The 57501-nt window shown below is 71.8% G+C and carries 50 protein-coding genes and 3 pseudogenes (2 of these 53 only partly in view); 15 read left to right on the forward strand and 38 right to left on the reverse strand.

Translation table 11 applies throughout. The annotated features are described in order from the left end of the window. Both VFZ92_RS01110 and VFZ92_RS01115 read right to left on the reverse strand, forming a co-directional pair. Positions 1-767: the 5' portion of a hypothetical protein gene (locus VFZ92_RS01110; RefSeq protein WP_330873735.1), read on the reverse strand. 67 nt of this gene lie to the left of the window's left edge; the window shows 767 of its 834 coding nt (coding positions 1-767); its start codon is at positions 765-767; the stop codon falls past the left edge of the window. Between the two features lie 202 nt (positions 768-969). Beyond that, positions 970-1371 carry a DoxX family protein gene (locus VFZ92_RS01115; RefSeq protein ID WP_330873736.1) on the reverse strand — a complete coding sequence of 134 codons (402 nt, stop codon included), beginning with the start codon at positions 1369-1371 and terminating at the stop codon, positions 970-972. Between the two features lie 136 nt (positions 1372-1507). Between VFZ92_RS01115 and VFZ92_RS01120 the strand changes: the two genes are divergently transcribed. After that, positions 1508-2494 carry a sigma-70 family RNA polymerase sigma factor gene (locus VFZ92_RS01120; RefSeq protein WP_330873737.1) on the forward strand — a complete coding sequence of 329 codons (987 nt, stop codon included), beginning with the start codon at positions 1508-1510 and terminating at the stop codon, positions 2492-2494. Positions 2495-2503: 9 nt separating this feature from the next. Here VFZ92_RS01120 and VFZ92_RS01125 read toward each other — a convergent pair whose 3' ends face one another. Continuing rightward, entirely contained in the window at positions 2504-2911 is a 408-nt protein-coding gene (locus VFZ92_RS01125; protein ID WP_330873738.1) for a YchJ family protein, read from the reverse strand. 79 nt (positions 2912-2990) lie between these two features. Here VFZ92_RS01125 and VFZ92_RS01130 point away from each other — a divergent pair, with 79 nt between their 5' ends. Beyond that, complete coding sequence (locus VFZ92_RS01130) at positions 2991-3965, forward strand: glutathione S-transferase family protein (RefSeq protein ID WP_330873802.1); 975 nt, start codon at positions 2991-2993, stop codon at positions 3963-3965. Between the two features lie 34 nt (positions 3966-3999). On the opposite strand, the gene VFZ92_RS01135 is transcribed toward VFZ92_RS01130, so the two are convergent. The 8 genes from VFZ92_RS01135 to VFZ92_RS01170 form a co-directional block, all read right to left on the reverse strand. Beyond that, on the reverse strand, positions 4000-4377 hold the full coding sequence (locus VFZ92_RS01135) for a MerR family transcriptional regulator (protein ID WP_330873739.1): 378 nt from the start codon (positions 4375-4377) through the stop codon (positions 4000-4002). Between the two features lie 59 nt (positions 4378-4436). After that, a complete protein-coding gene (locus VFZ92_RS01140) occupies positions 4437-5357 on the reverse strand; it encodes a hypothetical protein (protein WP_330873740.1) in 921 nt (306 codons plus the stop codon). A gap of 73 nt (positions 5358-5430) precedes the next feature. Further along, positions 5431-7125 carry an ABC transporter family substrate-binding protein gene (locus VFZ92_RS01145; protein WP_330873741.1) on the reverse strand — a complete coding sequence of 565 codons (1695 nt, stop codon included), beginning with the start codon at positions 7123-7125 and terminating at the stop codon, positions 5431-5433. 100 nt (positions 7126-7225) lie between these two features. Next, positions 7226-9355, reverse strand: coding sequence for an ABC transporter ATP-binding protein (locus tag VFZ92_RS01150; protein WP_330873742.1), 2130 nt, complete (start codon positions 9353-9355; stop codon positions 7226-7228). Then, entirely contained in the window at positions 9355-10383 is a 1029-nt protein-coding gene (locus tag VFZ92_RS01155) for an ABC transporter permease (RefSeq protein ID WP_330873743.1), read from the reverse strand. The genes VFZ92_RS01150 and VFZ92_RS01155 overlap by 1 nt, the downstream gene beginning before the upstream one ends. Positions 10384-10396: 13 nt before the next feature. Next, positions 10397-11347, reverse strand: coding sequence for an ABC transporter permease (locus tag VFZ92_RS01160; RefSeq protein ID WP_414719778.1), 951 nt, complete (start codon positions 11345-11347; stop codon positions 10397-10399). A 545-nt stretch (positions 11348-11892) separates the two neighbouring features. Then, on the reverse strand, positions 11893-13590 hold the full coding sequence (gene ilvD, locus VFZ92_RS01165; protein WP_330873745.1) for a dihydroxy-acid dehydratase: 1698 nt from the start codon (positions 13588-13590) through the stop codon (positions 11893-11895). 52 nt (positions 13591-13642) lie between these two features. Continuing rightward, positions 13643-15544: a transglycosylase domain-containing protein gene (locus VFZ92_RS01170; protein ID WP_330873746.1), complete on the reverse strand. Its 1902-nt coding sequence runs from the start codon at positions 15542-15544 to the stop codon at positions 13643-13645. Between the two features lie 119 nt (positions 15545-15663). Between VFZ92_RS01170 and VFZ92_RS01175 the strand changes: the two genes are divergently transcribed. Next, positions 15664-17169 (forward strand): serine/threonine-protein kinase, encoded by a 1506-nt coding sequence (locus VFZ92_RS01175; RefSeq protein ID WP_330873747.1) that lies wholly within the window; start codon positions 15664-15666, stop codon positions 17167-17169. A gap of 94 nt (positions 17170-17263) precedes the next feature. Here VFZ92_RS01175 and VFZ92_RS01180 read toward each other — a convergent pair whose 3' ends face one another. From VFZ92_RS01180 to VFZ92_RS01200, 7 genes and pseudogenes are all read right to left on the reverse strand, one after another. Continuing rightward, positions 17264-17860 carry a nitrile hydratase subunit alpha gene (locus tag VFZ92_RS01180; RefSeq protein ID WP_330873748.1) on the reverse strand — a complete coding sequence of 199 codons (597 nt, stop codon included), beginning with the start codon at positions 17858-17860 and terminating at the stop codon, positions 17264-17266. Continuing rightward, the gene (locus tag VFZ92_RS01185) at positions 17860-18132 is read right to left on the reverse strand and encodes an SH3-like domain-containing protein (protein ID WP_330873749.1); all 273 of its coding nucleotides are present in this window, start codon (positions 18130-18132) and stop codon (positions 17860-17862) included. The genes VFZ92_RS01180 and VFZ92_RS01185 overlap by 1 nt, the downstream gene beginning before the upstream one ends. Beyond that, positions 18125-18409, reverse strand: a complete 285-nt coding sequence (locus tag VFZ92_RS01190) for a hypothetical protein (RefSeq protein WP_330873750.1) — start codon at positions 18407-18409, stop codon at positions 18125-18127. Before VFZ92_RS01190 ends, VFZ92_RS01185 begins: the two co-directional genes overlap by 8 nt. Before the next feature lie 16 nt (positions 18410-18425). Beyond that, a pseudogene (locus VFZ92_RS42360) lies at positions 18426-20507 on the reverse strand (DNA gyrase subunit A); the annotation flags it as partial. A gap of 390 nt (positions 20508-20897) precedes the next feature. Further along, positions 20898-21545: pseudogene (locus VFZ92_RS42365) on the reverse strand (LAGLIDADG family homing endonuclease); the annotation flags it as partial. Positions 21546-21572: 27 nt separating this feature from the next. Next, a pseudogene (locus VFZ92_RS42370) lies at positions 21573-23102 on the reverse strand (DNA gyrase subunit A); the annotation flags it as partial. A gap of 32 nt (positions 23103-23134) precedes the next feature. Further along, complete coding sequence (locus VFZ92_RS01200) at positions 23135-25735, reverse strand: ATP-binding protein (protein ID WP_330873752.1); 2601 nt, start codon at positions 25733-25735, stop codon at positions 23135-23137. A gap of 144 nt (positions 25736-25879) precedes the next feature. Between VFZ92_RS01200 and VFZ92_RS01205 the strand changes: the two genes are divergently transcribed. From VFZ92_RS01205 to VFZ92_RS01220, 4 genes are all read left to right on the forward strand, one after another. Beyond that, on the forward strand, positions 25880-26422 hold the full coding sequence (locus VFZ92_RS01205) for a hypothetical protein (RefSeq protein WP_330873753.1): 543 nt from the start codon (positions 25880-25882) through the stop codon (positions 26420-26422). Between the two features lie 95 nt (positions 26423-26517). After that, positions 26518-27822, forward strand: a complete 1305-nt coding sequence (locus VFZ92_RS01210) for a PepSY-associated TM helix domain-containing protein (RefSeq protein ID WP_330873754.1) — start codon at positions 26518-26520, stop codon at positions 27820-27822. Positions 27823-27877: 55 nt separating this feature from the next. Next, on the forward strand, positions 27878-28426 hold the full coding sequence (locus VFZ92_RS01215; protein ID WP_330873755.1) for a DUF3558 family protein: 549 nt from the start codon (positions 27878-27880) through the stop codon (positions 28424-28426). A 108-nt stretch (positions 28427-28534) separates the two neighbouring features. Further along, positions 28535-29737, forward strand: coding sequence for an HNH endonuclease (locus VFZ92_RS01220; protein ID WP_330873756.1), 1203 nt, complete (start codon positions 28535-28537; stop codon positions 29735-29737). Between the two features lie 78 nt (positions 29738-29815). Here VFZ92_RS01220 and VFZ92_RS01225 read toward each other — a convergent pair whose 3' ends face one another. The 10 genes from VFZ92_RS01225 to VFZ92_RS01270 all read right to left on the reverse strand — a co-directional run bounded on the left by VFZ92_RS01225 (position 29816) and on the right by VFZ92_RS01270 (position 39681). Next, the gene (locus VFZ92_RS01225; protein ID WP_330873757.1) at positions 29816-30739 is read right to left on the reverse strand and encodes an NmrA/HSCARG family protein; all 924 of its coding nucleotides are present in this window, start codon (positions 30737-30739) and stop codon (positions 29816-29818) included. Positions 30740-30823: 84 nt separating this feature from the next. Continuing rightward, positions 30824-31585 (reverse strand): DeoR/GlpR family DNA-binding transcription regulator, encoded by a 762-nt coding sequence (locus tag VFZ92_RS01230; RefSeq protein WP_330873758.1) that lies wholly within the window; start codon positions 31583-31585, stop codon positions 30824-30826. A gap of 79 nt (positions 31586-31664) precedes the next feature. Then, positions 31665-32588: a carbohydrate kinase family protein gene (locus VFZ92_RS01235; RefSeq protein WP_330873759.1), complete on the reverse strand. Its 924-nt coding sequence runs from the start codon at positions 32586-32588 to the stop codon at positions 31665-31667. Then, positions 32588-33892, reverse strand: coding sequence for an alpha-glucosidase/alpha-galactosidase (locus VFZ92_RS01240; RefSeq protein WP_330873760.1), 1305 nt, complete (start codon positions 33890-33892; stop codon positions 32588-32590). The genes VFZ92_RS01235 and VFZ92_RS01240 overlap by 1 nt, the downstream gene beginning before the upstream one ends. After that, positions 33893-34717 (reverse strand): class II fructose-bisphosphate aldolase, encoded by an 825-nt coding sequence (locus VFZ92_RS01245; RefSeq protein ID WP_330873761.1) that lies wholly within the window; start codon positions 34715-34717, stop codon positions 33893-33895. It lies immediately after the preceding gene. A gap of 3 nt (positions 34718-34720) precedes the next feature. After that, positions 34721-35605, reverse strand: a complete 885-nt coding sequence (locus VFZ92_RS01250) for a 1-phosphofructokinase family hexose kinase (protein ID WP_330873762.1) — start codon at positions 35603-35605, stop codon at positions 34721-34723. 5 nt (positions 35606-35610) lie between these two features. Next, positions 35611-36528 (reverse strand): sugar isomerase, encoded by a 918-nt coding sequence (locus tag VFZ92_RS01255; protein ID WP_330873763.1) that lies wholly within the window; start codon positions 36526-36528, stop codon positions 35611-35613. Between the two features lie 122 nt (positions 36529-36650). After that, positions 36651-37472: a carbohydrate ABC transporter permease gene (locus tag VFZ92_RS01260; RefSeq protein WP_330873764.1), complete on the reverse strand. Its 822-nt coding sequence runs from the start codon at positions 37470-37472 to the stop codon at positions 36651-36653. After that, positions 37469-38410, reverse strand: a complete 942-nt coding sequence (locus tag VFZ92_RS01265; RefSeq protein ID WP_330873765.1) for a sugar ABC transporter permease — start codon at positions 38408-38410, stop codon at positions 37469-37471. The genes VFZ92_RS01260 and VFZ92_RS01265 overlap by 4 nt, the downstream gene beginning before the upstream one ends. Then, positions 38407-39681 (reverse strand): ABC transporter substrate-binding protein, encoded by a 1275-nt coding sequence (locus VFZ92_RS01270; RefSeq protein ID WP_330873766.1) that lies wholly within the window; start codon positions 39679-39681, stop codon positions 38407-38409. Before VFZ92_RS01270 ends, VFZ92_RS01265 begins: the two co-directional genes overlap by 4 nt. Positions 39682-39917: 236 nt before the next feature. Between VFZ92_RS01270 and VFZ92_RS01275 the strand changes: the two genes are divergently transcribed. Beyond that, positions 39918-40754, forward strand: coding sequence for an endo alpha-1,4 polygalactosaminidase (locus VFZ92_RS01275; protein WP_330873767.1), 837 nt, complete (start codon positions 39918-39920; stop codon positions 40752-40754). 3 nt (positions 40755-40757) lie between these two features. Here the strand turns inward: VFZ92_RS01275 and VFZ92_RS01280 are convergent, their stop codons facing one another. Next, positions 40758-41573 carry a hypothetical protein gene (locus tag VFZ92_RS01280; protein ID WP_330873768.1) on the reverse strand — a complete coding sequence of 272 codons (816 nt, stop codon included), beginning with the start codon at positions 41571-41573 and terminating at the stop codon, positions 40758-40760. Positions 41574-41621: 48 nt separating this feature from the next. Here VFZ92_RS01280 and VFZ92_RS01285 point away from each other — a divergent pair, with 48 nt between their 5' ends. Then, the gene (locus VFZ92_RS01285; RefSeq protein WP_330873769.1) at positions 41622-42242 is read left to right on the forward strand and encodes a hypothetical protein; all 621 of its coding nucleotides are present in this window, start codon (positions 41622-41624) and stop codon (positions 42240-42242) included. A gap of 46 nt (positions 42243-42288) precedes the next feature. Here VFZ92_RS01285 and VFZ92_RS01290 read toward each other — a convergent pair whose 3' ends face one another. From VFZ92_RS01290 to VFZ92_RS01305, 4 genes are all read right to left on the reverse strand, one after another. Further along, on the reverse strand, positions 42289-43599 hold the full coding sequence (locus tag VFZ92_RS01290; protein WP_330873770.1) for a ThuA domain-containing protein: 1311 nt from the start codon (positions 43597-43599) through the stop codon (positions 42289-42291). Between the two features lie 257 nt (positions 43600-43856). Further along, entirely contained in the window at positions 43857-44873 is a 1017-nt protein-coding gene (locus VFZ92_RS01295; RefSeq protein WP_414719779.1) for a hypothetical protein, read from the reverse strand. 242 nt (positions 44874-45115) lie between these two features. Continuing rightward, positions 45116-45658 (reverse strand): DUF305 domain-containing protein, encoded by a 543-nt coding sequence (locus tag VFZ92_RS01300; RefSeq protein ID WP_330873772.1) that lies wholly within the window; start codon positions 45656-45658, stop codon positions 45116-45118. Between the two features lie 106 nt (positions 45659-45764). Next, entirely contained in the window at positions 45765-46805 is a 1041-nt protein-coding gene (locus tag VFZ92_RS01305; protein ID WP_330873773.1) for a family 2 encapsulin nanocompartment cargo protein polyprenyl transferase, read from the reverse strand. 175 nt (positions 46806-46980) lie between these two features. Here VFZ92_RS01305 and VFZ92_RS01310 point away from each other — a divergent pair, with 175 nt between their 5' ends. Then, entirely contained in the window at positions 46981-47463 is a 483-nt protein-coding gene (locus VFZ92_RS01310) for a hypothetical protein (RefSeq protein ID WP_330873774.1), read from the forward strand. Here VFZ92_RS01310 and VFZ92_RS01315 read toward each other — a convergent pair. After that, the gene (locus VFZ92_RS01315; RefSeq protein ID WP_330873775.1) at positions 47460-48359 is read right to left on the reverse strand and encodes a LysR substrate-binding domain-containing protein; all 900 of its coding nucleotides are present in this window, start codon (positions 48357-48359) and stop codon (positions 47460-47462) included. The two genes, VFZ92_RS01310 and VFZ92_RS01315, sit on opposite strands and share 4 nt — an antisense overlap. An 86-nt stretch (positions 48360-48445) precedes the next feature. Between VFZ92_RS01315 and VFZ92_RS01320 the strand changes: the two genes are divergently transcribed. Then, positions 48446-49774 carry an aspartate aminotransferase family protein gene (locus VFZ92_RS01320; protein WP_330873776.1) on the forward strand — a complete coding sequence of 443 codons (1329 nt, stop codon included), beginning with the start codon at positions 48446-48448 and terminating at the stop codon, positions 49772-49774. Positions 49775-49822: 48 nt separating this feature from the next. Then, positions 49823-50323 (forward strand): SigE family RNA polymerase sigma factor, encoded by a 501-nt coding sequence (locus VFZ92_RS01325; protein ID WP_330873777.1) that lies wholly within the window; start codon positions 49823-49825, stop codon positions 50321-50323. Here VFZ92_RS01325 and VFZ92_RS01330 read toward each other — a convergent pair whose 3' ends face one another. Both VFZ92_RS01330 and VFZ92_RS01335 read right to left on the reverse strand, forming a co-directional pair. Then, positions 50324-50965 carry an MBL fold metallo-hydrolase gene (locus VFZ92_RS01330; protein ID WP_330873778.1) on the reverse strand — a complete coding sequence of 214 codons (642 nt, stop codon included), beginning with the start codon at positions 50963-50965 and terminating at the stop codon, positions 50324-50326. Positions 50966-50973: 8 nt separating this feature from the next. Further along, positions 50974-51258: a YggT family protein gene (locus VFZ92_RS01335; protein WP_330873779.1), complete on the reverse strand. Its 285-nt coding sequence runs from the start codon at positions 51256-51258 to the stop codon at positions 50974-50976. A 241-nt stretch (positions 51259-51499) separates the two neighbouring features. Here VFZ92_RS01335 and VFZ92_RS01340 point away from each other — a divergent pair, with 241 nt between their 5' ends. Next, complete coding sequence (locus VFZ92_RS01340) at positions 51500-54157, forward strand: glycoside hydrolase family 3 N-terminal domain-containing protein (protein ID WP_414719780.1); 2658 nt, start codon at positions 51500-51502, stop codon at positions 54155-54157. Positions 54158-54212: 55 nt separating this feature from the next. Here the strand turns inward: VFZ92_RS01340 and VFZ92_RS01345 are convergent, their stop codons facing one another. After that, positions 54213-54911, reverse strand: a complete 699-nt coding sequence (locus tag VFZ92_RS01345; RefSeq protein ID WP_330873781.1) for a hypothetical protein — start codon at positions 54909-54911, stop codon at positions 54213-54215. Positions 54912-55304: 393 nt separating this feature from the next. After that, positions 55305-56702: an FAD-dependent monooxygenase gene (locus tag VFZ92_RS01350; RefSeq protein ID WP_330873782.1), complete on the reverse strand. Its 1398-nt coding sequence runs from the start codon at positions 56700-56702 to the stop codon at positions 55305-55307. A gap of 23 nt (positions 56703-56725) precedes the next feature. On the opposite strand from VFZ92_RS01350, the gene VFZ92_RS01355 reads away from it, so the two are divergent. Next, positions 56726-57337: a TetR/AcrR family transcriptional regulator C-terminal domain-containing protein gene (locus VFZ92_RS01355; protein ID WP_330873783.1), complete on the forward strand. Its 612-nt coding sequence runs from the start codon at positions 56726-56728 to the stop codon at positions 57335-57337. Between the two features lie 76 nt (positions 57338-57413). After that, positions 57414-57501, forward strand: the 5' end (the start) of a protein-coding gene (locus tag VFZ92_RS01360) for a hypothetical protein (protein ID WP_330873784.1). Its footprint extends 935 nt past the window's final position; only the first 88 of its 1023 coding nucleotides appear in the window; its start codon is at positions 57414-57416; the stop codon falls past the right edge of the window.

Below are 57501 nucleotides of genomic sequence, written 5' to 3' on the forward strand. Positions count from 1 at the left end.
ACGACCAGTGCCATGCCCACCGCCACCCACCACTCGCGGCCCGGCGCGATCCGGTCGCCCATCACGGCCATGCCGACCACCGAGGCGAGCACCAGCGAGGTGGCGTCCATCGTGGCGACCGCGGAGGTGGCCGACCCGCGTTGCAGCGCGCCCGCCAGCAGCGCCTGTCCGAGGACGGCGGCGAGCACGAGGATCCAGGCCAGCGGCTGCCACGGCAGCGACGCCAGGTCTCCGCCCGCCAGCGCGCGACCGGCCACGGCGACCACCGCGAACGCGATCCCGGCGGGCACGGCGGCCGACACCAGGGCGTTCGGCCTGCCGGAGCGGACGCCCAGCAGCGCGGTCAGCACCAGCACGCCCACCAGCGCGGCGACCATCGTCGGCGTGAGGCCCCGGGCGGTGGACGACGTGGCGGCCCCGCCGAGCAGGACCATGCCGACGGCCAGCAGCACCAGCACGCCGATCTCCACCGACGTGACCCGCCAGCCGAGGACCAGCACGCCGAACAGGGTCGCGAGGCCGATCGCGGAGGCCGAGCCCGCCTGCACGAGGTAGAGCGGCAGCGAGCCGCGGGCGAGGAAGGCGAGCACGAACCCGCCGACCTGGGCGGTGAAGCCCGCGAGGTAGAGGCGGTCCGCGGCGAGCCGGGCGATCAGCCCGAGGTCGGCGCCGGGCCGGTGTTCGGCGCGGCGGGCGGCCGTGCTCTGCGCGACGATGCCACCCGCGTACAGGACCGCGGATGCGACGAGTTCCCAATAGCCGAGCACGTACGACTCCTCTGAGGCGCCACCTGCTCGACCGGTAGTCGTCGAGCCAACGGGGCGGGAGCGTACGTGCCTCCATCGCCGAACACGGTAGAAGGACTGGACTAGCGTTTTTCTTGCCACACAACGTGAAACTGCCCCCACTTGAGAGCCACGAACGAGTTAATCGATCACTCGTTCGTGGCTCCCGGGGCTCATTTCCGTCCTACCGCGACCGAAGCGCGCGGAGGTCCGCGCGGTGGTGCCACGCGATCAGGCCGCAGAGGACGCCGAGGATGATCGGCGTGATCACGAAGGCCGGGTTGTCGAGGATGACGACCTGGGTGGAACCGGCCCCGACCATCAGCCCCACCAGGCCGATCGCCGCCGGGGCGACGAGTCCCGGCACCAGCAGTCCGATGCCGCCCGCGAGTTCGAAGAAGCCGATCAGGTAGCGGAACCACTGCCCCGCACCGATCTCGGTGAAGATCTCGACGGCGTACGCCTCGCCGAAGAACTTCGGACCGGCCGAGGCGACGACGAACATCAGGGCGACGAGCACCCGCAGCACCACGAAGGTGGTGGACACGGCGCGGCTCCTGGCGGTGGGGAGCGGGGTGGAGGTCATGGTGGTCCGTCCTCTCGGAACTCGGATTGGCTGTTGTGCTGACCGCGACCGTGGCGAAAACTCATCGCATCGACGGCAGTCGGGTCCACGTGCTCGGCTTGACCGGTCAAGCGGACTTCGGGAGGGGACGGGACTCGTGACCACGGCGGACTCCAAGGTCGACCAGGACTTCCTGGAGCTGGCCGAACCGATGCGGCGCGAGGTGCTCGCCCACTGCTACCGGATGCTCGGCTCGGTGCACGACGCCGAGGACGTGGTCCAGGAGACGTACCTGCGCGCGTGGAAGGCCTACGACCGGTTCGAGGGCCGCTCGTCGCTGCGCACCTGGCTGTACCGGATCGCCACGCGCACGTGCCTGACCGCGTTGGAGGGGCGCGGGAGGCGACCGCTGCCCACCGGGCTCGGCGGCCCGAGGACCGGCCCCGACGAGCCGCTGGTCGACCGGCCCGAGGTGCCGTGGCTGGAACCGATCCCGGACGCGGCGCTGACCGCCTCGCCGACCGACCCGGCGTCGATCGTCACGTCGCGCGAGAGCATCCGGCTGGCGCTGGTGGCCGCTCTCCAGTTCCTGCCGCCCCGGCAGCGGGCCGTGCTGCTGCTGCGCGACGTGCTGGCGTGGAAGGCCGCCGAGGTGGCCGACCTGCTCGACACCACGACCGCCGCCGTGAACAGCTCGCTGCAACGGGCGCGCGCGCAGCTCGACGCGGTGTCACCGACCGAGGACGGCGTGGCCGAGCCGACCACCGCCGAGCAGCGCGCGCTGCTGGACCGGTACGTGAGGGCGTTCGAGGACAAGGACATCCCGGCGATCGTCGGCCTGTTCACCTCCGACGCCGTGTGGGAGATGCCCCCGTTCACCGGCTGGTACCGGGGTGGCGAGGACATCGCCCGGCTCATCGACACCCGCTGCCCCGCCGAGGGTCCCGGCGACATGCGGCTGGTGCCGACCAGCGCGAACGGCCAGCCCGCGTTCGGGCTGTACCTGCGCGGCGAGGACGGCGTGCACCGGCCGTTCAACCTGCCGGTGCTCACCCTGTCGCCGCAGGGCGTCACGCACGTGGCGTGCTTCTTCGACCCGAGGCTGTTCGAGGTGTTCGGCCTGCCCGCCGTGCTGGAGGACTGAGGTCCCGGCTCAGGTCGCGGCGTCGAGGTACGCCCACCGGCCGTCCTCGCGGACGAAGCGGCTGTTCTCGTGCAGTTCGGCCGGGCGGCCGTCGTGGACGTAGTGCGCGCGGAACTCCACCGTGCCCTCGCGGTGCAGCAGGCCGCCGCCGGTCGTGCCGAGCACCTCCAGCCCGGTCCACCGCGTGCCGTCGTCGACGTCCAGCGTCGCGGGCCGGGTGCTCGGGTGCCAGGTCCGCAGCAGGTACTCCGCGTCGCCGACCGCGAAGGCGCTGAACCGCGAGCGCATCAGCAGCTCGGCGGTCGCCGGGGACGTGACGTCGAGGTGGGCTCGGGCACAGCAGTCCCCGTAGGACTTGCCGAGCCCGCAGGGGCAGGGTGAGGTGGTGGTGATCGCGCGTGGGCGTTGTCCGGACACGCGGGTGATTGTGACCGACGCGGGACGAGGGGATGCACTGGTGGCCGACGAGGACAGCGCGGACTTCGAGCGCACGCCGATGAAGTTCGTGGACCGGGTCACCGCGGACGGTGCCGAGGGCTGGCCGGTCGAGGCGGGCCGGTACCGGCTGGTGATCAACCGGGCGTGCCCGTGGGCGAACCGGACGGTGATCGTGCGCAGGCTCATGGGGCTGGACGAGGCGATCTCGCTGGCCGTCACCGACCCGATCCAGGAGCAGATCGACGGTGAGGCGCACTGGGTGTTCACCGCGGAGACCGGCAGTCCCGGCGACGTCGACCCGGTGCTCGGCGTGCACGCGCTGCGCGACTCCTACCTCAAGCGCGACCCCGGCTACGACGGCGGCGTGAGCGTGCCGGGCCTGGTGGACGTGCCCAGCGGCCACCTGGTCAGCAACGACTACGACCAGCTCACCCTCGACTTCGGCGGCGAGTGGACGGCGCTGCACCGCGAGGGCGCCCCGGACCTGTACCCGTCGGCCCTGCGGGACGAGATCGACTCGGTCAACGAGTTCGTCTACCGGGACGTGGCCAACGGCGTCTACCGCAGCGGGTTCGCCCCGTCGCAGGCGAGCTACGACCGGGCCGTGCGCGTCCTGTTCGCGGGCCTGGACCGCCTGGAGGACCGGCTGACCCGCCAGCGCTACCTGCTGGGCGACCACGTCACCGAGGCCGACGTCCGGCTGTTCCCGACGCTGGCGCGGTTCGACGCGGTCTACCACGGCCACTTCAAGTGCAACGTGCGCAAGCTGATCGAGTACCCGGCCCTGTGGGCGTACGCGCGCGACCTGTTCCAGACACCGGGGTTCGGCGACACCATCCACTTCGACCACATCCGCCGCCACTACTACGGCGTCCACACCGCGATCAACCCGACGCGGATCGTCGCCGCGGGGCCCGACCCGGCCGCCTGGCTCACCCGGCACCACCGCGACCAGCTCGGCGGCTCCCCGTTCGGCGACGGCACCCCGCCGGAGCCGCCGCCCGTGATCGACCGCGTGCCGATGCCGGTCTGACCTCGGGCCGGGCCCTCGGAGGACGCGGTGGTGGTCACACCGCCGCGTCCTCCACGACGGCGCACCGCGACTCCGGGCCGCGGCTGAAGGCGATGACCTCGTCCAGCTTGTCCCGCGCCCGCACCAGCTCGGTGATCTGCCGGTCGATGCGCTCCCGTTCGGCCGCCAGCGCGGCGCGCGACTCCGGGGTGTTGACCTTGGCCTCGACGCACGGCAGCAGCCCCAGGATCGTCTTGCTGGACAGGCCCGCGGAGTACAGCAGCTGGATCAGGTCCACCCGCTCCACCGCGCCGTCCGAGTACTGCCGCTGCCCGCCGCTGCCGCGCACCGACCGGAGCAGCCCCTGCTCCTCGTAGTAGCGCAGCGACCGCACCGCCACACCGGTCTTGGCCGCGAGTTCCCCGATGCGCACGACACCTCCACGAACGCGCCCGGCGCACCTCACACCGGTGTCAGGTCCAGCGTAAGCCCTCAGGACGGGTCGGCGCCCCGCCACGCGGCGAGCCAGAGGCCCGTGCCCGCGGTCACCAGGGTCGCGGCCAGCCAGCCGCTGAACCCGCTGCCGTCCAGGTACGCCCAGAACAGGCCGACGAACGGGGCCGGGATCACCAGCACCGCGTCCGCGCGCAGCTGCCGCGTCCAGCCCGCCTCCGCCGCCGCCCGCACGACCTCCGGATCCGGTTCGGCCGGGCTGTCACCGCGCCGTCCGCGCGGGTGCTTCGAGGTCGCCGGGCCGGACGGGTAGAGCCGCACGTCGCCGTGGTCGACCACGACCAGCCGGTCGCCGTGCAGCACCACGGGAGCGGGCGACGGCATCGCGGCGAGCGCGGGGTCGTAGTACACCGGGATCCACCGCTCACGAGGCCCGTCGACCTCCAGCCACGACCGCACGATGAGCCCGGACTGCACGCGGATCCGCCGCACCCTGGCCGCGCGCCCCGGCGCCCGTGCCGCGCGGGCGCGGGTGACCAGCCGCCAGGCGGACGCCGCCAGCACCAGCAGCACGACGGCGGTGGTGAACGCGAGGCCGCTGAGCGCGCGGTCGGCCTGCACGAGCAGGGCCGCGCCGGGCACCACGACGCGGTCCGGGTGCTCCGGGTCGTACGCGACCTGCGTCTTCTGCCCCAGCGGGGGCGTCTTGCCGGGGATGTCGACCAGCGCCGTGGTGACCGTGCCGTCCGCCAGCGGCCAGTTCACCTCCACGGCGTTCTGCCCGACCCGGACCACCTGGCCCACGGCCCGTCCGCTCAGCTCGCCGATCCGGGCGGACGCGGAGGTGTAGGACAGCAGCGCGGTCACCGCGACGCCCGCGCACAGCACCAGCACGACGGCGGTCGCGGCCAGGCCGTGGCGGACGGCGCGGACGCGGAGCAGCGCACGGGCAGTGGTCACCGGGTCATCCTCTCGAACAACGGCCGACGGCCCGGCGGGGAGCACCCGCCGGGCCGTCGGAGGAGCGATCCGATCAGCTGGTGAAGCCGATGTGGATGTAGTCGTACGGGGAGTTCGCGAAGCCGACGGCGCCGAAGTTCGCGACGGTCTCGCGGACGGCGACGGCACCGGGGCTCTGGAAGATGGGCAGCTGGTGGCCCGCCTTCCAGATCTCCTCGTCGAGCTTGTTGGCCAGCTCGGCGCGCTTGGCGTCGTCCAGCTCGCTGTTGGCCTCGTCGAAGAGCTTGTTGATCTCGGCGTTGCCGACGCGGCCGTAGTTCTGGTTCACGTTGGTCTCGTCGAGGGCGTAGATCGACTTCGAGGAGCTGATCGGGAACGCGGTGCTCAACCAGCGGAACGAGGTGATGTCGAAGTCACCGACGTTGATGTGCGACTTGAAGAAGTCCGCCGACGGGACGGTCTGGATGTCGACCTTGACGCCGACCTCCTTGAGCTGCGTCTGCACCAGCTTGGAGACCTGGTCGGAGGTCGGGTTCGGGGTCGGGATCACGAAGCGGATCGCGAGGTCCTTGCCGTCCTTCTTGCGGACGTCGCCCTCCAGCTTCCAGCCGAGGTCCTCCAGGCCCTTCTTGGCGGCTTCCTTGTCGAACTTCGCGACCGCCGCGTTGTCCTTGTACTCCTTGGCGCCCAGCAGGAAGATGTGGTTGCCGAGGACCTTCGGGTCGGGCTGGATCGGGCCGAGGATCGCCTTCGCGATGGTCGCGGTGTCGATGCCCTGCATGATCGACGTGCGCACCTTCGGGTCGCTCATGACGGCCGTGGGCGCGCCGTTGAACGTCAGGTGGTTGTAGTCGGGCGTGACGGCCTGGCGGATCTTGATGCCGGGCGTCTGCTGCGCGCGCTTGAACAGGTCGACGTTGGAGCCGACGTCGTACCAGTCGATGGCGCCGTTGGCGAGCGAGTCGGCGAGCGCGGTGCGGTCGATCACGCGGAACGTGATCTTGTCCAGCTTCGGCTTCTCACCCCACCACGCGTCGTCGCGGACCACGGTGACCAGCTTGCCGGTCAGGTCGATCGTGCCGATCTTGAACGGACCGGCGGTGACCTTCGGGCCGTCGACCCAGCCCTTGTTGAACTCGTCGGCCGTGGCGTTGAGCGACTTCGGGTACAGCGGCGCGAAGAGGCTCTTCCACTCCGCGAACTTCTTCTTGAAGGTGATCTTGGCCTCCTGGTCGGAGGCGCCCTTCTCGACCTTCTCGATGTCCTCGTAGCCGGTCGTGGACGAGGTCAGGTAGGCCGGGTCACCGCCGTTGTTGGCCTTCGCCTGCGCGGCGAAGTCCTCCCACGAGATGGCCGTGCCGTCGCTCCACTTGGCCTTCGGGTTGATCTTGAACGTGATGACCTGGGGGTCCTGCGACGTGACCGTCGCCTCCTCCACGTAGGCCTTGTTCAGCTCGATCGACGCGTCGGCCTTCTGCACGAAGACGCTCGGCATCACCGCGTTGATCATGCGGGCACCGCTCGCGACGGTGCCGTCCACGTTGTAGTAGTTCCAGTTGTCCGCCAGGGAGTCGACGGGCCACTTGAACTCGCCGCCGTCCTTCAGCTTGGACGCCTCGACGGGGTTGATGTCGTCCTTGCCCTGCACCTGCTGGTCAGCGCCCTTGAGGCCCTGATCGCCACCGGTCGGTCCGCTGCCGCACGCGGCCAGCGCCAGTGCCAGCGCGGCCACCGGCGCGGCTGCCCTGACCAATACACGTCGACTCACTGTCGTGAACCTCCCTCATGCCTGGCCGCGTCCGTCGTGGCCCGGTTCGTGCGCCCGGACGCCCCGCGTCCGGAAGACTGCGACACCGCTGGGGGTGTCATCACAGGACCTGCTTCTCCTGCGCGAAGTGGCAGGCCGCCTCGTGGTCGGTGCCCTGCTCCTGGCGCGGCGGCTCCACCTCGACGCACGTGCGCTTCTGGTCGTCGGACAGCGTCGCGTGCAGGAAGCAGCGGGTCCGGAAGCGGCAGCCGGACGGCGGGTTGGCCGGGCTCGGCAGGTCGCCGCTCACCAGGATCCGCTCGCGCTGCCGCTCCTTGACCGGGTCCGGGATCGGGATCGCCGAGAGCAGCGCCTGGGTGTAGGGGTGTCGCGGCGAGTCGAAGACCTCGTCGACCTGCCCGATCTCCACGATCTTGCCCAGGTACATGACCGCCACGCGGTCGGCGATGTGCCGGACCACGGACAGGTCGTGCGCCACGAACAGGTAGCTCAGGCTCAGCTTCGCCTTCAGCTCCTCCAGCAGGTTGATCACACCCGCCTGGATCGACACGTCGAGCGCGGACACCGGCTCGTCGAGCACGATCAGCTTGGGTTCCAGCGCCAGCGCGCGGGCGATGCCGATGCGCTGCCGCTGGCCGCCGGAGAACTCGGCCGGGTAGCGGGACGCGTGCTCGGGGCGCAGCCCGACCAGGTCGAGCAGCTCCGGGATGCGCTTGTCGATCACCGACTTCTCGAACCCGTGCACCTGGAGGGGTTCGGCGATCACGTCGAAGATCGGCAGCCGGGGGTCGAGCGCCGCCATCGGGTCCTGGAACACGACCTGGAGGTCGCGCCGGATCGCCTTGCGGGACTTGGAGTTCAGCCCCGCGACGTCCTGCCCGAGCACGGACAGCTCGCCGCCCATCGGCTTCTGGAGGTTGAGGATCTCCATCAGCGTGGTCGTCTTGCCGCAGCCGGACTCGCCCACGACGCCGAGCGTCTCGCCCTCGCGGATGTCGAAGGAGATGCCGTCGACGGCGTGCACGGTGCCGACCCGGCGCTTGAGCACGACGCCCTTGGTGATCGGGTAGTGCTTGACCAGGCCCGAGAGCTGGAGCACGACCTGGCGCTCCTCGCGCGGCACCTTCGCGATCGGAGCTTCCTCGATCACCTCGGCGCCGAAGATCTCCACGGCCGCCTCGGCACCGTCGGTGTCCTTGGCCGCCAGCTCGTCGGTGCGGATGCAGGCCGCGCGGTGCTCCGGCGAGCCGTCCACGTCGAACAGCTCCGGCTCGGCGGTGTCGCACGCCTCGACGGCCATCGGGCACCGCGGCGCGAACGGGCAGCCGGGCGGCAGGTCGGTCAACGACGGCGGCTGGCCCGTGATGGGCACCAGCGGCTGCTTCTCGCCGACGTCCAGGCGCGGGATGGAGCCGAGCAGGCCCAGCGTGTACGGCATCCGGGGGCGGGCGTAGATCTCGTCGACCTGCCCGGTCTCCACGGCCTTGCCCGCGTACATCACCATCAGCCGGTCGGCGAAGCCCGCGACCACGCCCAGGTCGTGGGTGATGATCACGATGCCCGCGCCGGTGACCTCCTGCGCGGTCTTGAGCACCTCCAGCACCTGCGCCTGCACCGTCACGTCGAGCGCGGTGGTCGGCTCGTCGGCGATGATCAGGTCGGGGTCGTTGGCGATGGCCATCGCGATGACGGCGCGCTGCCGCATGCCGCCGGAGAACTCGTGCGGGAACGCCTTGGCGCGCTCGGCGGCGTTCGGGATGCCGACCAGGTCCAGCAGTTCCACCGCGCGCTTGGCGGCGGCCTGCTTGGACACCTTCGCGCCGCGGTGCACCAGCAGCGCCTCGGCGATCTGGTCGCCGACCGTGTACACCGGGGTCAGCGCCGACAGCGGGTCCTGGAACACCATCGCGACCCGCTTGCCGCGGATCTTGGACAGCTCGCCGTCGTTCAGGCCGATCAGCTCGCGGCCCTGGAACTTGATGGAGCCGCTGATCCGCGCCTGCGGGGGCAGCAGGCCCATGACCGCGAGCGAGGACACCGACTTGCCGGAGCCGGACTCGCCGACGATGCCGAGCACCTCGCCCGGCGAGACCTGGTAGCTCAGGCCGCGCACCGCGCGCACCCGGCCGGATTCGCTGGGGAACGACACCGCGAGGTCGTTCACCTCCAGCACCGGGCCGGTCGCGGCGGGCCGGTCCGCGGCGTCGAAGAGGAGTTCCGAGCTGGTCATCAGGCTTTCCCTCCGCCGTCCGCGGTGGTGGTCGCGGACGTGGGCGTGGTGGTGGGCTCGTCGTCGTCAGCCGACTTCTTCTCGCGCTTGCGACCGCGCGAGGACGTGGGGTCGAGCGCGTCGCGGAGGCCGTCGCCGACGAAGTTCACCGCGAGCACGAACATCACCAGGAACCCGGCCGGGATGAGGAACAGCCAGGAGTAGGTGAGGGCCGAGTCGCTGCCGGTCGCGATGACCGTGCCGAGCGAGACGTCCGGCGACTGCACGCCGAAGCCGAAGTAGCTCAGGCCCGTCTCGGCGAGCACCGCCGAGCCGACGTTGATCGTCGCGTCGATGATCAGCAGCGAGGCCATGTTCGGCACGATGTGCTTGAAGATGATCCGCCCCGGCGTCTGGCCCATGTACTTGGCGGCCTTGACGAACTCGCGCTCCTTGAGCGTCAGCGTCATGCCCCGCACGATGCGCGCGGTGATCATCCACTGGAACGCCGCCAGCAGCACCACGAACAGCAGCCACGACTTCCCGCGGAACGCCGGGCTGAGGATCGCGATGATCAGGAACGACGGCAGCACCAGCAGCAGGTCGACCAGCCACATGAGGCCGCGGTCGACCCAGCCGAGGAAGTAGCCCGCGACCGCGCCCACCAGCGCCGCGAACCCGGTCGAGATCACCGCCACCAGCAGGCCGATGAGCAGCGACTTCTGGAGCCCGCGCATGGTCAGCGCGAACATGTCCGTGCCGATCTTGTCGGTGCCGAAGATGTGGTCCGGGTACGGCGCCTGGAGGAACGCGGTGTAGTCCTGCTCGTCGTAGCTCCACTTGGACAGCAGCGGGCCGACGAACGCCAGCAGGTACATCGCGACGATCACGACCAGGCCGAACAGCGCGAGCCTGTTGCGCAGGAACCGGGTCAGGACGAGCCTGCCCCTGGTCGTGGACTTGCCGGGGTCCGGCGCGGCGTCGACGGGGCTGCCCGAGGCGGCACCCGAGGTACCCGCGGAGTCGCCCTCGTTGAGGATTACGGTCACGTCGTCACCCTGCCTAGATGCGGATTCGGGGGTCGAGAGCCGCGTAGAGCACGTCGGCCAGCCATCCGGAGAAGAGCACGCAGACCGCGACGAACAGCGTCACCGTGGCCGTCACGTTGGTGTCCTGCGTGGTGATGCCGGTGACGAGCCAGTCGCCCATGCCGAACCAGCTGAAGAGCCGTTCGGTGAACGTGCCGCCGACCACGAGCAGGCCGAAGCCGAAGGCGAACAGCGTGGCCATCGGGATCAGCGCGGTGCGCAGGCCGTGCTTGAACAGCGCCTTGCGCCGGGTGAGCCCCTTGGCCTGCGCGGTCCGCAGGAAGTCGCTGCCCAGCACGTCGAGCATCGACGAGCGCTGGTAGCGGCTGTAGTAGGCGATCTGGCCCAGCGCGATCGTCAGCGTCGGCACGATCAGGTACTGGAGGCGGTCGACCAGCGCGGCGAACCAGCTGCCCTGGAAGCCCGGTGTCGCCTCGCCGGTGAAGAGCAGGACGTTGTCGCCGATCGTGTTGTTCACGCCCTGGGCGCCGAGCTTGAGCACGGTGCCGAGCACGAACACCGGTGTCGACAGCACCACGAACGAGAACAGGGTGGCGAAGTAGTCGCTGAACTTGTACTGGCGGATCGCGCTGACCACGCCGAGCAGCACGCCGAAGATGATGCCGATCGTGATGCCGAGCAGGAACAGCCGCAGGCTCACGCCGACGCGCCTGCCGAGTTCGTCGGTGATCGGGCGGTCCGCGATCGTCCGGCCGAAGTCACCCTGCACGACTCCACCCATCCAGGTGAAGAATCGCTGCGGAATCGGCTGGTCGAGGTGCAGGTCGATCCGCTTCGCCTCGATCGTGGCGGCGGGCGGCGGCGGATTGCGCTGCTGGAGCACGCCAATGGGGTCGAATGTGATGGAGGCCAGGCTGAAGGCTAGGAACGTCGCGACGAACGCCAGCACTACGTAGTTGACCAACCGTCGCAACAGGAATCCGGTCACCTGTGCTCAGTCCTTCCGAGTGCGGTGCGACGTTGACGTGCGAGCCGGACCACCCGGTGCACGCGCTTCTCGCGAAGAGATTAAACAGGCCCACCCCCGATGATGGGACCGCCCCACGACTTGTCCCTCCAGCATCGCCTGACCTGCGTGTTGAGGGCGTGAACCGGAGCCACGGCGGTGATCAGCATGGCTGATCGGCTGACTTCCCGCCGTTCGACCCCGTTTATCCTCGCGCTTCCGACCGATGCTCCCCCCAATCGGGACGGGTTTGTGACCAAAACACCTTCGGGGGAAACCCGATCGTTACCCGCAGGGTGTTCTGACAACCCTGAGTTCGGACAGTCTTGTTGACCGTTCACAGCGAAGTCGCGGTGTACCCGGCCGAGTGACCTCGTTCTTGTGAAGTCGACCGGGGTAAAGACGCGTTCATTTGTTAATCGATCACGACGGGGGCCCGCGACGCCCTTTCCAGGGGCCGCGGACCCCTCCCCCGCGTTGTCAGGCTCGTTGTCAAGCCTGGTCTAGCCGCAGACGGCCCCTCCGGAGGCGGAGCCGACCAGCTTCGCGTACTTGGCCAGCACACCGCGCTGGTAGCGCGCGGGCAGCGGCGCCCAGCCCTCGCGGCGGGCCGCCAGTTCGGCCTCGTCGACCTCCAGGTCGAGCGTCCCGGTGCCGACGTCGAGCCGGATCCGGTCGCCGTCGCGGACGAACGCGATCGGACCGCCGTCCACCGCCTCCGGCGCGACGTGGCCCACGCACAGGCCGGTGGTGCCGCCGGAGAACCGGCCGTCGGTCAGCAGGAGCACGTCCTTGCCCAACCCGGCGCCCTTGATCGCGGCGGTGATCGCCAGCATCTCCCGCATCCCCGGCCCGCCCTTCGGACCCTCGTAGCGGATGACCACCACGTCGCCCGCGGTGATGGTGCCGTCCTCCAGGGCGTCCATGGCGGCGCGCTCCCGGTCGAACACCCGCGCGGTGCCGGTGAACACGTCGGAGTCGAACCCGGCGGACTTCACCACGGCGCCCTCCGGCGCCAGCGACCCGCGCAGGATGCTGATGCCGCCGGTCCGGTGGATCGGCCGGTCCATCGCGCGCAGCACCGTCCCGTCCGGGTCGGGCGGCGCGATGCCCGCCAGGTTCTCCGCCACGGTGAGGCCGGTCACGGTGAGGCAGTCGCCGTGCAGCAGGCCCGCGTCCAGCAGCGCCTTCATCACGACCGGCACACCGCCGATGCGGTCGACGTCGGTCATCACGTGCCGCCCGAACGGCTTCACGTCCGCCAGGTGCGGCACCCGAGCGCCGACGCGGACGAAGTCGTCCAGGCTCAGCTCGACCTCGGCCTCGTAGGCGATGGCCAGCAGGTGCAGCACGGCGTTGGTGGACCCGCCGAACGCCATGACGACCGCGATGGCGTTCTCGAACGCCTCGCGCGTCATGATCTGCCGCGCGGTGATGCCCCTGCGCAGCATCTCCACCACGGCCTGACCGGAGCGGCGGGCGTACCCGTCGCGCCGCCGGTCGGTCGCGGGCGGAGCGGCGCTGCCGGGCAGCGACATCCCCAGCGCCTCGGCGGCCGAGGCCATCGTGTTCGCCGTGTACATGCCGCCGCACGCGCCCTCACCAGGGCAGATGGCGCGTTCGATCAGGTCGACGTCGGCGCGGCTCATCAGCCCGCGCGAGCAGGCGCCGACGGCCTCGAACGCGTCGATGATCGTCACCTCGCGCTCGACGCCGTCCGACAGCGTCACGCGACCGGGCAGGATCGACCCGGCGTAGAGGAACACGCTGGCCAGGTCCAGCCGGGCGGCGGCCATCAGCATTCCGGGCAACGACTTGTCGCAGCCCGCGAGCAGCACCGTGCCGTCCAGCCGCTCGGCCTGCACCACCGTCTCCACGCTGTCCGCGATCACCTCGCGGGACACGAGCGAGAAGTGCATGCCCTCGTGCCCCATGGAGATGCCGTCGGACACCGAGATCGTGCCGAACTCCAGCGGGTAGCCACCCGCCGAGTGCACGCCGTCCTTGCTCGCCTTGGCCAGCCGGTCGAGCGAGAGGTTGCACGGCGTGATCTCGTTCCAGGACGAGGCGACGCCGATCTGGGGCTTCACCCAGTCCTCGTCCCCCATGCCGACGGCCCGGAGCATCCCGCGCGCGGCGGTGCGCTCCAGCCCGTCGGTGACGTCACGACTGCGCGGCTTGATGTCGGGAGTCTCGTTCATGCACGAAACCTAACCGCCCGGTCGAGGGCCGTGCTCACCGAACGGCCGCCGCCTACTCGAACCGGCCGATCGGCGTGGGCTCGGGGAACTCCGCGACGGGGGCGCCCTCCAGGGCCTCGTCCATGAACCGCTGCCAGATGCGCCCCGGCAGCCCGGCGCCGTCGACCTCGGCACCCGCGCGGTCCACGATCTCCACGTCACCCCTGTCGGTCCCCATCCACACGGCGGCGGACAGCGACGGCGTGTACCCGACCATCCACGCCGCGGCCACCTCGCCGCCGGGCAGCGTGACCGTCCCCGGCTTCCCGGCGCACTCCCGGCCCGCGCACCCGACCTGCCACGCGGCGGGAACGTCCTTCAGAGCCGCCGTCACGTTGCCCGCGACGGCCCTGCTCCCGGCGGCGTCACCGCCGAACGCGACCGTGGCCGAGTCCGCGTGCTGGTAGAGGACCTGGTCCCCCTCCGCCTCGACCCGCTCGACGAAGTACGGCTCGTGGTGCACGCCCTCGGCCGCGAACGTGCCGTAGGCGACCGCGAGGTCGAACGGGCGGACCAGCGTGGCGCCCGCGCCGATGGAGATCGCGGCGTCGGGAGCGCCCGTGCCGTCCGCGCCCACCAGCAGCTCCCGGCTGATGCCGGAGACCGTCACCGAGCCGGGCACGCCCGCCGAACGGGCCGCCGTCGCCACCGGGCGCGTGCCCACCCTCGTGAGCACGAGGTCGTAGAAGACCGTCGCGATGTCCTGCGCCGAGGCCGCGCGCAGCGAGCACTGGCGGCCGCACGACGCGGTGCCGCGGTTGCTGACCGTCCGATCGCCGAAGGTGCGCGGCGACGTGCCGTCCAGGGGCTCGCCGATCCCGATCCCCGCCTGGAGCGCGGCGGTCAGGGCGAACGGCGTGAACGCGGTGCCGGGTTCCCGCAGCGTGTCGCGCGCGTGGTCGAGGCCCGCGCCGTCCCGGCCCGCCCAGTAGGCCCGGACCGCGCCCCTGGTCGGGTCCACCGCGGTGAGGGACTGGCGCAGCACGTCCGGCTGGCCCGCCATCACCTCGTCGACGGCGTCCTCGGCGGCCCGCTGCGCCCGGCGGTCGATGGTGGTGCGGACGACGACCCCCGCCCGCTGGGCGCGCTCCAGCGGGAAGCCGACCTCCTCCAGCTCCCGCACGACCTGGTTCCTCAGCAGCTCCCGAGCGCCCTCCGGCGGCGCGATCCGGGTCGCCTCCACCGGCAGCGGCGCGGGGAACGACAGGGAGTCGCGGTACTCGCGGGTGATCCAGCCGCGGTCGGCCATGGTGTCCACGACGGCCGCCCAGCGGGCGGTGGCGTAGGCCCGGTCCTCGGACCGCGCCGGGTCCCGGATGAGACCCGCGATCATCGCGGCCTCGGTGCCGGTCAGCTCCCGCACGTCCTTGCCGTAGTACATCCGCGCCGCCGCCGCGAACCCGTGGGCCGTCCGGCCCAAGTAGACGGTGTCGAGGTATCCCCGCAGGACGAGGTCCTTGCCGTAGCGGGCGCTCAGCTTGCGCGCGGTCACCAGGTCGGTGAACCGGCGGCGCCAGGTGTCCCCGCTCCCCTCGGTCACCATCCGCAGGTACTGCCTGGCGATGCCGGAGCCGAGGTCGACGTCGGACGAGCTGTCGTAGTCCGGCTGCTCGGCGGCGAGCACCGCGTACTTCACGACGTCCCGCACCTCACCGGAGATCGACTCGCGGTTGGCGCCGCCTGCCGCGATCGTGGTCATCTCGGTGCCGTCGGAGTAGAGGATCCGCACGGACTTCGGCTGCCGCGCCGAGATCTCGGTCGGGCTGGGCACGTCGACGGCCTGGTTCACGACCGCGAAGGCACCGACCGGGACCAGCACCACCAGTGCCACCACCAGGTAACCGATCCTGCGGACACGACGCCAGACCCGCTTGCGCCGGGGGCGCGAGGCCTCCGCGTTCGGCTGTTCGGACACCGGATTCCTTCCCACGCGGATTCGACGGAGCCCATTCTGTCGGCCTCATTCGATCAGCCTCCGAGGTACCCCACTAACATTGCCCTACCGTCAGCGTTTGCCAGTCCGGGGAGTCGCACGTGAGCGAGGAAAACCGGCGGGTCGCCGGGCGTTATGAGCTGACCGAGCGCGTGGGCGGTGGTGCCATGGGCTTGGTCTGGCTCGCACGCGACCTACGGTTGGACCGCGTCGTCGCGGTGAAGGAACTGCTGCTGCCCTCTCACCTCGACGAGAAGCAGGGCGAGCAGGCCCGTCGCCGCGCCATGCGCGAAGCAAGGATCGCCGCGAGGTTGCAGCACCCCAACGCGATCGCCGTCTACGACGTCGTCGAGGACGACGGCCAGCCCTGGCTGATCATGGAGTACCTGCCGTCGCGGAGCCTGGCCGCGGTGATCGCCGACACCGGCCCGCTGCCGGTGGACGACGTGGTGCGGATCGGCGTGCAGCTCGCCACCGCGCTCGCCGCCGCGCACAAGGCGTCGGTGGTGCACCGGGACGTCAAACCCGGCAACGTCCTGCTCGGTGACGCCGGCGCGGTGAAGATCACCGACTTCGGCATCTCGCGCGCGATCGACGACGCCACCGCCACGGCGACCGGTCGGTCTGTCGGCACCCCGGCGTTCTTCTCGCCGGAGGTCGCCAAGGGCGAGGACGGCGGTTACCCGTCGGACGTCTTCTCGCTGGGCGCGACGCTGTACAACGCCGTCGAGGGCACTCCCCCGTTCGGCATCTCGGAGAACTCGATCGCCCAGCTGCACCGGGTGGCGGAGGGCACGATCCGGCCTCCGGAGAAGGCGGGCACCCTCACCCCGGTGCTGCTCAGGCTGCTGGACCCGGACCCCGAGACCAGGCCCACGATGGCCGAGGCCGCCGAGGAGCTGGCCGTGCTGGCGGAGATCTCCGAGCCGACGCCGCCGCCGGTCGAGGAGGTCCCGGCCCCCGCGGCCGAGGCGCCCACCGAGCCCGAATCCACCCCCGCCCCGGCCGAGCCGGTGGCGGCGGCGCCCGCACCGTCCACAGAGGACGAGCAGAAGCGGCGCAAGCGAGCGGTCCTCGGTCTGATCGGCGCCACGGTGCTGCTGCTCGTCGTCGTGGGAGCGGCGTTCCTGTTCGCCAACCTCGGCAAGTCGGGGGAGAACACGCCGTCCGGCGCCTCCAGCGGCTCGGTGAACCCGACCACGACCAGCCAGCAGGTCACCGAACAGCCCCCGGCGGAGACCACCCAGTCCGACGTCACCACGACGACCAGCTCGTCCTCCACCCCGGCCCCGACCACGACCACGCCCCCGCCGCCCGCGCAGACCACGGCCGCGCAGGCGATCATCGACTACTACGCGGTCCTCCAGACCGACAAGGCCGCGTCGTACGCCCGGCTGACGGACAACTTCAAGCAGGCCAGGGCCAAGTCCTTCGCCGACTACACGTTCTTCTGGGGCCAGAACACCGCCACGGTGAGCAACGTCGTCGAGCAGGGGCCGAACACCGTCGCGGCGGCCGTCACGTTCAACGGCAACGAGGTCGAGAACCACGTGTACACGCTGGTCCAGCAGAACGGGCAGTGGCTGATCGACACCCAGAGCCCCTAGCGGGCACGACACCCGACGGCCGGACACCTCTCGGAGTCCGGCCGTCGCGCCGCTCCCCCGCCGTCGCCGAAGGAGTGGCCGACGCGGCGCAGCACTAGACCGCGGCCACCCCGATCAACCCGTTGCGCGTGACCAGATCGGCCAGAGCGCGCTCGTCCAGGCCCTCGGTGCCCTCCGGCCGCCGCGGGAGCACCACGAACCGCGTCTCCGCGGTGGCGTCCCACACCGCGATCGCCACGCCGTCCGGCAGGACGAGGTCGAACTCGGCCAGCACGGACCGGGGGTCGCGCACCACCCGCGACCGGTAGGCCTCGCTCTTGTACCAGGTGGGAGACGGCCCCAGCAGCGCGATCGGGTAGCACGAGCACAGGGTGCAGACCACCACGTTGTGGCTCGTCGCGGTGTTCTCCACGACCTTCAGCCGCTGCTCCTGCAACCCGCCGCCCATGGACACGCCCACCTCCCCGATGGCGGCGTTGGCGTCCAGCAGGAGGCGCTCGCGGAAACCGGGGTCCACCCACGCCCTGGCCACCAGCCGGGCCCCGTTGTCCGGGTTCGCCCGAGCCAGGAAGGCCTCCAGCGCGCGGTCCAGCTCCTGCGCGTCCACCAGCCCGCGCCGCTCCAGCAGCGCCTCCACGTGCCGGACCCGCGCGGCCAGTTCGGCGTTCGCGCCGCCGTGGTCCCCGCCCATCAGGACACCGCCCGGAGGTAGCTCTCCCACAGGGCGACGGTGACGTCGTGGTCGCCCTCGCCGAACAGGTCCCGCGCGGCGAACCGGACCGCGTACACCGCCTCGGGCTCCCCCGGCAGACCACGCGCGCGGTCGTCGGCGAGCGGGAACACGCCCTCGCTCTCGACGACCGTCCCCACCGCGCCGCGCGCGTACCTCGGCAGCCGGGTGTGGTGCGGCGGGTCCCCGGCCGCGGTGCGCACCCGGTCCCCCGGCGCGAACAGCTCAGCCACCGGTGACCTCCACAGCCGTGCACACGCCCTTGGCCACCAGCAGGGAGGTGATCGCGTGGAACCACCGCTCGTAGTACGAGGCCGCCAGGAACTCCCGAGGCGGCAACCGTTCCACGGCGTCGCGGAACTCGTCCAGGTTGTAGACCCCGCGACCGATGAGCGCGCGGTTCATCGCGAACACGTGCGCCTCCCAGTCGGAGTGGAACGGCGGCTCGTCCAGCTCCTGCTCGATCGGCGGGAAGCCCTGCATCCCCCCGACGTCGTTGATCCGGCTCATCCCGCTCCTCCCGGCCTCAGCCCCGCTCGATCACGTGCCCCACGACGTCCGGACCGGGGTGCGGCGCCCCGGACCCGTCCCGCCTCTGCTCGACCTCGGGCAGCTCCACCGGCACACCGTTCTTCGACGCGCCTGCCGGACGCGGTCCGATCCACGCCAGCACCAGCTCGGTCTCGCCCCGCAGGAACCGCTGCGACCGCACACCACCGGTCGCCCTGCCCTTCGCGGGGTACTCGCTGAACGGCGTCACCTTCACGCTCTGCCCGCTCGACGTCACCACCATCGGCTCGCCGTGCGCCTCGTCGTCCGTGCGGACGGCGCCGAAGAACACCACCCGCGCCCCCGCCGACACGTTGATCCCGGCCATGCCGCCGCCCTTGAGGCCCTGCGGCCGCACCAGCGACGCCGCGTACCGCAGCAGCGACGAGTCCGACGTGACGAACGCGAGCGTCTCCGTGCCGTCGACCAGCCAGGTGGCGCCGACGATCTCGTCGCCCTCCTTGAGGCTGATGACCTCGAACTCGTCCGACCGCACCGGCCACTCCGGCGCGCACACCTTCACCACGCCCTGCCGCGTGCCGATCGCCAGACCCGGCGACGCCGGGTCGGGTTCGCCCAGCGGCGCGATGCCGACGACCTTCTCGCCCTTCTCCAGCGGCAGCAGCTCGCTCGCGGCCATCCCGCCGCTGAGCGACACCGTGCCGATCTGCTCCGGCAGCACCGGCAGCGGCAGCACGTCCGTCTTGAACGCCCGACCGAGGTTCGTCACCAGCAGGATCTGGCCGCGGGCCGTCGAGTGCACCACCGCCGCGACGGCGTCGTGCCGGGTGCGGCCCTTGCGGCGCTTGGCCTCCGACGCCTCCTCCGACTCGGCGGCCGTCCTCGCCACCAGCCCCGTCGCCGACAGGATGACCTGGCACGGGTCGTCCGCGACCTCCAGCGGCCCGGCGGGCTTGGACGCCGCGAGGACCTCCTTCAGGTCGCCGTCGATCAGCGAGGTGCGGCGGACCGTCGTCAGCTCCTTCGCCACCGCGGCCAGCTCGGTCGACACCAGCTTCTTCAGCACCGACTGGTCGTCCAGGATCCTGGTGAGCTCGGCGATCTCGGCGCTCAACCGCTCCTGCTCGCCCTCCAGCTCGATCCGGTCGAACTTGGTGAGCCTGCGCAGCGGCGTGTCCAGGATGTAGGTCGCCTGGATCTCCGAGAGCCTGAACCGCTTCATCAGGCCGTCCTTCGCGGCCTGCGCGTTCTCGCTGTCGCGGATCAGCCTGATGACCTTGTCGATGTCCAGCAGGGCCTTGAGCAGCCCCTCGACCAGGTGCAGCCGGTCCTCGCGCTTGCGGCGGCGGAACCTCGTCCGCCGCGTCACCACGTCGTAGCGGTGGGCGAGGAACACCTCCAGCAGCGCCTTCAGCCCCAGCGTCTGCGGCTGGCCCTCGACCAGCACCAGGTTGTTGATGCCGAACGACTGCTCCATCGGCGTCAGCCGGTACAGGTCGGCCAGCAGCGCCTGCGGGTTCACGCCGACCTTGCACTCGACGACCAGCCGGATGCCGTTCTCGCGGTCGGTGAGGTCCTTGACGTCCGCGATGCCCGACAGCCGCTTGGACTTGTTCACCTCGTCGGTGATCTTCTCGATGATCCGCTCGGACCCGACGCCGTACGGCAGCTCGGTGACCGTGATCGCCTGCCTGCCGCGACTGCCCTCCAGCGGCCCGATCTCGACCTTGGCGCGCATCCGCACGACACCGCGCCCGGTCTCGTAGGCCTTGCGCACCTCGTCCAGCCCCAGCAGCGCCCCACCGGTCGGGAGGTCGGGACCGGGCACGAACTCCATCAGCTTGTCGAGCGTGGCGTCCGGGTGCGTGATCAGCCACCGGGCCGCCGCCACGACCTCGCCCAGGTTGTGCGGGATCATGTTCGTCGCCATGCCGACCGCGATGCCGGACGTGCCGTTCACCAGCAGGTTGGGGAACGCGGCCGGCAACACCGACGGTTCGAGCAGCGACCCGTCGTAGTTGGGCCGGAAGTCGATCGTGTCCTCGCCCAGCTCCCCGACGAGCAGCATCGCGGCCTGCGACATGCGGGCCTCGGTGTTGTGGTTCACGAACCCACCCGCGAGGAACGAGTGGTCCTCGGAGTCGACTCGAACCGAGTACACCTCGGCCGGGTCGCACGGCTCCACCTCGGTGACGGTCTCGAACCGGTAACCGGAATCCATGATCGGCAGGATCGTCGCGAGCACCTCCGGATCCTCGATCCGGTCGATGATCCGGAGCCGTTCGGTCTCCCAACGTTCCACACGGTCGAACTTGTGCCGCGTGAGCCACTCGCGGCCGCTGCCGCCACGGTCGAGGTCCAGCGCGCCGCGCACGAAGTCGGCTACGAACGGAACGCTCTCCCGGCTCGGCCGGTGCGGACGCAGGGGCGAGCGCTCCAGCAGCTCCCGCACCTCCGCCTGCTTCGTCCTGAGGAACCCGACGCGGGAGACGAAGGCGCGGACGTCGCGAGGACCGGAGATGACGAGGCGGTGTTCCACCGCACCCCTCGCACGGGTGTACTCGCGGTGCCGCGCGATGACACCGAACTCGGCGAGCATCTCGTGGAGCTCGTTCGCCAGCCGTTCGCTGTACGTGGAGTACTGGACGGTGAACCCGTCCTTGGCGTCCCGAACACCCCCGTCACCTTCGAACGCGGCCATCAGGAACGCTCGTTTGACCCCCCAACCACCGTTCCACACGAACTCGGGGACGAACTTGTCCCTGGCCTGGTGACCGATGAACTCCGCCAGCGGACTGCGGCGGAACGCCTCCATGCCACCCGCGTGGTCCTGGATGTCGAGTTCCTGGATCCGCTCGCGGTCCTGACCGGTGTGACGTTCCGAGACGTAGCGCTGACCACCCACGACCTGGTCGTAGGCGTGCATCACCTCACCGAAGTAGTGCTCGTCGGTGTGGCTGAAGCCCGCGCGGTTCCCGTCGGCCCACCCTTCGGAGACCCAGGCGCCGCCGAGAACTCCGAGCACGTACTCGTCGGCCGTCGGGATGACCTCCGACCAGGCGTTCCGCGCGACGCACACGACGGCGCCCGGCTGGACCTCGTCCAGCCTCCGCCATTGGAAGAGCGGGACACCCATCGGTGCTTCCAAGCACAGGACCAGGTGGTTCTCGCTACCCCGGATCGAGAAGCCCGCCCTGGTGCGGATGCGCAGCGTCGGGTGGACCCCCGAGTTGAACACCTTGGTGACCCGAACGGCCTTGCCGTCCTTGTCGAGGACCTCGAAGTCGGCATCCGCCTCGGAGTCCGCGGGCAGGTTGACCAGGTCCGCGATGCGCGGGGTCGAACCGTTCGCGAGGCGAACGCGGGTGTCGCCGACGACGCAGTACCTCGACGCCGCCGGTCCGTCGTCCGGGCTGCCGAAGTTGCCGTGCCCGTCGACCAGCGGCGTGTTCAGCGAGAAGTCCTGCGCGAGGCGGACCATCGCGTCGTAGATGGCGGTGTCGCCGTGCGGGTGGTACTTGCCCATGCAGTTGTGGACGACCTGGCCCTCGACGACGAACGCGTGCTCCTCGGCGCCGACCTGGATGTCGTAGGTCGTGTCGCGGGTGACCGGCTCGACCGAGCGGACGCCGGTCAGCGACCAGCCGGGCAGCAGGGACGGGCGGGCGGCGGGCGGGGCGGGCACGGCGCGCAGGCCCTCGGTGCGGGACCACGGCAGCAGCGCCTCGGCCAGCGCGGCGGCGTCGGCGCCGACGACCAGGAGGCCGGCGTCGTGGGACGTGGCGCGGAAACCGAGGTCGGCCAGGAACGGGCGGGCCTCGGCGGGGAGCACGACGCCGTGCGCGGACGCGGAGCCCGCGGCGTCGAGCAGCCCGGCCAGGAACGGCACCCAGGACGCGCGGTCGGCCAGCACCTCGGCGAGGTCGGTCGCGCCGAGACCGGGGATGGTGAGGACGTGCCGCTCGGGGTCCTCGTGCTTCTCGCGGGTGGTCTCGACGTCCGCGCCGATCGCCCAGCCGTGGGCGATGTCGATCACGGTGCTGTCGGTGGACGAGACCACCGCGGCGCCCTCGACGACCTCGCCGCACGCGAGGACCAGCGCCCGCACGTACGGGAGGGCGTCGGCGCACGGTGCGGTCGCGGCCCAGCGGGCCGTGCCGTAGCCCGCGGTGAGCTTGCCCGCGAGGTCGCGGGCGGCGGTCCAGCGGGGCGCCAGGTCGTCGTCGAGGGTGCGGAAGCGCTGACCGGGCGTGACGACCATGCTCTGACCGGTGGCCCACGTGACGCGCACCAGTTCGGAGACCGGGTTCTCGTAGACCCGCACGACGGGGACCGGGACACCGGCCGGGTCGAGGACGTGGTCGCCGACCTCGATGGTCTCGATCGGCCGCAGGCCCTCGGGCGTCGACACCAGCGCGCCGCGCACGAAGCAGTCGCCGACCACGCGGGCGGACTTCACGTACGCGTGCGTCGGCCGGTAGCCCTGCTCGTTCATCGAGTACAGGATGCGGCGGTGCACGGGCTTGAGCCCGTCCCGCGCGTCCGGGAGGGCGCGCGAGTGGATGACCGAGTACGCGTACTCCAGGTACGAGTCCTCGATCTCGGACTTGAGCGGGTTGTCGACCACGTTCGCGCCCGCCTGGTCGAAGGCGGAGGGGTCGACCTTGGTCGTCGGGCCTTTGCGGCGTGCCATGGCTGAGCGCTCTCTCTACGGGTTCGTGGTGGTCAGAGGTCGATGGCCGACTGGTCGACGCGGGAGGACGACTCCACCAGCCACGCGCGGCGCGGTTCGACCTTCTCGCCCATCAGCAGTTCCAGTGCCGACTCGGCCGCCTCGGCGTCGTCGATGGTGATGCGGCGGACGGAGCGGGTGGCCGGGTTCATCGTGGTGTCCCACAGTTCGTCCGCGTCCATCTCGCCGAGGCCCTTGAACCGGGGCACCGGGGTGACGATCTGCTTGCCCGCCTTCTCCAGGCGGGCGACCGTCTGCTCCATCTCGCGCTGGGTGAACGTGAAGCGGGTCTCCGGGTTGCGGCCCCTGGTCACGACCTTGTGCAGCGGCGGCATCGCGGCGTAGAGCCGCCCGTCCTCGATGACCGGGCGCATGTACTTGGCGAACAGCGTGATCAGCAGCGTCCGGATGTGCGAGCCGTCGACGTCGGCGTCCGCCATCAGGATCACCCGGCCGTAGCGCATCGCGGCCAGGTCGAACGTGCGGCCGGTGCCCGCGCCGAGCACCTGGACGATCGAGGCGATCTCGGCGTTGCGCAGCGTGTCGCCCAGGCTCGCCTTCTGCACGTTGAGGATCTTGCCGCGCAGCGGCAGCAGCGCCTGGTACTCCGACACCCGCGCCATGCGGGCGCTGTTGTGCACGAACACGCCGTTCTCCAGCGCGAAGTTGTGGTGGTGCTCGACGGTGAGGTCGTAGACGTCGGCGACCTCCTCCAGCACCTCCACCGACTGGACCTGGTGGTTGACCGGCGCGCGGCCGTCGCCGGGCGAGTCGAGCGTGCCGGACAGCGACGGGTGCGAGTCGAGGCGGGGCAGCGCCCAGATCTCGGTGTCGTTCATCCAGACCGGCCTCGTTCCGTCCACAATGGACGACGAGCGGTACAGCGGCATCAGCGACTGGCCGACGACGAGTTCGTCCGCCCGCCGGTAGGAGCCGTCGCGCAGCCGGAACAGGTGGTCGGGGGTGCAGCGGACCGCCTCGCCGTTGTCGAGCGTCACCCGGACCAGCGGCGCCATGAAGCGGGTCAGCCTCGGCTCCAGCAGCGGGGCCACGACGACGTGCCCGGTCTCGGTGGTGGCGTAGCCGTAGTGGGTGATGCCGAACGCCCAGTCCGCGACGAGGTCGGCGAACGACCTCGGGCGGCCGAACGCCATCGCGACCATCGTGTCGCCGGTGAAGCAGCCCAGCGCGCTGTCACCCTCCACCAGGAACAGCTCGCTGCGGGACACGCCCGTCGCGCGGCAGTCGACCAGCTTCGGCGGCATCGACGCGCCCTCCAGCGCGGTCTTGCGGCGGGCCGCGTCCTTCTGCTGCTTCTGGGTCAGCCGCACGCGCGAGGCGTCGACGACCTTCTGGAGCACGACCTTCGCCTCCAGCTTGGTCCTCTTGTCCTCGGTCCACGCCCGGAGGTACTTCTCGACGACGGCCTGGATGACCTTGGTGATGCCCGCGGTGGACAGCTCGTCCTTGGTCTGCGAGGTGAACTGGGGCTCGGGGATGCGGACGTGGATGACGGCCGTCATGCCCTCCAGGACGTCGTCCAGGGTCGGCATGTCCTCCTTGGCCTTGAGCAGGCCGCGGGTCTTGGAGATGGCGTCGTGCAGGGCCTTCACGACCGCGCGGTCGAAGCCGCGGCGGTGGGTGCCGCCGTGCACGTTGCGGATCGTGTTGGTGAAGCACTCGACGGACCGCTCGTACCCGGTGCCCCAGCGGAGCGCGACCTCGACCTCGGCGTGGCGCTCCACTTTGGACCGCATGACGCCGTTCTGGTCGGCCGCGTTCTCCTGGTAGGTGCCCGCGCCGTTGACCAGCAGCGTGCCCGACACGGCCTTGTCGCCCGCCGGGGCGAGGAAGTCGACCATGTCGGCGAGGCCGTTGGGATAGTGGAACGTCTCCTCGCCGATCGAGTCCTCGATCGCGTGGCGCAGGACGTAGGTGACGCCGGGCACCAGGAACGCGGTGTTGCGCAGCTTCGAGCGCACGGCCTCGACGTCCAGCGACGAGCCGTTCTCGAAGTACCGGGAGTCGTACCAGTACCGGATGGACGTGCCGGTCGACTCGCCGCGCTTCATCCGGCCGGTGATCTGGAGGCCGGACTGGCGGGTGAACGGGGCCTTCGGGCCGGGACCGTCGAACACGGCGGGAACGCCGTGCGCGAACGACATCTGGTGGACCTTGCCGTCGCGCTTGACCGTGACGTCGAACCGGTGGGACAGGGCGTTGACCGCCGACGCGCCGACGCCGTGCAGACCGCCGGAGGTCTTGTAGCCCGAGCCGCCGAACTTGCCGCCCGCGTGCAGCCTGGTCAGCACCAGCTCGACACCGGACAGACCGGACTTCGCGTGCACACCGGTGGGGATGCCGCGGCCGTCGTCGTCGACCTGGACGCTGCCGTCCGCGTGCAGCGTCACGACGATCCGCGTGGCGTGGCCCGCGATCCCCTCGTCGGTCGAGTTGTCGACCACCTCGGTGAAGAGGTGGTTGATGCCGCGGCTGTCGGTGGACCCGATGTACATGCCGGGTCGTTTGCGGACCGCTTCCAGACCCTCCAGGTGTGTCAGGTCATCGGCCCCGTAGAGGGTCTCGGCAGTCACAGGGTCAATCTCCCGGTCGTGGGTTGCGGACGCGCTTGCGATGGGCGGTACTGGGAGACTATCCGGACGGTCCGACACTTTTCCGAACCACCGGGGGACCAGCCCCCTTATGCGGGGCGTCTTCCCTGGCTAGGGTCTCCGGTCATGACCTTGCTCCCACCCACCAGCGGCGCCGGGAGGCTGCTGCGCGGTGGGGTCGCGGGAGCCGCGACCGGGGCGTTGGCGGTGGTCGCGCACGTCGAGGCGAACGGTGCCCTGCCGGGCGCGGGACTCGTGGTGCTGCCCGTGCTCCTGCTGGCCGCGGCGGCCTCCGCGCTGGGCGGCCGGGAACGCGGTCCGGCGCAGATCCTCGCGCTGGTGGGCGCGGGCCAGTTCGCCATGCACCTGCTGATGTCGCTCGCCGCGGCGCGGGCGCACGACCACGGCGCGCAGCCGTTCGACTCCGGTCCGCTCATGCCGGTCGCGCACGTGCTGGCGACGCTGGCCGTCGTGGCGGTGCTCGCGGGCGCCGAGCGCGCGGTGTTCGCGGTGACCGCGGCGCTGGCGTCGGTGCTGCCGCGGAAGCTGGGCCCCGTCCCGGTCACCGGTCCGCTGAGGACCGTCGTGGCCGAGTCGGCGCGGTCGCCCGTGTCCGGGGTCGCGCGGGGCGGCGGGCCGACCCGCCGCGGTCCCCCCGCCACCCGCTGAACCCCCTCCACCCGAGCCGTCGACCCCAGGTCGACGGCCGCAGCGCGGTGCGCGCACCACACCCCCGCACTCCCGTGCCACGCCCTGGAGAACCCATGACCACGACCTCGGACCAGGTCGTCCAGTCCACCACGGGCCTGCGCGGCCTCGTGCTCCGCTGCCACTTCTACGCGGGCGTGCTGGTCGGCCCGTTCGTGCTGGTCGCCGCGCTCACCGGTGTCCTCTACGCGCTGACCCCGCAGCTCGAGTCCTGGCTCTACCACGGTGAGCTGTCGGTCCCCGTGAGCAGCCGTCCGCTCCCGCTGGCCGAGCAGGTGCTCGCCGCCAGGGCGACCAACCCGACGGGCTCGCTCGTCGCCGTGCGCCCCGCGCCCGAACCCGGTGACACCACACGGGTCCTGTTCACCGAACCCGGTCTCGGCGGGTCGGAGCGGCGGGCGGTGTTCGTCGACCCCGGCACCGGCCGGGTCACCGGTTCGCTCGTGGCGTCCGGCACGAGCGGCGTGCTGCCGCTGCGGACCGCGCTGGACCAGGTGCACCGCAACCTCCTGCTGGGCGAACCCGGCAGGCTGTACAGCGAACTCGCCGCGTCGTGGCTGTGGGTGGTCGCGCTCGGCGGCGCCGTGCTGTGGCTCACCCGGTCCCGCGCGACCCGCGGGCGGCGGCGCTCGCTCGGGGTGCACGGCGTCCTCGGGATGTGGGTGCTGCTGGGCGCGGTGTTCCTGTCGGCCACCGGTCTCGCGTGGTCGGCGTACGCGGGCGGGAACGTCGCGGCGGTGCGGTCGGCGCTGGGCTGGGCCCCGCCGTCGCTCCGGACCGGCGGCGGGGGCGAGCACGCCGGTCACGCCGCGGACCGGGTGGACGACGTGCTCGCCTCCGCCCGTGCGGCCGGGATCGACGCGGGCGCGCTGGAGATCGGGTTGCCGGACGGGCCCGGCGAGCCGTGGGAGGTGACCGAGGTCGAGCGCGGGTGGCCGACCCAGGTCGACGCCGTGGCCGTCGACGGCGCTTCGGGCTCGGTGGTGGGGTCGGTGCGGTTCGCCGACTACCCGGTGGCGGCGAAGCTGGCGCGGTGGGGCGTCGACGCGCACACGGGCGTGCTGTTCGGGTGGCCGAACCAGGTGCTGCTGCTGGCCGTCGGGCTCGGCCTGGTGGTGCTGGTCGTGCTCGGGTACCGGATGTGGTGGCGGCGCAGGCCGGTGCGGGCGACCGCGGTGGCGTTCGGGAAGCCGGTCGCGCGGGGCCAGTGGCGGAAGGCGTCCACTCCGTCGGTGCTGGTGCTGCTGGTGGTCGCGGGCCTGGTCGGGTGGTTCGTGCCGCTGCTGGGGACGAGCCTGGTGGCGTTCCTGGTCGTGGACGTGGTGCTCGGGCTGCGGGCCCGCGCGGCGGCCGGGAACTGAACCGGGGGCGTTCGGGGTCCGTAGGACTCAGCGGGACCACCCGGAGGTGAGAACCGTGAAGTTCGCGAACCTCGCGATCGCCGTCACCGCGGCGGGCGCCCTGTCCGCCTGCGCGTCCGCGTCCACCGCCGCTTCCAGGAGCGACGTGCCGAAGCTCGAAGTCCCACCGCTGAGCATGGCCGGGTTCACCGGCAAGCCGTGCCGGGTGTTCGGGGTCGACCAGCTCGGCTCGCTGGGCATCACCGCGCCGGGGGCACCGGACCCGGAGCAGTTCACCGCCCGCTGCCGGTGGACCGACGGGAAGGCCACGACCATCGGCATCTCGCTGTTCGGCGAGTCGCAGGGGCTGGCGCGGGTGTACGCCGCCAAGGAGGCGTTCCCCTACTTCAAGCCCACCGAGGTCGCCGCCTACCCGGCGGTCGACCGCGACACCGCCCAGGGCACCACCGGCACCTGCTCGACCGTCGTCGGCATCGCCGACGGCGCCGCGTTCGAGATCGAGGTGGACGTGGACGACCAGGCCTCCGCCGACTACACCGCACCGTGCGCGGTGTCGAAGCACGTCGCGGAGATCGCCCTCGCCAACATCAAGGGGGGTGGCTGACCGCTCTCCAACCCGAACGGACGCCACGATCCAGGATTCACCCGGTAGAACCGGCGAACGCGGACTGTTCGCCGGGCCCGATGGCGACGGCCGTTATACGATCGTGACATGACCGGATTGGCACTCCTGGACGACGCGGGGCTGGTGGAAGCCCTGCGCGTCGGTGTCGAGCGCGCCCGGTCCGCCCACGCGTCCGTCCTGGCGGTGCTGGCCGAGGCCAGGTCCCGCGGCCTGGAGGCGCGCGCCGGGTACCGGAGCCTGGCGGAGCTGGTCAAGCACGTCGCGAGGGTCGACACCGGCGAGGCGAAGCGGTGGGTGGCCCAGGCCGCCGCGCTGTTCCCGTCCACGACGCCGACCGGTGCCGTCGTCGCCGCCCCGCTGCCCGTGGCGGCGGTCGCGGTGGCCGAGGGCGCGCTGTCACCCGCGCACCTGGACGTGCTGGTCGGCGCGATGGCGTCGCTGCCCGCCGAGGCGGAGCGGATCCTGGTCGACGTCGCCCGGTCCGCCGAGCCCGCCGGGGTGCGGGCGGTGGCGGCGGGCATCCGGGCGCGCGTCGACCAGGACGGGCGCGAGCCGGACGACCGGGAGCCGGCCCAGCCGGTGAACCTGCTGCACCTGCGGACCAAGCTCGACGGCCGGGTGGAGTTCAGCGGCCGACTGGGGTACGAGCAGGGCGAGCTGCTGCGGGCGCTGATCGGACCGCTGGCGAAGCCGCACGCCCCGGACGCCGCCGGTCCCGACACCCGCACCCTGCCCGAACGCCAGGGCGACGCGCTGGCCGACGTGCTCGACCTGGCGTCGCGCTCGCCGCACCTGCCGACCGAGGCCGGGGAACGGCCCCACGTCACCGTGACCGTCGACCACCAGACCCTGGTGTCCGGGATCGGCACGGCGGTCCTCGGCGGCTCCAGCGTGATCAGCGCGTCCGAGGCCCGCCGGATCGCGTGCGGCGCGGGGATCATCCCCGTGGTGCTGGGCGGGGAGGGCGAGGTGCTGGACATCGGTCGGATGTCGCGCAGGCTGACCCCGCACCTGCGGCGCGCGCTGCACCTGCGAGACGGCGGCTGCGCGTTCCCGATGTGCGACCGGCCGCCGAACTGGGCCGACGCCCACCACGTCGTGGAGTGGCACCGGGGCGGTCCCACGAGCATCGACAACCTGGTGCTGCTGTGCCGCAGGCACCACACCCTGGTCCACCGCAGCGAGTGGGAGGTCCGGATGGAGAGCGGACTTCCGCACTTCATCCCGCCCGCGTTCATCGATCCGCGGCGAAGACCGCTGCACAACGCGGTGCGCAGACCGGCGGCGTGACCGAGGCGGTCGGAAGGGGTGGTCGGGTCCGTTCGGGACAACGGACCCGAACCTCCCTTCCGACCGCACGGGAACGGGTCAGGCCGTGGCGTGCATGTGCTCCCTCGCCCAGGTCTCGAAGCTGGTGAGGGGGATGCCGAACTCCCGCGCGAACTCCGGACGGGCGGGCTGGCCCTCCACGTTCATCCACTCGTGCGAGGCGCCCATCGGCGGCATCCCGGCGGCGAGGGCCTCCTCGACCGTCATGGTCGGGGCGGGCAGCGGCGTGCCCAGCACTCGGGAGAGGACCTCGGCGATCTCGGTCATCGACAGGTACTCGCCCGCCAGCTCCAGTTCGACGCGGTCGAAGCGCTCCGGGTCGGCGATGGCCGCGGCGGCCGCGACACCGATGTCGTGCGTGGCGACCAGCGACAGCCGGGTCTCGGGGCGCAGAACGCTGACGAGTCCGCCCTCGATGCCTCGGGGGAACAGGAACGCCAGGGACGGGAGGAAGTTCTCCATGAAGAAGCCCGGCTTGAGGATCGTCCAGTGCGGGAAGCCGGCTTCGCGGACCCGGTCCTGGATCGCGCTCTTGGCGCCGAAGGTCGGCTCCATCAACGCCCAGCGGCCTTCGGCCCAGCCGGGGGCCTCGGTGTGCCGGCCCGCACCGGTGACGGAGGTGTGCACGAACTGCGGCACCCCGGCGGCTCTCGCGGCCTCGACGAGGGTGGTGCCCTGGGTGATCTCGTCGTCGTGGTCGAAGCCCTGCCCGGTGAAGGCGGGCATCTGCACGGAGAACACGGCGCGGGCGCCCTTGGCCGCTCGGACGACGGAGTCGTGGTCGAGCAGGTCGCCCACGACCAGTTCGACGCCGAGCGCCTCGACGGCCTTCGCGCGCTCGGTGGCCGGGTCGCGGACGAGAGCGCGGACGGGGACGCCCGCGGCGAGCAGGGCTCGGGCGGTGGCCCCGCCCTGCCTGCCGGTGGCGCCGGTGACCAGGACGGGTGCGGACTCTGCGGACATGGTGCTCCTCGGGACTCGACAGCAAACGGCGGGGTCCGCCGTTTCCACTCGGTCACGATATGGCGGGGCCCGCCACTTAGCAAGTCAGACGACCACGACCTCCACGCCCGCCGCGCGGAGCCGGTCCACGCCCTCGGGTGACGCGCTCGAATCGGTGATCACGACGGTCACCTCGCTGATGTCCGCGATGCGGGAGAACGCCCGCTTGCCGATCTTCGAGCCGTCCGCGAGGACGATCACCTGGTCGGCGGTCTTCATCAGGCAGTGGTCGGTCTGCGCTTCCACCGAGTCGTGCGTGCTGATGCCGCCGCGCACGTCGATGCCGTCCACGCCGAGGAACACCACGTCGAGGCTGATGCCGGACAGGGCGCGGTCGGCGATCGGGCCCACCAGCTCGTAGGTCTCGGGGCGGACGCCACCGCCGGTGACCACCAGGTCGATCATCGGGCGGACGGACAGGTCGGCGGCGATGTTGAGCGCGTTGGTCACGACCTTCAGCGACCGGCCGGTGGCGAGCAGGCGGGCGAGTTCGGTGGTGGTCGTGCCGCCGTTGAGGCCCACGGAGTGCACGGACTCGTCGACCCGCAGGGCGGCGGCCTCCGCGATCTGCCGCTTCTCCTGCTCGCGGCGGCCGACCCGGTAGCGCATCGGCAGCTCGTAGATGACCTCGGCGGCGATGGCGCCGCCGTGGGTGCGCTTGAGCAACTGCTGCTCCTCCAACGACTGGAGGTCGCGCCGGATCGAGGCGACGGACGCCCCCAGGTCGCTGGAGAGGTCGACGACGCTCACCGAACCGGTGTCCGCCAGCCGTTCAAGGATGGCGGAAAGGCGCTGTTGCTGACGCATTCGCTCACCATAGTTCATGGCGAATGCCCGTATCGTCGCCCCTGGAGCCGAAACACGCACCGTCGGTGCTCGCTATCGGTCAGATCACCGCGACCAGGCGGGCCAGCTCGATCGCCTCGGCCATGGTCGGCTGCGTCGCGGTGCCGCCCGCGCCGCGGGTCGACAGCGCGCCCCCGGCGCAGCCGAGCGCGAGGGCGTGCCGGACGTCCCCTCGGTCGAGCCACCCCGCGAGGAAACCGGCGTCGAACGAGTCGCCCGCGCCCACCGTGTCCACCGGGTCGCGCGCCGGTGGCCGCGCGGTGATCGTGGTGCCCGCGTGCAGCGCCACGCAGCCGCGCCCGCCGACCTTGACCACCGGCGACGGACCCGCGGCGGCCAGCGCCACCAGGGCGTCGTCGACGCCGTCCGCGCCGCTCAGCGCCACCGCCTCCGCCTCGTTGGGCAGGACGAACGTGCTCGCCGCGAGCAGGCCGGGCGCGAGCCGCCACCGCCCGGACGGGTCGTGGTTGGTGTCGAGCGAGGTCGACGCGCCGGACGCCAGCACCGCGCGGAACAGCTCGGGCAGACCGGCGGCCAGGCGGGGCTGGAGGAAGTAGGACGCCGAGTGCACGTGCCGCGCCGGGACGAGGCGGACGTGGTCGGGGCCGAACTCCGGGAGGCAGCCGGGCGCCGTCAGGATCGCCCGGTCCCCTCCCCCGCGGTTCAGGCAGACGGTGAGCGCGGTGGGCAGCGCGTCGTGCCGGACGCACGCGCTGACGTCCACGCCCGCCGAGGAGAGGACGTCCAGCACGAAGTCACCGGCGGGGTCCCGGCCGACCATCGCGGCCAGACCGGTGGCGAGGCCGAGCTTCGCGGCGCCGTGCGCGACGATCGCGGCCGACCCGCCGAGCGCGAGCAGACCGTGCTCCACCAGCGTCTCGGCCTGGCCGTACGGCGGCTGGTCGGGAGCGCCCGAGACCAGCACGTCGGGGTTGGCGTCCCCGATGACCAGCAGGTCGAGCATCACGTCCCCCGCAGGGCCGGGGGCAGCAGGTCGCCGTGCGCGGCGGTCATCGCCGCGCACAGGTCCCAGATCTCGTCGAGGGTGAGGGCGGCGGCGGTCGCCGGATCGCTCATCGCCGCGTGGCGGACGTGGGCGGGGTCGCCCAGCACCGCCGCGGCCACGGTCAGCTCCACCACGGAGAGGAAGCTCCGGTTGAGCGCGGCCAGCTGCGGCGGCAGCGCGCCGACGCGGTGCGGGTGCACGCCCAGCCGGTCGAGCGTGGCGGGCACCTCCACCGCCGCTCCGGCGGGCAGGTTGTCGATCAGGCCGTGGTTGGCGGTGGTCACCTGGATGGTCCGGCGCACGCCCGTGACCAGGCTGTGCACGACCTGCGGCGCGTACTCGACGGCGTCCTCGTCCGGGACCGGCGGCGGCGCGCCACCCGCGGCGATCCGGTCGCGCAGCCCCTCGTACTCGGCGAGGTTCGCCGCGCTGGTCCCGACGTAGTCGCGCACGGGGATGCGCAGCCGCTCGACCTCGGAGTCGTGCCGCAGGTACCAGGGCACGTACTCGGAGGAGTGCTCGCTGGTCTCCGTCGGGTAGCGGCCGAGGCGGCGGTAGAGGTCCACGCGCACCCGCCGGGCCAGCTCGGGGTCGGCCTCGATCGCGGCGTCGAGCGCCGGGTAGAGGTCGCGGCCCCCGTGTTCCCAGCGCAGGATCCAGGCCTGGTGGTTGACGCCCGCGGACAGGACGTCGACCTCCTCGTGCGGGACCCCGACGAGCGCGCTGAGGTCGCGGACGGTCCAGTGGACCGAGTGGCACAGCCCGACGGCCCTCACCCGCGGCGCGGTGGCGGCCAGGTACTGGAGGTTCATCGCCATCGGGTTGGTGTAGTTGAGCAGCCACGCGTCGGGGCAGACCGCGAGGACGTCGGCGGCCAGCCCGTCGAGCAGGGGGAACGTGCGCAGGGCCCGGAAGATGCCGCCGATGCCGAGGGTGTCGCCGATCGTCTGCCTGATCCCGAACGACTCGGGCACGTCGAAGTCGGTGAGGGTGGCGGCGTGGCCGCCGACCGCGACCATGTTGATCACGAAGTCCGCGCCGTCCAGCGCCTCCCGGCGGGACGACGACGCCAGGACGCGGGGTGTCGCGCCGCACTGCTCGGCGGTGTGGCGGGCCAGCGCCTCGGCGACCGCGAGCCGTTCGCCGTCGATGTCGTGCAGGGCGATCGTCGCGTCGGCGAGTTCGGGGAACGACAGGAGGTCGCGGAGGAGCTGGCGGGTGAACTCGACGGAGCCCGCGCCCACGAACGCGATGGTGACCATCTACCGACCTTCCAGTACGCGGATGAGCCGAGCGACCTCGGCGGTCATGGCTTCCCGTCCGGCGCCCAGGTAGCGCCGGGGGTCGACGAGCACGGGGTCGTCGCCCAGACCGGCCCTGATCGCCGCGGTGAAGTACTTGTTCAGCTGGGTCGCGATGTTGATCTTCCGCATCCCCGCGCGGACCGCTCGGGCCAGGTGCTCGTCGGACACCCCCGACGAGCCGTGCAGCACCAGGGGCACCGGGACCGCGGCGTGCAGCAGGGCGATGAGGTCGAAGTCCAGGGCGGCGTCGCGGGTCAGCATCGCGTGCGACGAGCCGACCGCCACGGCGAGCGCGTCCACCCCGGTGGCCGCGACGTACCGGGCGGCGTCGTGGGGGTCGGTGCGCGCGCCCGGTTCGTGGACGCCGTTCTTCCCGCCGACCTCCCCGAGTTCGGCCTCCACCGCGACACCGCGCCCGTGGCAGCGGCGCACCACCTCGGCGGTGCGGGCGACGTTCTCGTCGTGCGCGAGCGCGGACCCGTCGAACATCACCGAGCCGAAGCCGAGGTCGACGGCCTCGCGGACGAGGTCCTCCGACGTGGCGTGGTCGAGGTGCACGGCCACGGGTGCCGACGCGGCGGCGGCGATGGCGAGCGCGGCGCGGCCGATCGGCGCGAGGGAACCGTGGTAGCGGACGGCGTTCTCGCTGATCTGGAGCACCACGGGCGCTCCCGTGTCCTCCGCGGCGGCGGCGATGGCCTCCGCGTGCTCGATCTGGATCACGTTGAACGCGGCGGTGGGCGCGGACCTGCCGAGCACCTCCCGGAGCGGAACCAGTGGCATCTTCTAGTCCTCGGTGACTCGTCGCGGCAGAACGGACGCCTTGCGGCTCTCGTAGAAGTCCCTGTCGAAGTCCCCGGCCAGCGGGGAGCGCACGGCGGCGGCCGACAGCGCGACCGCGTTCGCGAGGCGCTCGGGCCACGGCAGGTGCCAGCAGGCGACCAGCGCGGCCACGGCCGCGTCCCCGGCGCCGGTCGGGTTGCCGACGACCCGCTCGGGCGGCGTCGCGGTCCACACCCCGGCGCGGGTGTAGGCGGTCATCCCGGCGGGGCCGTCGGACACGAGCGCGGCGTCCGCGCCGAGCGCCAACGGGTCCAGGTCGGTGGCCGCTCGCAGCTCCAGCCTGTTCGGGGTGATCACCGCGGGTCCGGCCGCGGCTCCGGCCGCCAGGGGCGGGCCGTCGGCGTCCAGCAGCACCGGCACGTCGCAGGCCCGCACGAGGGTGGCGTAGGCGTCCGGCGGGACCCCCCTCGGCAGCGAGCCGGAGAGCACCACGAGGTCGACCCCGGCCAGCAGCGCGCGGTAGTGGCGGACGAACCCGGCCCACTCCGGCCCGGTGACGCTCGGTCCCGGCTCGGCGAACACCGTCGCCTCACCGGACCCCTCGACGACCGCCACCGTCCGGCGGGTCTCCCCCGCGATCGGGAACATCGCCTCGGGAACGTCCGCGTCGGCGAGGTCGGCCGTCAGCCGCGCGCCCGAGCAGCCGCCCACCAGCCCGGTCGCGACGGCGTCCACGCCGAGCCGCCGCAGCACCCTGGCGACGTTGACGCCCTTGCCGCCCGCGCGGACGGCGGGCGCGCCGACGCGGTGGGTGGTGCCCGCGGCGAGCCGGTCGACCGGGTAGGTGACGTCGAGGGCCGCGTTGAGGGTGACCGTGAGCGTCCGCACGGCGATCAGCCGGTGCCGCGCAGGATGACCGAGCGGGTCAGGTGGCGCGGGGTGTCGGGGCGCAGCCCCCGGCCCAGCGCGACCTCCACGGCCAGCCGGTGGACGGAGACCAGTTCGGCGAGCGCGTCCCGGTCGCGGGCGACCCACAGGCCTCCGGTGGCGCGGACCTGCCGGTCGAGGCCGTCGGGCGGCGTGCCGAGCACCCAGACCGCCGAGCGGTCGTCGGTGATGGCGATGGGTCCGTGCCGGTACTCGGCGGCGGGGTAGGACTCCGCCCAGCTCAGGGACGCCTCGCGCATCTTGAGGGCCGCCTCCGCCGCGAGACCGGTGGTCCACCCGGCACCGAGGAAGGTGAACTGCCGCCGCTCGGCGACGCCTGCGGGCAGCGGTTCGGCCAGCGCCAGCTCGGCGTCGGCGACGACGCGGCCCAGGTCCTCTCCGAGGTGGGCGCGCAGCAGCGCGACCGCCGTCGTGGCGAACCTCGTCTGGACGACGGACCGCTCGTCGGCGAAGTCGAGCACGACGACGGCGTCGGCCAGCGCCACGACGGGGGTGTCCGGATCGGCGACGACCGCCGTGGTGGGCACGTCCGCGCGGAGCCGGTCGAGCAGTTCCAGGACCTCGGTGGTGGTGCCGGAGCGGGTGAGCGCCACGACGCGGTCGTAGGCGCGGCCCGCGGGCATCTCCGAGGCGGCGAAGGCGTCGGTCTCGCCGTGGCCCGCGTCCTCGCGCAGCCGGGCGTAGGCCTGGGCCATGAACAGCGACGTGCCGCAGCCGACCACGGCGACGCGCTCGCCGCGCCGGGGCAGGGCCGCCGCGGTCGCGGGGTCCGCGGCCACCTCGACCGCCCGACGCCAGCACTCCGGCTGGGAGGCGATCTCGCTCGTGGTGTGGAGGTCTCCGGACTGAGGCTGTGCGCGCATGAAAGCTTTCTACCACGATCGCTCATAACCAAGCAATAATCATGATTGTTTGACGAAATACCTGGTCAGGGGCATGCCGATGGCCGGAACGGGCGGTGCCCGTTCCGGCCTGGTCGGTGCGGCTACTTGATGCCCACGGAGGCCACGGACCGCACGAAGAACCGCTGCGCCACGAAGAAGACGACCAGCACCGGCAGCTGGCTCAGCACCGTTCCCGCCATGAGCTTCGGCCAGTTCGTCGTGTGGGCGCCCTGGAAGCTCTGGAGTCCGATCTGGACGGTCATGTTCTCCGGGCTCTGGATGGCGATCAGCGGCCACAGGAAGTCGTTCCACGTCTGGAGGAACGTCAGCACGGCCAGCGTGGCGAGCGTCGGGCGCATCAGCGGGAGCAGCACCTGCGCCAGGATCCGCAGCCGACCCGCGCCGTCGATCCGCGCGGCCTCCTCCAGCTCCCTCGGCACGGTCGTGAAGAACTGCCGCATGAGGAACACGCCGAACGCGGTGGCCAGGTTCGGCGCGATCAGGGCTCCGAGCGTGTCGGTGAGGCCCACCGAGCGGACCATGATCAGCAGCGGCAGCATGACGATCTGGAACGGCACCATGAGCGTCGCGAGGATGGCGACGAAGACCACCCTGCCGCCGAGGAACCGAACGCGCGCGAAGGCGTAGCCCGCCAGCGAGCAGAGCACCAGGTTGCCCACGACGCAGACGACCGACACCACGGAACTGTTGAGCAGCCACGATCCCAGCGGGGCGTCGCGCAGCGCGGCGGCGTAGTTGCCCCACTCCAGGCCGCTGGGCAGGCCGGGTGGGAAGCGCCGCGACTCCGCCTGCGTGGAGAACGACACGAGCACCATCCACACCAGCGGCGCGATCATGACCAGCGAGAGGGGCAGCAGGAGCAGGTGCAGCGCGCTGGGGCGGCGCGACCGGGGCGTGGTCATCGGACCTCGAAGGACGACGTTCGGCGGTTGAACCGCAACTGGACGACGGTGAACACCAGGACCACCAGGAACACCGCGCAGCCGATCGCCGCGGCGTAGCCGCCGTCGAAGCTGACGAAGGCCTCGTTGTACAGGTGGTGGACGAGCAGGGTGGTCGCCCGCAGCGGGCCGCCCTTGGTGGTGACGTACACCGCGTCGAACAGCTGGAGACCGTTGATCGTGAGCCACACCAGCAGGAACCCGGAGGCGGGGGCGACCTGCGGCAGCTCCACGTGCCAGAACGACCGGAGCCGCCCGCACCCGTCGAGCGCGGAGGCCTCCACCAGGTCCTCGGGCACGTTCTGGAGCGCGGCCAGGAAGATGATGACCGCGAAGCCGAGCCAGCCCCACACCGTCATGCCGACCACGGCGTACAGCGCTTGACCGGGGTCCTGGAAGAAGCCCTGCTTCGGCAGGCCCACCCCCTCCAGCAGCGCGTTGATCAACCCGAACTGGGGGTTGGCCAGCCAGCCGAAGACGATCCCGGTGGCGACGGTCGAGGTCACCAGCGGCACGAACACGGCCATCCGGTAGAGGGTGATGCCGCGGACCGGCTGGTTCAGCAGCACCGCGATCGGCAGCGCGAGCGCCATCGTGAGCGGCACGAACAGCGCCGCGTAGAGCAGGGTCCGGCGCGCGGCGTCCCAGAACAGCGGATCGGCCACCAGCTTCGCGTAGTTCTCGCCGCCCGCGAACGTGCCGGGCGAGGTGAGGTCGGTGTGCTGGAGGGAGAGCACGAACGACCACACGACGGGCACCAGCCCGAACAGCCCGATCAGCACCACCGCGGGAGCGGCGAACCCCCACCCCGCGAGGTGGTCGGCCAGGCGGGTCCGGGAGCGCGGCGGGCGCTGGTCCCGCACCGGCGCGGGCGGCACCGGGGCGAGCACGGCGGTCACGAGCCCGCCAGGATCTGGTCGACCTCGGCGCGCGCGGTGGCCACGGCGGCGCCCGCCTCCTCCTTGCCCAGCAGCACCGACTGCACGGCCGTGCCGAGCGCCTGCGAGATCTTCGGGTACTCGGCGGTGTTCGGCCGGGCCTTGTCCACGTTCTTCGCGAGGTTGTCGACGAACACCGTGGTGCCGGGGTACTTCCGCTCGAACTCCGCGTAGCCGGGCAGGGTCAGCTCCGACCGCCGGATCGGCAGGTGCCCGGTCGCGGTGGCGAACTCCAGGTGGACCTCCGCCGACAGCAGCCACTTCAGGAACGGCCACGCGTCGGCCTTCCCCGACTCGCCGAACACGACGAAGGCGTCCGGTCCGGCGATGGTGGCGTGGGTGACCTTCCCCGGCAGGAACTGCACGCCGTAGGACACGTCCTCGTTGATGGAGCCGAGGTCCCAGGGGCCGGTCCACAGCATCCCGATCCGGCCGGAGTTGAAGAGGTTGAGGTACTGCTGGTCGCCGGTGTCGAGGTATACGGACCTGTCCACGACGGCCATGTCGTGCAGCAGCGACATGGCCTGCCTGCCCGCGTCCGAGTCGAACGCGGCCGTCTTCCCGTCCGGCGACAGCAGGTCGCCGCCCGCCTGCCAGAGCAGGGCGAGGTACCGCCAGACCGTGTCCTCGCTGCCGTCGTTGACGTACGCCCAGCCGTACCGGTCGTCGTCGGGCGCGGCCAGGACCGCCGCGGCGGAGCGGAAGTCGTCCCACGTCCACGTCTCGGTCGGGTAGGCGAGCCCGGCCTGGTCGAACAGCGTCTTGTTGTAGACCAGGGAGAGGTTGTCGACTAGCGCCGGGACGCCGTAGACCTTGCCGTTCACGGTCGCGGCCTCGCGGCCGGCCGGGAACAGGTCGTCCCAGTCGAACTCCGCGTCGTCGCGGACCGTGGACGTCAGGTCCTGCGTCTGCGGCCGGTCGGCGAGCCCGGTGAGGGAGGAGCCGAACTGGTAGGCGACGGCCGGCGGCTTGCCCGACACGAAGGAGGCCAACGTCTTCTGCAACGCACCGTCGTTGCCGCCGTTGAACACCAGCTCCACCTGCCGGTCGGGGTGCTGCGCGTTCCAGCGCGCGGCGAGCGCGCCCAGCGCCTCGGCCTCGCGGTCGGTGTAGCCGTGCCACACCAGGACCTTGTCGCCGCCACCGGGAGCGCCCCCGCAGGCCGCGGTCAGGGCGAGCGTGGCGGACAGGATGAGGGCCGCCCTCCGACTCAGTCCGCTCCCCTGTGTCATGGAGGCCTCCCACTGGTGCTTGGTTTTGGTTGAGGCGAGTCACGCTAAAGCAGAACCGCTCATAACAGCAAGAGAATCGGGGTAAAAGATCACGATCGTTCATCGAGAGTGCTTGAACGATCACCCTGCCACGACAGGCTTCCGAGCTGACTAGGGGTGTTCAACCGTGACAGCGTTGTAGTTTAATCGCTCACAAGCTTGCACGAACTATGAGCGATTAAGGAGCTTGTCGCCCTATGGCATCCCTGGTCACAGCACTCGGCAGAGCAGCCCTGGCGGTGGCGGTGGTGGCCGCGTGCGCCACCGCGGCACAGGCCCGTCCGGGTGAGGTCACGGCCCAGGTGGAACTCCCGCCCTCACCGGCCGTGCTGGACTACCAGCTCGGGGCCGCCTACGCGCCCCCGGCGGGGGTCACCCTCGTGACGCGCGACAGCACCGCGACGCCCGCGCCGAACATCTACACCATCTGCTACGTCAACGGTTTCCAGACGCAGCCGCAGGAGCGCGACCTGTGGTTGCGGGAGCGCGAGGACCTCCTGCTGTCCGACTCGCGGGGCAACCCGATCATCGACCCCGAGTGGCCGGACGAGTTCCTCCTGGACACCTCGACGGCCGCCAAGCGGACCCGTCTGGCCGAGATCACCGGGGCGGTGCTCCAGCGGTGCGCGCAGCGCGGGTTCAAGGCGGTCGAGATCGACAACCTCGACTCCTACGGCCGGTCGCGCGGCAAGCTGACGGTCGACCACAACCTCGCCCACGCCACCCTCCTGGCGCAGCGCGCCCACGGCCTCGGTCTGGCGATCGGCCAGAAGAACTCGGCCGAGGAGAGCAGGCGCGCCCACGACGAGGTCGGCTTCGACTTCGCGTTCTCGGAGGAGTGCCACTACTACGACGAGTGCGGCAGCTACAGCGACGTCTACCGCGAGCACGTGATGAACGTCGAGTACACCGACAACCTGCGCGGCACGTTCGAGGACGTCTGCGCCGATCCCCGGAGTCCGGCCACCACGACGCTGCGGGACCGCGAGCTGGTCGGTCCGGACAACGGCGACCACCGGTTCGACCACTGCTGACGCCTACCCGAGCAGCTCCGCCACCGCCGCCTCCGCCGCGGCGCGCGCGTCCTCGGCCGACCCGAGGCGCTGCTCGGCCTTCTCCAGCGCCCGCCCCGCCTGCTGCGCGGCCTTCTCGGCGGCCCTGAGCTCCGCCCGGAGGTCGTCGCGCTCCCGCAGCAGGCGCGCGTGCTCCGCTCCGGCGGACTTCACCTCGGCCCGGCAGCCGTCGATGCGCTCCTCGGCCTCCTCGACGGCCTGCCGGGCCTCCGCCAGCCGCCGCTCCCGGCGCTGCTCGCGGCGGGCGGACAGGTCGTCCGGCGCGGGCGGCTCGTCGGTCATCGGCCCGAACCCGGAGTACTCCAACGCCTTGGTGAGCCTGCCGCTCCGCACCTGGTCGGCCATCCCGGCGTCGGCCATGGCCGCGGTGAACGTGTCGCGCACCTGCGACAGGGCCTCCCCTGCGAGACCGCCCGCGCCGTCGGCGGCCAGTTCGGTCAGTTCGGTGACGAGTTCGCGCCGCCGCCGGTCCAGCCGGCGCAGCTCGCTGCCGTGCAGCCGCCGCTGCGCGGCGCGCAGCCTCTCCCCCAGCTCCACCGCCTCCACCAGCACCGACGAGCCGGAGCGGACCAGTCGGTTCACCGCCCATGCGGCCACGGTCGGCCTGCGCAGCGCGCCGATCGCCTTGGCCACGCCCTTGTCGGCCGCCGCGGCGGCGAGGCGGGCGCGGGCGGCCACGAACTCCGCCGGCGGCAGGGCGTACAGCTCGTCGGCGGCCTCGTCGACCCGCGGTGTGCTCGTGATGGGACCAGTCTGCTCAGAACCGACGGCACCCGCCATCCGTAGTACGGGAAAAGGGGTGAGTCGTGACGAGCGGAGGAGCAGCCGATGAGCGTCCACGGCGTGGAGGACCTGGTGCCGCTGCGAACGGGCTTCGACCTGAGCTGGCGCGGCTACCACCGCGAGGAGGTCGACGACTACGTCCACGGCCTCGAACACGACCTGCGCGACCTGGCGGCCGACCGCGACGCCTGCACGGCCCGCGCCGAGCACCTGGCCGAGGTGCTGGAGCGCTCCCAGGCCGAGGCGGCGACCCTCCGCGCCGAGCTGGACCGCGTCTGCTCCAGTCCCCTGGACACCGAGGTCCTGCCATTCCGCCTGTCCGTGATGGTCGAGGTCGCCACCGCCGAGGCCACGTCGGTGCTCGACCACGCACGGGCGTGCTGGCGCGCGGCCCAGGAGTCGGCGGCGGCGCTGCGCGCCCACTACGACCGGCTCGGTGAGGACACCCGGCGGCAGCGCGCGGAGATCGAGGCGGAGCGCGAGTCGGTGATCCGCGTGGCGCGGGTGCAGGCGCGGACGATCGTGGCCAAGGCCGAGGCGCGCCAACGGGAACTCGACGCCGAGGCGGAACGGGCGCGGGAGCGGGTGGAGCTGGACTTCAAGCTGGCCATGGACCAGCGGCGCGCGGAGGCGCTGCGGGCGCTGGCCGAGGGCAGGCTCGACTGAGAGCGCGGGGAGCCGCCCGCGGAACACGGACGGCTCCCGTTCGCGATCAGCTCCGCTGGGTGAGCCTGAACGACTGCGAGGCGGAGCCGTTGCAGGTCAGCTGCACGAGTTGCACGCTGTCCGCGCCGGAGCCCCCCGGCACCGTCAGGCACTTGCCGCTGAGCCTGCTGGTGAAGTGGAAGTAGCCGTCGGCCTCGGCGACCGGTCGCCACTGCTGGTTGTCGCCGCCGCCGTAGGCCCACAGGTGCAGCGCGGCGTTGTCGGCGGTGGAGGTGTTGCTGACGTCGACCACCTGCGCCGCGTTGCCGCGGTTGTTGATGCGCACGAACCCGCCGCTGGTGGGCGCGAACTGGTACTGCTGCGCGAGGGTGGCGTTGCAGGCGTACTGCTGGACCGCGGTGCCGTTGGCGGTGGCGGCCGAGCGCGCGTCGACGCACTTGGAGCTGCCCCGGTTGGTCACGGCGTACCAGGCGGTCGGCGAGATCTCACCGGGCGGGTCGGTGGGCGGCGTGGAGGTCGCGCCGCCGAGCCAGAGCAGGCCGTCGACGATGAAGCGGTTCTGGACCTCGCTGTCGAACGTGGAGGAGAGGCCCTGGTTCGTCTCGTAGTTCATCGCGTTGTGGCCGAAGTTGGCGTAGAGCATCCGGTAGTTCTTGTTCGTCCACATGATCGGGTAGTAGCCGCTGCGCCACTGCTGGTTCGGGTCGGTGCCGAGCGGGAAGCTCGACGGGTCGACCGACGCCAGGACCTTGATGTTCGGGTTGGTCCGCAGGTCGTTGCTCCAGGAGTACCACTCGCTCACCGCGGAGGTGAACGTCGCGGGCAGCCTGCTGGTCGACGGGTGGGTGCGGTCCTCGACCTTCAGCACCGCGGTGGTCGGGCCCCAGGTGTTGCTGCGGAACGTGCCGGAGCCGAGGAAGGTGTTGTTGAACCACGGCCAGTTGTTCGCGTTGTCGGTGTAGGCCGAGACGTGGAACCCGAAGTAGCCGCCGCCGTTCGCGATGTAGTTCTGGAACGCGGAGCGCTGCGCGGCGCCGGTCGGGGCGTCGTCGAGGAACATGACGACCTGGTACTGGGCCAGGTCGTTCGCGTTGAGCATGTTCCAGTTGGTCGTGGCGGTGTAGGTGAAGTTGTTCTGCGCCGCGATCTGGGGGAAGCGGACGTTGGCTTCCTTGACCCAGTTGATGTGGGCGGCGTCCCAGGTCCCGTTGTAGAAGGCCAGGACCTTGAACGCGGGCGCCGCCTGCGCCTCGACGCGGCCGAACGCGGGGCTCAGGACCACGAAGAGCCCCGCGAGCAGCAGGGCGACCATCTGGACGAACGTGCGTTTTCTGCTGGAACCGGCACTCGTGCTCATGCAGGGGCCTTTCGAGGGGGTTCAGGGAGACAACCGCCGGCAGGGGGCGACGATCGGCGGCCCCGCACAAGCCCGCACGGGCATGCTCCCTGAACCCCTTGGGGTGTCTCGGGTCCTGCTGAGGACATCGATGTCTCCCCAGGCGGGTGCATGACGATGCGGGCATCGGTCGGGCACCCTAAGACAACCCAATTCCAGGCCTTAATTCAAGCCCTAAATTTAACCGTTCGGATCTGGTGCGGCACTCCGCGTGGTGCTCAGTTCCGTCCGTCCTTGTGCGGGGACGTCGGGAAGAACCCCCCGCGGGGAGCGGGCAGCGGCGCCACCGGAGGAGGCGCGGGGGCCTCCATCATCGCGCTGGCGTCGAGGTTCAACGGGCGCAGCCGCACGGGCTCCGGCTGCTCCTGCCGACCGCGGCCCCCACCGCGCTGGGCCGACTGCTGGGCGGCGACCGGACGGCGGTCGGCGCGACGCCTGCTCTGCGGCGGCGGACCGACCGGTTCGATCGTGGTCAGCGTGCTGCTGGCGGGCATCGGCTGCGGCGCCTGCTTGCCGCGCCTGCCGCTGCCCCGAGGCGGGTCGGCCACCGGCCTGGGTGCGGGCGGTGGTGCCAGGTCGCGCTCGGGCTCGATCCGGCGACCGCGCCGGTCGACCTCGGGCGCGCGCCTGCGGGTCCTCGGCGCGTTGATCTCCGGTGCCTTCGACCGCTTGCGCGGCTGCTTCGGCTCCGACGGCGCACCGTCGTCACCGCCGCCCTTGCCCAGCAGCGGCGGGAGGACCCACGCCGCGAGGCCGGTCATCGCGAAGCACAGCACCAGGATGCGCACCAGCGGCGGCACGTTCGGCAGCATCTTCACGGCCATGCCGTTGGCCACGATCACGGCCCCGAAGAAGACGACGAACACGAAGACCGCCAGCACGACCCGGCGCTTGCCCTTGCGCGGGCGCTCCGGGCCGTAGCCGCCGTCGTCGTCGGCGTACACCGGCGACATCGACTGCGCCGTCGACTGGTCCAGCGGCGTGACGCCGTTGGAGAAGGTGACGCCGATCTGCATCGAGTACTTCTGCATGTAGCGGCCCCAGCGGGCGTTGGACGACGAGCGCGCCCAAGCGTCCGCGGCGGCCTCGTCCGTGAAGCGGCAGACGATCTGCCACACCCGGTCGTCGTCCGGCGAACCCGAGACGGAGCCGCCGAGGCAGCCGGGCGACCGCTGCGCGGCGCTCACCAGCCCCCTGGCTCCGACCGAGAAGTCCGACAGACGTCCTTGCGCCACCTTGTGCGAGGTGGTGAGCAGGACAGGAGGGTTCGGCTTGTTGGGTCTCAAACCCCCTCCACCCCCGACTGACTCGTAAAGTCCCCGTGGTTGGACCACGTGGTTCGGCGAATCGGTCGCATGACTGGTCCCATCTTCGTCGTGAACCGCGGCACGCCGTTCTCGTACAACTCCGACACCGAGGCCTACGTACGGCACCGGAGAGCGGTTCAACTCGGATCAGAACTTTTTTCGACCTCGGGTCAGGCAGCGGCTCCGGTGCCCTCGATCTTGGTGACCAGGCCGGTCTGGACCGTGATCATCTCCTTGGCGAGGGCCTTCACGCCGGCGTGCGTACCAGCGCTTTCGACCTCCTGCGCCATCTTGATGCCGTCCTGGAGGTGGCGCACCATCAGCGGCGACCACTGCTTGTCGAACTGGGGGCCGGTGTAGCCGCCGAGCACGGACACGTCCTTCGGCGCCACGACCATCTCGTGCGCCTGGTGGGAGCTGTCGGTGACCCCGACCTTCCACTCGGTCAGCCAGCCGTTCATCTTGCTGATCTCGGCGCTGCCCTCGGCGGTGATCGCGTTCGCCACCTCGACCACGGCCGCGTTCTTGGAGCGCGTGCCGACCAGGCCGCTGATCTCCAGGGTTTGCTCGTGGTGGGGGATCATGTCGCGGAGGAACACTATGTCCGCGTCGTTCGCCCCGGCGGTGGACGCCGCGGAATCACCGAGCATCGACGAGCACGCGGACAACGACATCATCAAACCGATCACCGCGACGATCAAGCGGGCGCGCATCCATGGCCTCCTGGGTCTCCTGACGAGGCATACGGACACCTGACGCGGCCGGTTCATCGATTCGTCACGAAATGAGCAAATTTCCGAACCGACCGGTCCACGGGGGTCAGCGGTCCCTCCCGACGACCGTGCGGGCGACCTCCAGGAGGGTCTCCGACGTGGTCGGGTCGCAGTCGGCCGCCTCCAGGTGACCGGCGGCCTCGGCCATCTCCCGCGCGGCCCGCGACCGGGCCCACTCGCGGGCCCCGGTGCGTTCGATCAGCGCGGTCACCGCGGGCACCTCGGCCGGGTCGAGCGGGCGGTCGCGGGAGTAGAGGTCGGCCAGTTCGGCGGCGGCCGGGGTGCCCGACGTCAGCGCCGCCACCGCGAGCAGCGACTTCTTGCGGCTCAGGAGGTCGGAGCCCACCGGCTTGCCGGTCACGGCCGGATCGCCCCAGACCGCCAGCAGGTCGTCGACCAGCTGGTAGGCCAGCCCCAGGTGCCTGCCGAACGCGCGCAGCCGTCCCGCCCGCTCCGGGGTGGCGCCGCCCACGAGGCCACCGAGGGCGCACGAGAGGCCCAGCAGCGCGCCGGTCTTGTCCGCAGCCATCCGGACGCACTCGTCGAGCCCCACGTCGGCGCGGGTCTCGAACGCGAGGTCCGCGTGCTGGCCCTCGCACAGGTCGAGGACCGCCGACGTCAGCCAGTCCGCCGCCGTGGCGGCGTTCGGGGCCGAGCCGCGCGCCAACGCCCTCGGCGCCAGCGCGAGCAGCGCGTCGCCCACCAGGATCGCGGGCGCCTCGCCGAACACCGTCCACGCCGTGGGCCGGTGGCGGCGCACCCGGTCCCGGTCCATCACGTCGTCGTGCAGCAGGGAGAAGTTGTGCACCAGCTCCACCGCGACCGCGGCGGGCACCGCGGCCTCCGGTCGGCCGCCGACGGCCTTCGCGGCGAGCACGACCAGTGCGGGCCGGATCGCCTTGCCGGGCCTGCCGGTGTCCGGTTCGCCGTGCCGGTCGGCCCAGCCGAAGTGGTACCGGGCGATCCGGCGCATCGAGGCGGGCAGGAGGTCGACCTCGGCGCGCAGCGCCGCCCCCACCACGTCGTGGCACCAGCGCGTGACGTCACGGGCGGTGCGGAACTCGGGTGGCAGCCGGACTGCGGTCATGGTGGCTCCTCGGGTCCGCGTTCCTGCCGACGTCGTGCGACCGGCACTGCGACCGTAGGCAGGACGGGCCGCACGGCGACATAGCCTGTTCGGGTCACCACCTCGTCCCGATCTGAACCTCCCGGCGCTCCGCTCCGTGTTCGACGTACGGCTTTCGACGCGAAGGAGGCCCGACGTGAGGACAGGACTGGTTCCGACTCTGCTCCTGTGCGCCGCACTCACGGCGTGCACCACCACCGTGCGCTCGACGGCGGTCCCCACCGCCGAGCTCAAGCGCGGGACACCGCCCACGACCGTCCAACTCGGCCGCAACCCGCTGCTCGGCGACGTCGTGGTCGACGGCGAGGGGTACACCCTCTACCGCTACGACAACGACACCGCCAACCCCTCGGTCGCCGTCTGCACGGGCGAGTGCGCGACGATCTGGCGGCCGGTGCTGGTCTCGGACGAGATCGCGTACCGCAACCTCGACCCGGAGTTCCTCGACACGCTCGTGCGCCCCGACGGCGGCACGCAGGTGACCGTCGGCGGCTGGCCCGCGTACCGGTTCGCCGACGACCGGGTGCCCGGCCAGGTCTCCGGGCAGGCCCTGGAGGAGACGTGGTTCGCGCTCGCGCCCAACGGCACGAAGGCGGGTGGCGGCAAGAGGACCGGCTAGCCGCGGTCGGCGGTGGGCTCCGGCAGCCCGCGCACCGTGTCGAGCACCAGGTTGACCGCGGCCCGCGACCGCGCGCCGCGCCGGGTCATCGCCGTGATCGTGCGGGTGACGGCCGGGGTCAGCTCGCGGGTGGCGACCCGGTACCTCGGGTCGACCGCGAGCGCGGGCAGCAGCGCGACCGAGAGCCCGGCCTCGACGTGCTGGAGCGTCATCAGGTAGTTGCCGAACCGGCAGGCGACCCTGGGCTCGAACCCCGCCCGGCGGCACAGCCGGGTCGCGAGGTCGGCCATGTAGGACTGCGGCACGTCGAACGCCCAGGGCTCGCCCGCGTAGGCGGCGAGGTCGACCGGGCCCCGGCCCGCCTGGTCCAGCGGCACGACCAGCACGACCTCGTCGGTGGTCAGCGGGACGACGTCGACGTCCGGGTCCGGCGGGAACTCGACGAAGTCCGGCGTGGTGATGATCAGGTCGGCGGCGCCGCCGCGCAGCGCCTGGACGCTCTCGTGCGGTTCCAGCTCCAGCAGTTCGACGTGGACGTGGGGGTGCGTGCGGGCCAGTTCGACCACCGCCGGGACGGCCAGGCTGTGGATGGCGCTCTGGAACGCGCCCACCCGCACGAGGCCGGACGGTTCCTCGCCGAGGCCGCGCAGTTCCGCCTCGACGGTGTCCATGTGGTCGAGGATCGCCCTGGCCCGGCGGGCCAGGATCAGTCCGGCCTGCGTGAGCCTGACCCGGCGTCCGGTGCGTTCCAGCAGGTGGGTGTGCGTTTCCGCTTCGAGGACGGCGAGCTGCTGCGACACGGTCGACGCGCTCAGGTTGGCCGCCTCGGCGACCGCGCGGACCGTGCCGAGGATGTCCAACTGGCTCAGCAGGCGCAGCCGCCACGGGTTCAGCACGGGACCATTGTTGTGCGGTCCAGCCGAACAGCACAGTCGGAATCGTGAGATGGACGTGACGCTCGGGCGGTCCTAGCGTCGAGGGCATGGCCGCGCCGACCTCCGCTTCGACGTCCACCGGGTTCTGGGCCGACGCCCGGCGGCACCTCGTCCGCTACGGCGGCGGGTTCACGCCCGAGATCATCGACCGGGCCGAGGGGAGCTTCGTCTTCACCGAGGACGGGAGACGCCTCCTCGACTTCACGTCGGGGCAGATGAGCGCGATCCTCGGCCACTCGCACCCGGAGGTCGTCGCCACCGTGCGGCGGCAGATCGGGTCGCTCGACCACCTGTTCAGCGGGATGCTGAGCCGCCCGGTCGTCGACCTGGCGCGGCGGCTGGCCGACTCGCTGCCCGCGCCGCTGGAGAAGGCGCTGCTGCTGACCACCGGCGCCGAGTCGAACGAGGCGGCCATCCGGATGGCGAAGCTCGTCACCGGCAAGCACGAGGTCGTGTCGTTCGCGCGGTCCTGGCACGGCATGACGCAGGCCGCGGCGAGCGCGACCTACAGCGCGGGCCGCAAGGGCTACGGCCCCTCCGCGCCGGGCAACTTCGCCATCCCCGCGCCGAACCCCTACCGGCCGGACTTCACCCACCCCGACGGCTCGTTCGACTGGCGGCGCCAGCTCGACCTCGGGTTCGACCTGGTCGACGCCCAGTCCGTCGGCAGCCTGGCCGCGTGCCTCGTCGAGCCGATCCTGTCGTCGGGCGGCGTCCTGGAACCGCCGCCGGGCTACTTCGCGGCGCTGCTGGAGAAGTGCCGCGAACGCGGGATGCTGCTGATCCTCGACGAGGCCCAGACCGGGCTGTGCCGCACGGGCACCTGGTACGCGTTCGAGCGCGACGGGATCGTGCCGGACATCCTGACGCTGTCGAAGACGCTGGGCGCGGGGCTGCCGCTGGCGGCGGTGCTGACCAGCGCCGAGATCGAGCAGGAGGCGCACGACCGCGGTTTCCTGTTCTTCACCACGCACGTGTCGGACCCGCTGGTCGCGGCGGTCGGCTGCACGGTGCTGGACGTCCTGGAGCGCGACCGCCTCGACGAGCGCGCCGCGCACCTCGGCGGGGTGCTGCGGCGGGGTCTGAACGGGATCGCCGACCGGCACCGGGTCGTGGGCGACGTCCGGGGCCGGGGTCTGCTGGTCGGGGTCGAACTGGTCGACGACGAGGGCACCGGGGAGGGCTCCGACGAGCTGGGCGCGGCGGTCACCCGGCGCTGCCTCGAACTCGGTCTGCACATGAACATCGTGCAGCTTCCGGGCATGGGCGGTGTGTTCCGCGTCGCACCTCCGCTGACCGCGACGGAGGACGAACTGGCCCTGGGCTTGGAGATCCTGGAACAGGCCGTCGCCGACACGACCGCACGACCGCGGTGACCGGGAAGAGGCCTGCAACGCCGGGAGCCCCATCGGCGAAGTAGGTGCATGAGAACCGAGCAGCAGGCGAGCTTCGCCGAGTACGTGAGGGCGCGCGGGCCGTGGATGCTGCGGATCGCGCTCCGCCTGTGCCGGGACCGGCACAGCGCCGAGGACCTGGTGCAGACGACGCAGGCGAAGCTCTACCAGCACTGGAACCGCCTGTCGGCGGTGGAGAACCTCGACGCCTACGCGCGCACGGCCCTCGTGCACACGCACATCGGCGAACGCCGCACCGGCTGGGCCAGGAAGGTCGACCTCCAGCCGATGCGGGAGGACCTGCCCGCGGCCGAGGCTGACCACGCCTCGCGGCTGGTGCTGCGCGACGCGGTGGAGGGTCTGGCACCGAGGCAGCGCGCCACCATCCTGATGCGCTACTTCCTCGACATGACCGTCGAGCAGACCGCGGCGGCCCTCGACGTCACCGCGGGCACGGTGAAGAGCCAGACCAGCCGCGGTCTGGACACGCTGCGCGTCGTGCTGGAGGAGAGCGGAGCCCGCGCGGCCTGATCAGCCCACGGTCACCCGTTCCCCCACCTCCACCCGCTGGTACGGCGCGCCGGTCCCCGGCCCGCCCTCGCCCAGCATCCTGGTCACCAGGCCGAGGCCGAGTTCGCTCAGCAGGGCGTCGTGGACGCCGATCGCCCGCCCCGGCTTGACCTCGCGCACCCAGTCGATCAGGTCGGCGGTGCGCGACCACGGCGCGTGCGCGGGCACCAGCAGGGTGTCGACGGGCACGTCCGGCGTGGTCAGGGCGTCGCCGGGGTGGAAGAGGGCGTCGTCCACCAGGAAGCCGACGTTGCGCACGACCGGGATGTCCGGGTGGATCACCGCGTGCCACTCGCCGAACACCTTGACGTCGAACCCGGCCGCGGTGAACGCGTCGCCCGCGCCGACGGCGCGCACGCGCGGGCCGAGGCCGTCGAGCGCGGCGGCCACCGCCGGGTTGGTCCACACCTCCAGGCCGGGCGAGTCGGCCAGCGCGGCGCGGATCCGGTCCTCCAGGAAGTGGTCGACGTGCTCGTGCGTGATCAGCACGGCCTCGGCGCCGTCGAGCGCGGAGGCGTCGGTGAACGCCCCCGGATCGAGCACGAGCCTGCGTCCGTCGCGCTCCAGCGCCACGGACGCGTGGCCGAACCTGGTCAGTTCCATGTTTCCCCTCAGAAGACGGCGACGACGACGGTCCGGAGCACGAGGACCCCGACCAGGACGGCGGTGAACGCCAGGTCGATGGACACGCCGCCGACCCGGACCGGGCGCAGCACGCGCCGGACGGGGGCGATGACGGGCTCCGTGATCGACCAGCTGACGCCCCGGACGCGACTCGTCCACGCGGGGGCCGGGCTCGTCGAGACGACACCCACCCAGTCGAAGACCAGCCGGACCAGCATGACCAACCAGAACAGCAGCAGAACCGTGCTGAGCAGTGATCCGATGAAGCTCATGGGTGCTCCTCTCCCGTGGTGACCAGTCTGCCCCCGGAAGGTGAGAGGAAGCTGAGCACGACCGGGTGGAACCGCCCGGCCGGGCACCGTTCGTGGGCCTGTCGAGACGCCGAAAACCGGGAAGTCGCCGCGCGAGAGAGCGCTCCCGCAAAAGCATTGACGCAGGTGGCGCGACCAGGACAGGATCGATTCACCGCTGCCAGGTGCAGGCTGCCCTGCCGCCCACGAGAACGGACAGTTCATGATCACATCCTCCGGTTGGAGACGCGCACGCCGCGGTGCGCTGGGAGTGCTGACCACGTTGTCGCTCCTCACCGGCGCCACCGCCGGGTACTCCACCGCCGCGCCCGACACCGAGAAGGGCGGCAACCGGCAACCCACCGTCGGACGGCCCGCCCTGGACCGCGACGGCTGCGCCCGGATCGAGAACAGGCTGCCCACGCTCAAGGACTGGCCCAAGGTCGACAGCAAGATCGACAAGAGCGCGGTCGACGAGCGTCGGATCGCGAAGATGGTCGCCGACATGACGCTGGCCGAGAAGGTCGGCCAGATGACCCAGCCGGAGATCACGGCCATCACCCCGGAGGACGTGAGGAACTACTTCATCGGCACGGTCCTCAACGGCGGCGGCGCGTGGCCGAACAAGGACAAGCACGCCACCCCGCAGGACTGGCTGGCGCTCGCCGACTCCTACTGGCAGGCCTCGGTCGAGACCAGGACGAAGATCCCGGTCCTCTGGGGCATCGACGCGGTGCACGGCAACAACAACGTGTACGGCGCGACCCTCTTCCCGCACAACATCGGCCTCGGAGCCGCGCAGGACCCGTGCCTGGTGCGCGACATCGGCGAGGCGACGGCCGAGCAGATCCGCGCGACCGGCCAGGACTGGGCGTTCGCGCCGACGCTGGCCGTGGTGAAGGACGACCGCTGGGGCCGCACGTACGAGGGCTTCTCCGAGGACCCGCGGATCACCCGCGCGTACGGCTACGAGGTCGTGAAGGGGCTCCAGGAGAGCACCTCGCGCAGGCTCGGCCGTGACGGCGTGATCGCGACCGCCAAGCACTTCATCGGTGACGGCGGCACCCTCAAGGGCACCGACCAGGGCGTGAACCCGGTGTCCGAGGCCGAGATGATCAACGTCCACGGCCAGGGCTACTACGGCGCGCTCGCCGCGGGCGCGCAGTCGGTGATGGTGTCGTTCAACAGCTGGACCAACGAGGAACTGGGCATCGGCGAGGGCAAGCTGCACGGCAGCAAGAAGGCCATCGACGAGATCCTCAAGAAGAAGATGGGCTTCGACGGCCTCGTCGTCTCCGACTGGAACGGCATCGGCCAGGTCCCCGGCTGCACCAACTCCAGCTGCCCGCAGGCGATCAACGCGGGCATGGACGTCGTGATGGTGCCGAACGACTGGAAGGCGTTCATCGCCAACACCATCGCGCAGGTCGAGAGCGGCCAGATCCCGATGGCCCGCATCGACGACGCGGTCACCCGCATCCTGCGCGTGAAGCTGCGCAGCGGTCTGTTCTCCGCCCCGAAGCCGTCGCAGCGCGAGCTGGCCGGGTCGGCGCGGGCGCTGGACTCGAAGAAGCTGGCCCGCGAGGCCGTGCGCGAGTCGCAGGTGCTGCTGAAGAACGACGACCGCGTGCTGCCGCTGTCGCCGCGGTCGAAGGTGCTGGTCGTCGGCAAGAGCGCGGACAGCATGCAGAACCAGACCGGCGGCTGGTCGCTCACGTGGCAGGGCACCGGCAACACCAACGCGGACTTCCCCCACGGCACCACGATCCTGGGTGGCCTCCGCGAGGCGCTGGGTGAGGCGAACGTGACGTTCAGCGAGACCGCCGACGGCGTCGACCCGGCCGCGTTCGACGCGGTGGTCGCCGTGATCGGCGAGACGCCGTACGCCGAGGGCACCGGCGACCTCCGCCGCACGCTGGAGGCGGCGCGGATCTACCCCGGCGACCTCGCGGTGCTGGACAAGGTGTCGGGCAAGGGCAAGCCGGTCGTCACGGTCTACGTGTCCGGCCGCCCGATGCACGTGAACAAGGAGCTCAACCGCTCGGACGCGTTCGTGGCGGCCTGGCTGCCGGGCACCGAGGGCGGCGGCGTGGCGGACCTGCTGGTCAGGGGCCGCAACACGGGCAAGGGCTACACCGGCAAGCTCAGCTACTCGTGGCCGAAGGAGGCCTGCCAGACGCCGCTGAACCCGGAGACGCCGGGCTACGACCCGCTGTTCAAGCTCGGCTACGGCCTGGGCAACGGCCAGCGGGCCACCGTTCCCGTGCTGAGCGAGGAGTCCCCCGCGAACTGCGGTGGCGGCGGTGGCGGCAACGCGACCGAGGACCTGGAGATCTACAACCGGGGTGACGTCGACCCGTACAAGGCGGCCATCGGCTCCCCGGAGAACTGGGGCGGCACGGAGATCGGCGTCGACGGCACGGCGTCGCACGCGGAGATCAACGTCGTCCCGACCGACGTGAACGTGCAGGCCGACGGCCTGAAGGTCACGTGGACCGGCACCGGCCCCGGCCAGGTGTACATGCAGAGCCCCGGAGCGGGCAACGACCTGCGCGGCTACCTGAACACCGACGCCGCGCTGGTGTTCGACGTGATCGTGAACCAGGCGCCGACCAACCGGACCGTGGTCAGCACGCACTGCCTGTACCCGTGCTTCGCGGAGGTGGCGGTGACGAACCTGCTCACGAACCTGCCGCCGGGCAAGAACACGGTGAAGATCCCGGTCTCCTGCTTCGCGGCGGGCGGCCTGGACTTCGAACGGGTCAACACCCCGTTCCTCGTGTACACCGACGGTCCGCTGTCGGCGTCGTTCGCGAACGTCAGGTGGGTGCCCAAGGCAGGCACCGATCCGGACGCGAAGGCGTGCGCCGACCTCAGCTAGTCGGCGGGGAACGTCGGAGGGGCAGGCCGCGCACGTGGGCCTGCCCCTCCGACGTTCACGCGGGCGCGGGTTCGTCGAAGACGTCCACGACCACCGAGGTCGTCATGGCACCGTCGAGCCAGTGCTCACCGTCGCCCTGGAGGTAGCTGTGGATCCGAACTCGCTTGTTTCGCGCCACGGCTCTCCGAGCAACGGCCAACGCAACGGGGACCTGCCTACCGGGCGCCTCCCCCACGACCCGCTCGGACTCCACCCGACTCCCACCGGGCAGGGCCCACGCCCGCGCCCCACCGCCGGCCGGGACGAACGGCATCCTGTTGAGCAGGACAACGTCCCAGTGCGGACCATGACGCTCGTCGACCCCGTTCTCCACCCGGATCCCCAGACCGACCGCGTACGCCCCCGACAGGTACTCCTCGATCGTGGCGGCCTCCAGGCGGAACCGCGCACGACGAACCGGCACGACAGGACCCCCTGGCCCGAACGCCCCCGGCTCCGGTGCGCAGCGCGAGCGCAGGAACTCCCGGATCGACCGCAGGACACCATCGGGAAGCCCCCGAAGACCGTCCTCCAGCCCACCCCCGTCCCGCAACGCCAGGTACAGGTCAAGCACCCGGACCACGTCATCCGCCCGCTCCACCTCACCGGGCCCCCACTCGGCCACCACGTCCAGCCGGTCCACCTCGCCGTGATCCACCGCGAACAGACGGCTTCCACCGGCGTCGGCGTGGACCAAGAACTGGCGGATCGTCATGCCACCACCCCCCGGTTTCAGTGTGGCACCTGGGAACTCCGCGGGTGGCTCGTATTCCTGTGGCCGCAGGGATACGGCTCGGGGGCGGTTGCCGGGGACGGTTGCCGGGGGCGGACGAGGTCTACAGCTCCAAGGGCAAGCAGGCTCACCTCCGTCGGCGTGGGGTCAAGGTGGTCGGCGTCGCGAATCCGCCCGCCCGAAGGCCGGCGGCTCTTCGGGTGGACGGCCCGCGGCAGACCCGTCCACCAGCAGCGTCACACGGTCGAGTGCGGTACCGACCTGGTCGAACAGCACTGTGCGGTGCCTACTCGGTTCGACGAACTCGCCGTTCGCGATCAGGCCACAGCGCAGGTCGCCGCCATCGCCAACCGGTTGCGCCACAAGCAATGCGTGCTACGTGGCGGCCCAGGCCACGTGGCCGTCTGGGCGGATCAGGGCGGCTGTGATCGCGGCCCACTCCTCCGGTGGGTCTACTGGGAGGTCTGCGCGGTGGGCGTCTGTGGGGTGGGCGTCTGCGGGTTCGGTGGTGTTGATGGCGATGTGGCGGCCCTCGTGCAGTAGGTCGAACAGGCCTCTGCCGTCGGCGAAGCGGAGGTCCGGCGCGCGGCGGCCGGTCAGCGGGTGCGCTCCGGGTGGGGCCGGGTAGGCCACGTCGAGCGCCGAGAGCCGTTCGGCCAGCACGCGGGAGAACTCCGGCACGTCGGCGATGGCGTCGCTCAGCAGCGACCGCAGCGCGCTGGTCTCCGGGCCGTAGTTGGTCATCAGCGCGGTCTGCGCCCTGGTGGCGCGCAGCAGGTCGACGCCGACCGGGTGGCGTTCGGCGTGGTAGGTGTCGAGCAGCGGTTCCGGGGCGCGGCCGGTCACGACGGCGGCCAGCTTCCAGCCCAGGTTGGCCGCGTCCTGCACACCGACGTTGAGGCCGACACCGCCGGTCGGGAAGTGGACGTGCGCGGCGTCGCCCGCGAGCAGCACCCGGCCCCGGCGGTACTCGGCGGCCTGGCGGGTGGCGTTGCCGAACCGGGACAGCCAGCGCGGGTCGCGCATGCCGAAGTCCCTGCCCGCCACGCGGACGACGGTGGCGCGCAGCTCGGCGAGGGTCAGCTCGCCCGGCCAGTCCGCGCGGTTGCCGGTCGGGTCGCTGCCGACGAACCGGTGCACGCCGCCGGGCAGCGCCACGACCATGAGGCCGCCGTCGGCGCCGGTCACCGAGAGCACCGGCTGCGGCGGCGGGTCGTCCAGCACGACGTCGCCGAGCCAGCCCCAGGTCGTGGTGTCCGTACCGGGGAAGTCGACGCCCGCCGCGGCCCGCACGGTGCTGCGGGCGCCGTCGCACCCGACGACGTACGCCGCGTCCGCGGTGGACACCCCGTGCAGGGTGACGCGGTCGTCGTGCTGGACGAGCCCGGTGACCCGCTCGCCCCGCAGCACGACCACCCCCGCGGATCTGGCGTGCTCCTCCAGCAGCTCCTCCGTCCGCGCCTGCGGCAGGGCGAGGGTGAACGGGTAGGGGGTGTCGAGCACCCGGAAGTCCATCCGGTCGTCCAGCCCGGCGAAGTGCCCGCTGGGGATCCGCACCCCCTCGGCGAGGAAGCGGCCGACGATCCCCCGGCACGCCAGCACCTCCAGGGTGCGCGGGTGGAGGGTGAGCGCCTTCGAATTCGGGTCGCGCTCCTCCCGCGCCTCCAGCACCGTCACCGACGCCCCGCCCAGCCTCAACTCCGCCGCCAGCCACAGCCCCACGGGACCGCCTCCGACCACCACGACCTGCTCCACCGCTGCCTCCTTGGTCACTGACCAAGAGATATACTAGGTCGGTGACCAAGAGTCAAGCGAGTCGCTCCGGCCTCGACGCCGGCGTCGTGGTGTGGACCGCGTTGGACCTCATGGACGAGCAGGGCGCCGACGCGGTGTCGATCCGCTCCATCGCGACCCGCCTGGACGTGCGGATGAACACCGTCCTGTGGCACGCGAAGACCAAGGCGCGGCTGCGGGAGCTGATGGCCGACGCGATCATCGCCGGGGCCTCGACGGACGACCTGCCCGACGACCCCCACGACCGGGTGCGCGAACTGGCCCACCGCTACCGCCGCGCGCTCCTGCGGCACCGGGACGGGGCGTCGATCGTCGCGGGCACCTACGCCGCCGAACCCGCCACCCTCGGCTTCGCCGACGCGCTGGTCGGCGCGCTCCTCGCCGACGGCCACGCCGAGCGGGAGGCGGTCTGGCTGTGCTGGACGGTCGTCTACTTCACCCTGGGGCTGGCGCAGGAGGAGCAGTCGTTCCCCGAGCCGGGCGAGCACCGGCTCGCACGGGCCGTCACCGCGGGCCCCTACCCGGCGCTGGCGCGGGTGCTGGAGCACTTCGAGCCCGCCGCGTTCGACGAGCGCTTCGACTTCGGCCTGGACCTGCTCCTGCGGCGCGGCTGATCAGCCCACGGTCAGCCCCGAGTCAGCCCGCTTCGCCACCGTGGACCGTTGGTTTCCTTACCAGTCAAGGAGAATCATGCGGTTCAGATACCCGGTGATCGTCGCGTTGGCACTCACCGCGATCACCTCCCCCACGGCCTCCGCGGCGGCGTGCACGTGGACGC

Origin of the sequence: Umezawaea sp. (assembly GCF_036375055.1) — a bacterium.
GTDB lineage: Bacteria > Actinomycetota > Actinomycetes > Mycobacteriales > Pseudonocardiaceae > Umezawaea.

Bases quoted from the DNA above. Each gene is read 5' to 3' on its own strand.
- VFZ92_RS01130 (WP_330873802.1), top strand. From the start codon at position 2,991: ATGAAGTTCGTGGACCGGGTCACCGCGGACGGTGCCGAGGGCTGGCCG.
- VFZ92_RS01300 (WP_330873772.1), bottom strand. From the start codon at position 45,658: ATGCGCGCCCGCTTGATCGTCGCGGTGATCGGTTTGATGATGTCGTTG.
- VFZ92_RS01345 (WP_330873781.1), bottom strand. From the start codon at position 54,911: ATGACGATCCGCCAGTTCTTGGTCCACGCCGACGCCGGTGGAAGCCGT.
- VFZ92_RS01255 (WP_330873763.1), bottom strand. From the start codon at position 36,528: ATGCGCGCACAGCCTCAGTCCGGAGACCTCCACACCACGAGCGAGATC.
- VFZ92_RS01280 (WP_330873768.1), bottom strand. From the start codon at position 41,573: ATGGCGGGTGCCGTCGGTTCTGAGCAGACTGGTCCCATCACGAGCACA.
- VFZ92_RS01245 (WP_330873761.1), bottom strand. From the start codon at position 34,717: ATGCCACTGGTTCCGCTCCGGGAGGTGCTCGGCAGGTCCGCGCCCACC.
- VFZ92_RS01285 (WP_330873769.1), top strand. From the start codon at position 41,622: ATGAGCGTCCACGGCGTGGAGGACCTGGTGCCGCTGCGAACGGGCTTC.
- VFZ92_RS01235 (WP_330873759.1), bottom strand. From the start codon at position 32,588: ATGCTCGACCTGCTGGTCATCGGGGACGCCAACCCCGACGTGCTGGTC.
- VFZ92_RS01305 (WP_330873773.1), bottom strand. From the start codon at position 46,805: ATGACCGCAGTCCGGCTGCCACCCGAGTTCCGCACCGCCCGTGACGTC.
- VFZ92_RS01270 (WP_330873766.1), bottom strand. From the start codon at position 39,681: ATGACACAGGGGAGCGGACTGAGTCGGAGGGCGGCCCTCATCCTGTCC.
- VFZ92_RS01180 (WP_330873748.1), bottom strand. From the start codon at position 17,860: ATGGGCGGGGACCACGGCGGCGCGAACGCCGAACTGGCCGCGCGGGTC.
- VFZ92_RS01260 (WP_330873764.1), bottom strand. From the start codon at position 37,472: ATGACCACGCCCCGGTCGCGCCGCCCCAGCGCGCTGCACCTGCTCCTG.
- ilvD (WP_330873745.1), bottom strand. From the start codon at position 13,590: ATGAACGAGACTCCCGACATCAAGCCGCGCAGTCGTGACGTCACCGAC.
- VFZ92_RS01115 (WP_330873736.1), bottom strand. From the start codon at position 1,371: ATGACCTCCACCCCGCTCCCCACCGCCAGGAGCCGCGCCGTGTCCACC.
- VFZ92_RS01290 (WP_330873770.1), bottom strand. From the start codon at position 43,599: ATGAGCACGAGTGCCGGTTCCAGCAGAAAACGCACGTTCGTCCAGATG.
- VFZ92_RS01220 (WP_330873756.1), top strand. From the start codon at position 28,535: ATGACCGGATTGGCACTCCTGGACGACGCGGGGCTGGTGGAAGCCCTG.
- VFZ92_RS01150 (WP_330873742.1), bottom strand. From the start codon at position 9,355: ATGACCAGCTCGGAACTCCTCTTCGACGCCGCGGACCGGCCCGCCGCG.
- VFZ92_RS01230 (WP_330873758.1), bottom strand. From the start codon at position 31,585: ATGCGTCAGCAACAGCGCCTTTCCGCCATCCTTGAACGGCTGGCGGAC.
- VFZ92_RS01190 (WP_330873750.1), bottom strand. From the start codon at position 18,409: ATGAGCCGGATCAACGACGTCGGGGGGATGCAGGGCTTCCCGCCGATC.
- VFZ92_RS01330 (WP_330873778.1), bottom strand. From the start codon at position 50,965: ATGGAACTGACCAGGTTCGGCCACGCGTCCGTGGCGCTGGAGCGCGAC.
- VFZ92_RS01320 (WP_330873776.1), top strand. From the start codon at position 48,446: ATGGCCGCGCCGACCTCCGCTTCGACGTCCACCGGGTTCTGGGCCGAC.
- VFZ92_RS01240 (WP_330873760.1), bottom strand. From the start codon at position 33,892: ATGGTCACCATCGCGTTCGTGGGCGCGGGCTCCGTCGAGTTCACCCGC.
- VFZ92_RS01210 (WP_330873754.1), top strand. From the start codon at position 26,518: ATGACCACGACCTCGGACCAGGTCGTCCAGTCCACCACGGGCCTGCGC.
- VFZ92_RS01340 (WP_414719780.1), top strand. From the start codon at position 51,500: ATGATCACATCCTCCGGTTGGAGACGCGCACGCCGCGGTGCGCTGGGA.
- VFZ92_RS01325 (WP_330873777.1), top strand. From the start codon at position 49,823: ATGAGAACCGAGCAGCAGGCGAGCTTCGCCGAGTACGTGAGGGCGCGC.
- VFZ92_RS01205 (WP_330873753.1), top strand. From the start codon at position 25,880: ATGACCTTGCTCCCACCCACCAGCGGCGCCGGGAGGCTGCTGCGCGGT.
- VFZ92_RS01275 (WP_330873767.1), top strand. From the start codon at position 39,918: ATGGCATCCCTGGTCACAGCACTCGGCAGAGCAGCCCTGGCGGTGGCG.
- VFZ92_RS01335 (WP_330873779.1), bottom strand. From the start codon at position 51,258: ATGAGCTTCATCGGATCACTGCTCAGCACGGTTCTGCTGCTGTTCTGG.
- VFZ92_RS01225 (WP_330873757.1), bottom strand. From the start codon at position 30,739: ATGTCCGCAGAGTCCGCACCCGTCCTGGTCACCGGCGCCACCGGCAGG.